The sequence below is a fragment of the Arcobacter sp. s6 genome (assembly GCF_040884245.1).
Lineage (GTDB): Bacteria > Campylobacterota > Campylobacteria > Campylobacterales > Arcobacteraceae > Aliarcobacter.
In genome coordinates, this window is sequence record NZ_JBEVTN010000022.1 from 1 (window position 1) to 57,467 (window position 57,467).

Genomic DNA, 57,467 nt, shown 5'->3' on the forward strand with positions numbered 1-57,467 from the left:
AGTATTTGATAATTTAAAAATAGTTATTATTTCATTTCGATTAATGAAATGAACTTAGAAGGTAAAAAATGAAACTCTTTTATAAAAGATTAGATCTTACAAAACTTGAATATGATTATTTAATTAAATGTGTTGATTTTGAGAAATTAGAAGAAATAGAAAAAGAGTATGAAAACTTTGATGCATTTAAAGGATTTAATATAATAGAGAAATTAAATAATCCAAAAGAAATTGAATATAGCTCTAATAAATCTGCAGCAGCTTTACAAGCAACAGAAGCAAGAAGTGAAAAAGTTAAGTATAAAATGAATATAGCAATTGAAATACTACAAACTCAAAAAAAAGAGATAACACACTACGCAATAGCAAAAATATCAAAAGTAAGTTTTAATACTGTAAAAAAACATATGTCTTATGAATATGTCAAATCATTTAATGAAATGAAATAATTATACTCAAATTAAATATTCTTCTTATCCTTTCTATCTTTTAAAAATAGTTTTTAAAACATTAATTGACAATTTGTCAACTAATTAGGTATAATCACAAATGAGAATAATTTCTAAGAAAACATTAAAAGATTTTTATGAACAAAAAGAGTATGCAGATAGTAAAACTTCTTTAGAAGCATGGCATAAAGAAGCTATAAACTCTAATTGGCAAAACCCAAATGATATAAAAATACAATACAAAAGTGCAAGTGTAGTTGGAAATAATAGAATTGTTTTTAACATACATGGAAATAAATATAGATTGATAGTTAAAATAAATTATTACGCACAAGTTGTTTATATTAGGTTCATAGGAACCCATAAACAATATGATGCAATTGATGCAAAGGAGATTTAACAATGAGTATAAAACCAATAAGAACGCAACAAGATTATGAGAATACATTATTAAGAATTGATGAATTAATGGATTCACTTCCAAATACACAAGAATTTGATGAACTAGATATATTAGTTACACTTGTAGAAGCTTATGAAGAAAAACATTATAAAATAGATACACCTGATGCTATATCAGCAATTTTATTTAGAATGGAACAAGAAAACTTAAAACAAAAAGATTTAATTCCAGTTTTGGGAGATAAATCATTAGTATCAAAAGTATTAAGTGGCCAAAGAAAATTAACAGTAGAAATGATAAAAAACCTACATGAACAATTAAAAATTCCTTTTGAAAGCTTATTTGGAAAAGTTTCTTATACTTGATTTTAAGTATAAGAATTAATTTACTATCTTATAAAAGTTAAATAAAATTGTAAAATATAAAAATAAAATAGACACACTATATCTCTCAATTTCAAGCTAACAAAAAGCAAAAAAATCCCATCGACTACTATTGTAATAATAGCTAGTAACTTTAATTAATCATTACCATATACGAGAAATTTTAAAGTAGCAAAATCTTTAAAATAGCATATCCAAATTAATTATTACATACTATTTTATTACTAATAAATTAATATTAATCTATTAGTAATAAAATATCAAATAATATATAATCTAATATCAATTTAATAGTATTTAATATATAATTCAATATTAAAAAATCAAAGGAATTTAAGATGGTGATTTCAGTTTGTAATGAAAAAGGTGGCAGTGGGAAAACTACAATTGCCTTAAATCTTGCAGTAAAACTTGGACTATTAAAAGAAGATACTTTATTAATTGATGCGGATCCTCAAAGAAGTATTGAAGTCTTTACAAATATTAGAGCAAATGAAAATATTGAACTTATTTTTAATACTGTTTCAAAATTTGGAAGTAGTCTTGGTAAAGAAGTAAAAAGCTTACAAAATAAATATTCTTCTATTATTATAGATACAGGTGGAAGAGATAGTGAAGAGATGAGACAAGCATTAGCTATTAGTGATTTAGTAATTATTCCTACACTTCCAAGTGATCTTGATATTGCTGTTTTAAATAAAATGATAAATTTGTTTAATCAAGCAAAAGTATTTAATCCAAATGCAAAAGCACTTATCACTATTTCAAAAGCAAGTCCAAATCCTTTTTTAACTAAAAAAATAAAAGATTTAAAAGAGTATATAATAGATAAAAAACTTGAAGATATAAAACTGTGTGAAAGTGTAATATATGAAAGAGAAGTATATAAAAACTCTTTTTCAAATGGTTTAGGTATTTTAGAATTTGTAGATGAAAAATCAAAAGCTTATCAAGATTTTAATAACTTCTTTGATGAACTTGTCGAATTTACTAATAGTTAAATTAATATTTATTTACTAATAAATTAATACTAATATAATAGTAATATACTGATAAATTATAATAAAAATAAAAGGAACTACAATTGAAAGAATCAATATTTAAAAAGAATGAAAAAAAATCTTTTGCTTTTATAGAAGATAAAACCCTAGAAAATGATGTTAAAGAATTAAATGAGTTTGTAAGCTCTGCAAGAGGTGAAACAAAAAAAGCTCTAAATCCAAGAGGAAGACCTAAATTAAATAATGATGAATTAAAACAAGAACAAATAGTGATTTATCTTACAAAAGAGCAAAAAGATGAAATTACTAAAAAAGCAAAACAATCATCTTTAAGTGTTTCAAAATATGTGTTAGTTAAGATTTTTGGGATAAGTTAATATGTTTTCATATTTATAAATATGATGTTATTTTTTTAATTCTTCAAGATAATATTTATGTCCTAGAGAATATAAAATCCCAAAAATAACAAGTGCTGCTAATGGTAATAACTCGTACATTTTAAATCCTTTTTATTATTAGAATATTTTATCTTAAAATTGTGATTTTTAATAAAAATTGAAAGATTCTTAAGTATTGTTTTTATACTAATTTCATAGTGCTTAAGTAATACAAATTCTTCAATATAAAAATTTTTGGAAAGAAATTTCAAAACTTATGCCTAATTATTTAGAAAAAAAGAGTGGCTACGATTAAATGGTCATAAATTAGATATTAATTAAGCTAGATAGTGTTGCGTAATAGAAGCACGATTATGTTTCATCTCATAACTTACTTGTTGCAAACACTCTTCATAAGAATATCCAGCTTTCCCATATTCAAACATTCTTCTTTTTGCAAAATTCCATCTAAGCCCATGACTTGCTTCTGGATTTTCATTTAATGAAATTGCTGCTTGTTTTATATCATTATAATATTTTTGTCTATTAATTTTAAATTTATCATATTCTAATATATATGATTCTAAATTTGTGTATGTATCAATTGAAACAAGAACTTCTCCTGATTTTCCACCTTTTTCTTTAGTAAGCACAATACCAACTTCTTTATTTGTAATAGAATCAACTTTAATACCCATCATTTGGTCTTTTTTTATAAGTGCAACTCCTTCTATTCTAGCTCCACCTTCATATTGAATTTTTGCAGCAATTTTATGAAGAGGATCTTTTAAATTTTCAATTAAGAACAAAGGATTATTGTATGCACGATTATGATAGTTATTGCTAACATATTTTAAATCTCTATCTTCATCTAAAATAGTTTGACGAATTGAAAAATCATATTCTCTATCAACATTATGAATATTTTTAGCAAATTTTTTTAATGCAATTTCTAATTTTCCAAGGGCTGCTGATATTTTCTCTAAATATTGTTTAGAAGGGTAATATTCCACTTTATAATCCATATAAGCTTGAATATGATGTGGTTCTATTTTCTCAAAGTCTTTTAATTTCCAATGTTCCAAGAGATAGTTAAAAAAGTTGTTCCAAATTGCTCTATAGCTTTCCATGGTTTTATATGAAGATACAAATTGATAGTGTTCATGATTAGGATTTACTTTATCTTCTTTCTTTACACCAGCTTGAAATATTTGTTTTACAAGTTGGCTAGATTGGTAGTATACACTTCCTCTCATTTTATATACTCACTAATTATCTAAACTACTATAAGTTTCACTTTCAATAACCATATAATCTTCATTTGATAATTCATAATTTATTTCATAAGAAGCACAAATATTTTCTAAGAAAGTAGATAAGTAAAATATAGCATTTTTTGCTAATAAGGAATATTGTTTATTTGGATTCATTAAATCTATTTCTTCAAGATATAAAGCTTTTAATTCATCAGAATTATTTATACTTAGTACTGTTTTATATAAATTTATGATTTTTTCTTTATTTAAAATCATTTTTCTAAAGATTAATGCGTCATTATGAAGGGCAATTGCAATATCAAATAAATCTCTAGAATTTCCAATATCACCTCTATAATAGATTTTTTTAGCAATAATTTCTTCTATTGAATCAATATATAAATTGTAACCCCATAAATCAACTTTATTAAATGGTTCTTTTGATTTCTTTATTACATCAAAAAATTGAATTTTTGAGTTTGTATCTATAACTATTTCTGTATAAATATCATTATGTCTAAAATTCCCAGTAAAACCAATATCTTTCATTTTTGTATTTATATGGTTATTCCAATTTGATGGTTTTAGAAGATGGGTTTTATTCTCTTTTGCATAAATAAATATATCAATATCAGTTGAATATCTATGATTAAAGTAATATGCTGCTAATGCAGTTCCTCCACCTAAAGTAGATACTTCTAAAAGATTATTCTCTTTTAATAAATCTAATGTTGCATCAAGCATTTGTTTTTGTATAGTAAAATCATACATTTGTTAAATTCTTTTTATTTAATATGTTTTGTAATGCACTTGGTATTGATTTAGTTTTTTTAATAGTATTAAAATCAGAATGTTTTAGTCTAAATCTTTTATCCCAGTTTTTTGCAATACCTTGAATGTTTCTAAAAGGACTAGATATATAAATACTTTTAATATCTCTTTTTGATAAAGAAAAAGTTTTTATAAAATCTTCTAATTCATTAACTTCTAATTCTTTGAAAAACTTAGAAAAGATTGTTTGTTCTTTAATAGTTGCATCATGATAATCTTTTTTAGAAAAAGCTTTTTTTATATCTTCATATATAAAATTCTCTGTATCAATATTTCTATTTAAAATATGAAAAAATCTATGATTATTTTTCTTATTTAATATCTTTCCAACTTCTTGAGTATCAAGATTAGAAAGTAATTCATATAATTTATTTCTATTACTATCTTCTTGTTTCCAATCATTTAATGTTGCGAATGGAATATCTAAATATTTGCTAATTTCTATTTGTGTCATTGCAACTCCTTTTTATTTACATTATATATGATAATCGTAATTTTGTCAATATATTTAATTTGTTAAATTTGATAGTTTCAGCCTCTATCTGTGGCAATTTTTTTGTTAAGTCAATCTGCATTTGTTTAAATTCTTGCATTTGAATTTTTAACATTTCGTACACACTTGTTAAGAGTAAAAATCTATTATATTTATTTAATTGTACTTACAATTTAAAGCTTGTCAAACTTCTTTGATTTTGTTAGTCTTGAAATTTCTGTACCAAAGAAAAAGAAATATTCAAACGCTCTTTTGGTTAAGATGGGAGGAAACACTCGTAAATGAATCTGAGCTCCAACTATGATTTTTTGTTTTTGTATAAAATAAAAATATAAGAAAGTTTAACATTTATTTTTGTTTATCATACATGTGATAGAAAAGCAGAGAGACATAACTGTTTTTTACAGTTTCCTTTTTTAGATAAATAAATGTTAAAGTGCCTTTATAAAGGTATATATGGATGTTTTGTAAAAGGGACTGAAAAACATAAAAATAAACAGATTCTAAACAGGTAAATAAACACCTGTTTAGATCTTTTGAAGAAGTTTTAGTGGTTGTTGTTGTCTTATTTCAACTGCTTTTGAAACTTCACTATCATTGTAAGGTAAAGTTCCAACCATACTAAAAGCATTATTAATAGATTCTTGAATAAAATAGAATTGGCTATCTTTTTCTTCAATTAACCATACTATATCTCTTATCTCTTGAGCAAATTCATATCCTTCTAATACTTTATCAACAATATTTTGTGTAGCTTCAGGGGATAAATAATGAACCGATTGTTTTAATGCTAATACAAAAATTGATATTAAAAGATTTTGAGCTTCAATTTTTTCATAGCTTTTTATGGCTGTTATACAATATCGTATTGCGTGCATAATAATCTCTTTTGTGCAATATACTTGATACGACTTTGAAGTTTGCACTTTGTTGTATTTATCCCGAATATTCATAGTGATAATTTTTGAATATGGATCAATAATCATAAAATCATTATCGTTAATAATCATACAAAATTCATAGAACTTTGTATGAAAAGGTTCATTTATCCAAAGATTATCATGGATTATTAACTCATAAATAGAATTGAAATCATGTAATCCATCATAAATAGGATTAAAAAGTGAATATTGTACTTTATGAGTATTAAGTTTATAAACTCTCCTTGATTCTTCATCTATATCTTCATTGATTAGCTTTTGTTGAAGATTCTGTAAATAATTTTCTTTTTGCAGAATATTCTTTTCTTTTAGAACTTTTTTTTGATACATTTTATACAGGCAATAAAATAAAAAGATAGTACTAACTATTATTAGAAGAATGCTAAAGAATTTCATTGAAACTTCTTTAGTAATAATTGATGCTCATGAAATAATTTTGTAAGTAGTTGAGGAGTAAATCTAAATTCTTTTTCAAGAACACTTGCAACTGAGTATCCTAAAAATGCAAGATTAAAAATCTTATATATCGCTTTTGCCTCAGATTTTGAGATAAAAATATTTCCATTGCCTTTATGTTTTAATATTAGATTTTTTGTACTTTGATACTCTGTAATATCAAGGTATTTGTTTTGATTATTGCCAATATCAAATAGGTTTAATTCCTCCATGAAGTGCACGGTATCACTAAATGTTGAAGTTAGTATTTGATCACCTATCAAAACTAACTCGTTTCTTATAAACTTTTTTTTTGCAACTTTATCCTCTTCGAAAATATGAATCAAAAAAATCTCTTTATCAAAATTGAGAGCTACAGGTATAATTTTAAGTTCAACTCCTAAATCATCACTAAATGTAAATATTTGATCGTGTACCATTTTTAATTTTCCTTTGTTTGTATGTTGTTTTCTAATTCAATCCACAAGGCATGAATTGTGGAATAAGAAATTTCAAGCCGATGATATTTGGCAAAATAAGTTGCTATATCTCTAAAACTCATATTTTGCTCTAACTTTAGAGTACGTACTATCGCCCAATATCCAAGCACCTTTTGTCGTTTTACTTTGGTCTTACTGTTTTTAGCTCGAAGTTTTATTGCCTTGAGATTTACATCATCAAACTCTTTTTCAACAGAATTTACTGCTAAAATAAGTGATGATAAAGTCAAAATAGTATTATCTACATCACTATGAGCATTTTTTAGTTTGTGAAACAGTTGTTTTTGTAATGCAAGGATTTTTATTTTTGTAGAAATATCTACTTTTGCAAAGAGTCTTAATCTTTGATTTTGGCATTCTTGGTTAAGTTTTGTGATGGTTTCACAAGCGGTGCTCTTTGAGTTGTTCATAACTTTTCCTTTAAAATAAAACTTCTAAAGGTATTCATATTTTTTTGGATTTGTAAAAATATGAATATAGATATAAATTTCTAAAAGGAACAACTAATGGCAGTAAAAAGTAAAATGGAGAAGTATAAATATCAAATAATTGATTTGATTAAAAGAGGTGCATCAATTCGTTCAACATGGGCAATTATTAATTCACATATTCCTGATGAGGAAAAAATAAGCTATACAGCCTTTTTTCACTTCGTAGATAAACATTGTTCTAATTGAGATAATTTAAGTTTATGGCCTGAAGTTATATACGAAGGTAATTTAATTTCTAAAAGTCTCAATATATTTTGACTATTAGTGATAATCATTTCACATTCTTGTTTACTAAATTTTGTTCTAATTGTTTCGATAAATTTATTTTGAATACGTTTTGTGAAAATTGGTTGATTAATGAAAAGTTTCCAGACTGGAAATTTTTCAATAATAGAACATAAAAATTCAACATAATTAGAAGTGGGATTTTTGTTATGCAAATTATTATACTCAATTATTTGCATAATATAATATAAAAAAAGTAAAGGTCTTGATGGGCCTACAAATGATAAAAATTTCACAAATGATGACATTTCAATATTATCAAATTTCTGAATGATTTGATCAAGAATTATTTCTTTCAATATTTTATTTATATCTTTTTTATCCATGAAGAATCCTAATTCATTTAACAAATGCATGTTGTCTGAATCAATACTATGAAAATCATCTAAAACATATGGTTTCGTGCCATTGAATAGGAAGTTTGGACTCGCTCCAAATTCATCAATATATTTTTGAATTACACTAATACTAGGATTAACTTTACCCAATTCATATCGAGCTAATGATGTTTGAGTCATATTCAATTTTTCAGACATTGCATTTTGAGTCAGTTCTAAATATTCACGGAATTCTTTTAAATACAATTTCTCTCCTTTAGATAAAATGTAATTATAACCATCTTAAAATTAATTGACTTTTAAATTATGTATTTATCTATTAATTAAATACTATATCTATTATATTAGACCATATTAAAAGATATAACACTTTATATGACATAAGTAAAAGCTTTATTTAAGTATATAAAATATAAAATTCTATTTAGTATTTTATCAAAAGGAGAATTTATGCACTCAAAGCAAATTGCAATAAAATATCTTGCTCCAAAAATCAAAGATTCAAAATCAATATTTTTTGATTTAGAGATTTTTAAATTAGTATTGTGCTGGGCTAGAGATAGTGCAAGAGAATTTTTTGCTACGCAACAATCAAAGATGTTTTTATTACATTATATTGATGATATAGCACCTGTGGTAGATGAGTATTTAATTGCTCGAACAACAAAAATGTATAAAGATGCAGTTAAAAAAAAGAATACACTTTTTAATAGCTTTTGTTCAAGCGAAAAGGTAATTGAATGGATCATTAATAGATACATAAATATATTTGTTTCAATAAGTACTAATAAAAAATACAAAGAATATACAGATATAACAAAAATAAGAATTCGTTTTGATCAAGATATAGCTTTTTACAGTAGTGATATTGAAGAAGAGATTGAATTTGAAAAATTGAAAAAATTGCCTAAAGAATCAATAAAAAAAGCATTAGAAAAGGTATGGGAAGATTCAAAATATGATCTAGATTTTGACTATTTAGACTTTGAAAAATTATGTTGTGAATTTGAGTTCGATGCAAATGAAGTAGTTGGTAGCCACGTATTTGAAGAACCCAAATTTTCTAAATATCAAGTTGAAATTGGACAATTCCAACTAAAATTATTATTTTGAAAGAACAAAACAATGAGTGACATTATAACAAAAATACAAAATAAAATAAAGTATCAGGAAAAAATTCCTGATTCAATTCAGAAAATTGATGATATTTTAGCAAATAATATTCATCTTTTAGAAGAAAATGAAATAGCAGAACTTAGAAATGAAAAAAATAATTTAGAAAAAAGATTAATTAAATCAAATTTGTCTATTGATGAGAAATTCAATAATTTCTTTTACACAACTACAGACATTGAAGATGCACCTAGGACAGAGTGGCTAATTTCAGAAGTGATTCCTTCTAGTACGATTGGAGTATTCTATGGAGCACCAGGAAGTGGAAAAAGTTCTATATTAATTAATTATTGCAATTTAATGTTAGAAAATTTTACAAACACATATATCATATATATAGATGCAGATATGGCTTTAGGGAAAATCAATGATTTTGGAATAGGAAAAATGATAAAACAATATGGTGAAAGATTTAAATATGCGGGGAAATCAGTTAACGATATAAGTATTATTGCACAAAATCTTTTAAAAGAAATTGTACAAGTTCAACTTGATTTTCCACAAAGGAAATATATAGTAATAGAAGATTCATTAACACTAATAACTCCTAGAAAAAATGGTTTTATTGACGTTGAAAAATTATATAAATTTGAAAAGCAGCTAAGGAATGCAAATGGTACCATTATTATAGTTACACATTTAAACAAAGCAGGATTATTCGCTGATTCGCAGAAAATCGAGGATTATTCCGATTATACTTTTTTAATTGAAAGAAATGATTTTAATTCATCAATATTATTGCATCCACGAAAAGCGAGTAGGTATGCTATTGGATACAAAGCATACAAAACGGAGAATAGAAAAATTGTAGAAGAAATTGATTATCAAATGGCAAATATAAGTAATTCAGAGGCTACATTTGTAAATTTAATTTATGATTTGTTACAAGATAGTGAAATGAATCAAACTGAAATAATGAAATACTTGAAGCAGATTTCATTTTTCTCTAAATTTGCAGTTGGTGAAAAAAAAGTTATTTCTTGGTTAGAAAAATGGGCAAAAAATGGAAAATGGGCTTGCGAACAAAGAGTAAATGAAAAAAATGCAAAGTTTTACTATGTACAAACTGTAAAACTTGCAAAACTTGCAAAACTGCCAAACAATAATAAAATAGGATCTCAAAATGGATAAAATAAACGATATTAAAATTATTGCAAGTATTTTATTTGAATATTACAAAAAAGTTGCTCTAAATCCTGAGGAAACAGCCTCTATAATTGGGAGAAGTGAGGATTATTTAAAAAAAGACCGCGAAGAAGCAATTGGTATTCCATATACACGACTTAATGGCAAAGAGAGAGGTAAACCTCTTTATAATATAACAGCTATTGCAAAAGCTCTAGTTCAAAATGAAAAAAGAGTTTTTTAAATGATTTACAAAGATGGAGTTTTCTATCTTTGTATTACTATTTTTTTGAATTAATTTCCTTTTCTAATTCTTTTAAAAAATCAATTATTTCCTCAAAACAATATATATATCAAAAATCATATTTTGCATAATTTTAGTGTTACAGTTTCACCAAAAAGTTCACTTCGTTTTATGTAAATTTGCTATTTTATTCATTGTTATTATCTTTACATATTTGTTTTATTATTTCATATACCCATATTGTTGTACTTTGAGTATCATTTAAAATTTTTTCATACATTTTAGAATCTATTTGTTCTTTTATCTTATTTATTACTTCATTTGTAATATGCTCATTACCCAAAGATTTTAAAGCTTGAACTATTAAAGATCTTTCTTTATATTTAAATCCAATATCTTTTAAATTAGACTTTTTAAACTCTATTACTACATCATTAAATAATTTATAACTTTTATTTGGACCATCACTAAGGTAAATATACTTAGCTCGAATTTGAGTAGATAGATTTAAGATATTTAAAGCACTATCTCCAGATACTTCTATTCTCCAGTTAAACTTTCTAGCATATGGCCCTGGATACTTGTTCTATATCTGGATTTAATTCTTTTTTTAGAAAATCACTATATTTTGGATAATCATAAATTCCTCTTGATACTCTTCTTATTTTTTTAGCTTTTACTAAATCTGATAGTACATTATCAATTTGTTGAGAATCAAATTTTTTAATCAAATCACTTGATGAAAATACCCACCCCCTACCATGACCTGATATAAAATAAAATACCGTATCATAGAGTTTCAATTGATTATTACTTAATTTTAATATCTAGAAAAAAGTATATCTTTTTCTAGATTTAGACTAAAATATATTAAAACAATTCACTATATAATTTCTTCATTTTTTCATAATAAATTGCATCATTACCTAGTTCAACTTCTAATAATTTATGAATTACATAATCATCGATTAAGTCATCAGTTAAAAGTGTAAAATCTGCGTCTACACTAATATTAATTTTATGTTTTTCTTCTTTTGATTTCAAATAAGATTTAATTAGTTCATTAGTTACTGTTTTATCTAAATATTCTAAATTTTTTAATAATTCATTAACTGTTTCTTGCATTTCTATGCATTCTTTAACTGCCCATTTTGATAGATTTTCTTTATCTATTTCATTTTTATGGGCAACAGCAATTGCTTGAGATAAACACTCTTCTCCATTATGATAAAGATAAGCACATAATCTATCTTTAACACAATTTGTAGGTGTGAGAAGTTTTAAAGTTCCTACATGAGTTTTTAACTCATTATGAACTTTTGGTTCTTCGTTTCCCAAGCTAACTGGTCCAGTCGGAAATTCTACATAATAATCATTATCAGGATGTTTAAAATATCTATCTTTAGTTTTTTCAAAACCTGCTTCAATCATAGCATTTTTAACCTGTTCTGATTTTATTGAAGGATTAGCAATAAAATCTAAATCATAAGATGAATAATTTGAGTGAGTATAAATTTCCATACAACTACCACCTGTTAATACAACCTCTATTCCTTTAGCTTTGAGTAATTCATAAACTATCGATGCCGTTTCCTCAGGTGTTTTTACTTCTTTTAATAATTCAATATGCATCTTTATATATCCTAAATATTATCTCTTCTTTGAACAAGTGGCTTATTTTTACTTCTAGGTCTACTTCTATCTTTTCTAACTAATCTAGCTCTATCTTCTGGCTCGTAAGTAGATCTAGATTTAATTAGTAACGCTGTAAGTTCTTTAATAAATGGATTTCTTTGATTTAATTCGTAAATTCTTATATTTCCAATATCTCTACCTACAATAATACTTCCTGTTTCAAATTTTTCTAATTGTTTTTTAATTACAGAAGGACTTACATCATAAAATAATGCTATTTCTCTTGCATATGCACTATCTCTTGCTAATAAAAATTGTAATACTCTTTCTGCATTTCTACTACCAAATAATACTTCTAACATGTTAACTCCTTCTTATATTTTACATTATAGAAAACATATTCTACTTTATATTAAATGTATTCTACATAATAGAATATAAATATAAAATTAAATTATCTATAGAAGCCTATAATATAGTTTATTGTGAGATATATATTGTTTATATTTTAATATAATTAAGTTTAATTTAATTATCAAAACTTTAATTTAAATACAGCATCACTACCATTTGCTGAACTTAATTTTGCATATCTAATAGTTTGACTAATATCTGCATGATCCATTAATCTCATAATTGTATATATAGGTGTTTCTGCTATTGCTAATTGTGATGCAAATGTATGTCTTAAGGTGTGAATTACCACTCTTCTTTTTCTATCTTCAGGCTTTAATCCTTGATTAAATAATTTATCAAAAATTGGCTGTAGTATCTTATTTATTGAATTTCTATTTAGTTCTTCAGGTGAACTATTTACAAGATAATCAATTGGACTTAGATTTTCTATTCTTTTAGCAATTAATTCTCTATATTTAGGATGAATATATCCATTATATGTTCTTCTAGCTTTATGATTTTTAATCATAACCGCATTCGAGCTTAAATTAATATCAGCTTTTGAAATTGTTAAAACACCTCTAAGCCTTGCACCAGTAGATAAACTAAGAGCTAAAAATACTTTTATATTTTCTGTAACATCATCATTTATTTTATTGTCAAATAATTCTTGTCTATTATCTAAAGCATCCCATATTTTTTTTATTTCATTTAATTCTAAATATCTTTCTCTATCATTATCAACTTTTTCTCTTTCAACCTTTGCTGCTGTAGCTGGATTTTTAACATTTAAATCCTTTTTTGAAACCATATAGTTAAAAACTGTTCCAATGGTATTAATCCAATCATTTATTGTTTTTGGAGCATATTCCAGAGTTGTTTTTTGACTCTTTAATTTTTTGGATTTAATTTTAAAATCTTCTACCATCTGTGTAGTTATATCATCAATTTTTATATGTCCAAAAGTAGGTTTGACATGCAATTCATATCTTCTTTTAGTATTTGGGCTATCACTTTTTGTTTCAATTGATTTATAATACATATTAAAACATTCATCAAAAGTTGGTAACTTTTGATTTAAAAACATTGGTGCATCTTCTTTTAATCTATCTATAGATGTTCTTTTTGCTCTTATTTTATTTGCATATTCTGCTGAGATTCCCTCTTTAAAACTACCAATTTTTTCTTTTGTATATTTTTTATTTTGCATATATGTGATATAAAAGACTTTGTCATTGTTTTTAGTTAGTCTATAAAATACACCTGTATATTTTGTAGCAGTTAAAGTTGAATTATTTACCATTTAAAACCTTTATTCTTTTGTTGGTTATTTGTTGGTAAAGTCTATCTTTTTCTAACTTTAATTAACTTTTAATAGCTTTTTTATAATAAGTTTATATGATTTAAATGCCTATATTATAGTACTTGTATCATTTTTTTGGACTTTTTAGAATTTATAGATATTTCTTATTTCAAAGAAGGTACACCTGTAGAAGTAGCTGTAGCTGAATAAGCTCTAAATACTATACAATCGAAGAGGTAGGAGCTTTTTAGCTTCTACCTTTTTTTATTTATTATTTTATATAATAAATTGAGTTTCTTTTGATTTCCAATTTATCAAGTTGATTTAATAAAAAATATTTAGAGGCTCTTTTTATTTTATGTTTAGTCATGTCTCTATTCAATTTATTATTTTTTATAAATCTTTCAATCTCTTTTTCTCTTGTTTCCTCATCGTTTATATGTATATATAATCTTTTTAAAAAAAGTAAGTTTATTGGTATTGAATTATACTCTAGTTGTTGTGATGAGCAAGTAGATGAACAAACACCTTCATATAATCCACCTTTTGAAGACATCTTTTTTTCACAACATTTACAAGTTTTTACTCCATCGCCATTGAATGTAAATGTTAACATGATTTCTTCCTTTACTAATTTTTTTGGAAGTATAACAAAAAAAAATAGATTTATAAACTTTTAGACTAAATAATCCTTGCTATTTACACAATTTCAACTATTTTGGAGCATATCTTTAAGTTACTTTTTAATTCATTAATTATTTTAGTAATCTAATTAAAAGTAAATAATATAAGTTTTTGTGAGAAAGGAAATTAATTGTATAATAAATATAAATTTTGCTTGAAGGAAAAGAAAAATGAATAAAGTTACATTTGAACCTAAAAACATTAGAAAGTTCAGCTTACACTGTCCATTTTCAAATGAAAAAATGGATAATGAAGATAACTCTTTTGAAATATATGAAGGAGCTGGAAATTATCTATTTGCAATGTGTGAAGATTGTTTATTTTGTGATGTTGGGAATAATGATGAAATTGAAAAATATTGGGATGAATCTCCACTAGAGGCTATAGAAAGATTTACTAGTAATTATCCAGATAAAAATATTTTAGTTATTGAAATATCTTATGGAAATGAAAGCTATTTTTATGGATTTTTAAATAAAAAAAATGAAGATTTAAGTAATGAAGAAATAGAAAAAAGATTTTTTAAAGAGTTAAAATAAGTATTGCTTAACAAATAATTAACTTGCTTCTATATATAATAAACGTATATTAATTATAAGGAAAAATTATGAGAAAATTTGTTAGTTTACTTATATTTTTATCTGCTTTAATTTTCACAAATTTAAATGCAGATGAAATGTTTCAAACAGTAGATCCAAAGGATGCTACATTGCTTAAAACAGACTCTTCAAAAGAGTTTTGTAATGTTTGTGGAATGCATTTAACAAAGTTTTACAAAACAAATCATGCAACTGAATTTAAAAATGGTCATAAAGAACAATATTGTTCTCTTCATTGTCAAGCACAAATTGAAGAAGATTATGCTGATAAAATTAAAAACATACAAGTTGTTGATACCAATACTTTAAAATTCATTGATGCAAAAAGTGCATTTTATGTAGTTGGTAGCTCTAAACCTGGAACAATGAGTCTTGTTAGTAAATATGCTTTTTCTACAAAAGATGAAGCAATGAAATTTCAAAAAGAGTTTGGTGGAGAAATTCATACATTTTCGGAGAGTTTAGATATTGCAAAAAAAGCTTTGGATAAAGAAAATAGTGCTATTGATGAAAAAAGAGTTCCTATGGCTATAAAAGGGAAAAAAGCTTTTGAAGCTATGTGTGATACAAAACAAATAAAAGATTTTAATTCTATTGGGGAAGCAAAACAATATTTAATTGATAATAATGTTTGTCAAAATTTAAACCCTCAAATGATGCAAGCCGTAGCCATATATTTATACAATCCTGTTCTAGCAAGTGATAAATCAAAAATGATTGAAGTTCCAAGTGAAGCAAAATGTCCTGTTTGTGGTATGTATGTATCTAAATACCCAAAATGGGTAGCTCAAATCAAAATAAATGATGATCATGTACATTATTTTGATGGCGTAAAAGATATGATGAAATTTTATTTTGAACCTACAAAATACGAACATAAACATAATAATAATCAAATAACAGAACTTAATGTTACAGATTATTATACATTAGAATCAACAGATGGTAAAAAAGCATTTTATGTATTAGGTTCAAATGTTTATGGCCCTATGGGAGAAGAATTGATTCCATTTAAAGATGAAGAACAAGCAAAAAAATTTATGGCTGATCATTTTGGAAAAACTGTTTTAAAATTTGAAGATATAAAAAAAGAAATTTTATTTTAACAATTTATGACAATGCGATTTAATCGCATTGTTAATAAACAAATATAATATTAGTGATTTTTGATAAAAGAACAACAATAGTCAACTAGTGAATGTACTCTTAATTTAAATTTAGAATTAGCTTGAATCTCAAAAGATGCAGGACCTTCATATTTTACCCAATCTTGTGCTGGTAACATAATTTCTAAAGTACCTCTTTGAATATCCATAACTTCTTTATGAACTGTATTTAATTCATACTCACCTGGTAACATAATTCCTAATGTTTTTCTAGAACCATCTTCAAACACTATTGTTCTACTTGTAATATTCCCTTCAAAAAGAATGTTGGCTGCTTTTGCAATAGAAACATTATTAAACTCTGCCATTTATTTTCCTTGTATAATTATTTTTAATATATTATCATAAATATTATATAATAATATTGAAGCAAAAGAGTAGTTATTTTTTGTTATAATTTGTAAATTAAAATAAAGGTGTAAAAATGAGTATCCAAAAAGAATTAGAAGATTTAATAAAAAATGAAGTACTTGTTGAAATTGAAGATTATATTGATGAATTATTTGAAATTGTAGCTGCTAAAAAAGAAGATGCTGAAATTAAAGAAGAATTAAAACAAATGCAAGAAATGAAAAAAGAGTTCGAAGATATGCTTGTTGATTTAGTTCATGGAGATATTGATGATGAAGAGTGTGAAGAAATAATTGCTGAAATCAACGATATGAGAAAAGAAGACGTAGAATAAAATCCTTTCATGCAAGGATATATACTAGATATTAAACCTGTTAAAGATGATGATTTAATAGTATCTATATTAGCTGAAAATGAGGTCTTGACTGCATATAGATTTTATGGAGCTAGACATTCAAATATTAATATAGGTTATAAAATTGATTTTGAGCTTGAAAATACTAAATCTACAATTCCCAGATTAAAAGATGTTATTCAATTAGGTTTTCCTTGGATACTTGATAATGAAAAAATGTATTGTTGGCAAAGATATATAAAACTTTTTTATCCTCATCTAAAAGATGTAGAACAAATTGATTCTTTTTACTTTTATAACTTAGAAAATTTAATACATATTATGACTAAACAAAATGCTTTAAGAGCTATTTGTGAATCATATTTATCAATACTTGAATATGAGGGCAGATTCCACACAGATTTTGAATGTTTATTATGTGAAAATAAAATTACTGAAAATATATCACTAGTAAGAGGATTTTTACCTGTTCATTCAAGTTGTGCTTATGCAAAAGCATTTGATATAAATAAAATGAAAGAACTTTTTGAAAGAAAGAAATTAATAAATTTCAATGACCAAGAAATGGAAATTTTATGGGATATTCTACTTCAAGGTTTATAACAAAGAATAGATTATTCGTCTAATAATCTATCTTGTAAAGTTTCTATTGCTTTTTTAAGAATCTTAGTGTCCAATCCATATTGTGATGCTTTAGAAATAGCATTAGCTACATTTTCATCACTCAATGGTAAATTTACACTACATGCTGTTTTTATAACATCTAATATTTGTGTTTTAATTTTATATTCACTACTTACTTTTGATACATCATCTACAAATTCAATCATATCAACTAAATTATCACTTAATTTCCAATATTTAAATATTTTAGCAGTAATTTCAGAAGTAGTAAATCCTAATAAATCTCTCTCGGCATTCTCTATACTAACACCAGATGCAATCTTATTTTTAAATTCATCTGCTTTATCTTCAGAAATAAGTAAATCTGATAATATAAATTTACCTATTTCTTGTAAAAGTGCAGGAAGAATTATTTCTTCTTTTAAATCAACATTAACTTTTGATAGCCATAAGTTAGCTAATGTTGATGAGATATTTGATGCTCTCATAAAATCATCACTATTTATACCATAAGGAGTTAAGCTTGTCATCAATAGGTTTTGAACTGTTCCACCAATTGCAATTGAAATAGTAAAGTTAATTCCTAGTAGGCTAATAGCTCGACCAGGTGTCTCCACTTTTGATCTAAATCCAAACATAGCAGAATTTGAAATCTTCAATAAAGTTGATATTATAAGTGCATCTTTTTCAATTATTTCTAATAAATCTGATGCTTCTTTATCACTTCTTTTTCTAAATTCCTCTATATCAATTATAGTTTTTGGTAAGGGAGGAAGAGATTCTATCTTTTGTAAAATATTAATAGACGACAAATGTTATCCTTCTTTTATTATTATTTTTATTATAACGTATTTTATAGCAATATCTATACAAATTATTTATACATTAAATCTAAAATGCATAATGTCACCATCTTGCACAACATAATCTTTACCTTCAAGTCTTAATTTACCAGACTCTTTACATTTTGCTTCACCACCAAGATTTACAAAATCATTATATGCTATAACTTCAGCTTTTATAAAACCTTTTTCAAAATCATTATGAATTACAGCTGCTGCTTGTGGTGCTTTAGTATTTTTTCTAATAGTCCATGCCCTAACTTCTATTTTTCCAGCTGTAAAATATGATTGAAGCCCAAGTTTATCAAATGCTTTATGAATAATTTGTTCTAATCCTGATTCTTGTACGCCTAAATCAGCCAAAAACTCAGCTGCTTCTTCCTCTTCAAGACCAACTAACTCTTCTTCAATTTTTGCACAAAGTAAAATAACATCAGCACCAACGCTTGCGGCATGTTCTTTTAAAATATCAACATATTTATTTCCACCATCTGCTAATGAATCTTCATCAACATTAGCTCCATAAATCACATCTTTATTAGATAAAAATCTAAGCTCTTTATCAAGTGAAATGAATACTTCATTTTCATTATTTTCATAAGTTTTTACAGGTTGTAACTCTTCTAAATGTTTAAATAAATCTTCAGCTATAAGTAAAGAAGCTGCTGCTTCTTTTGAAGATTTTGATTGTTTTTTTAATCTATCAATTTTTTTTTCAAGTTGAGAAATATCTGCATAAATTAATTCTGTTTCAATGATTTCAATATCTCGTAAAGGATTTACATCACCTTCAACATGAATTATATTTTCATCTTCAAAACATCTAACCATATGTAAAATAACTTCAACTTCTCTAATATTAGATAAAAACTGATTTCCTAAACCCTCACCTTTTGAAGCACCTCTTACAAGACCTGCAATATCAACAAAATCAATAGTTGAATGTTGAATTTTATCTGGATTAACAATTTTTGCTAATGCATTTAATCTTTTATCAGGTACTGGAACAATCGCTTTATTTGGTTCGATTGTACAAAATGGATAGTTTTGTGCCTCTGCATTTTGTGCTTTTGTCAAAGCATTAAAAGTTGTTGATTTACCTACGTTTGGAAGTCCTACTATACCTACACCTAATCCCATTTTATACCTTTTATTTATATATTTATTTTTTAATAATTTAGATATATTATAGTTAAAAATGGCAAAATAATAGCTAAAGTGAATAATAATTGAGTTATAAGTTGAGTTTATAAAAAAAGACGATAGTAGAAATTTTCTACTATCGTTTTATTAAAAATATATTTTAGTCAATTAAATTTTGTAAAAATTTAATTGTCATTCTAACACCTGCTCCACTTGCTCCATGAGGATTATATCCCCATACGCTTTCTACAAATGCAGGTCCTGCTATATCAAAATGTATCCATTTTTCTTTATTTTCATCATAAATAAAATTATCTAAAAACATACCAGCTGTTATTGCTCCACCATATCTTGTATTTGCAATATTACAAACATCTGCTATTTCTGATTTTATAGCTTTTTTTAGATATCTGTTAAAATCTAAAGTTGTTGCGTATTCACCTGATTTAAGCGCACTTAATACTGCATTTCGTTTTAAAATCTCATTATTTCCCATAATTCCTGTTGTATATTGTCCAACACCAACAACACAAGCACCAGTTAGTGTTGCGTAATCAAAGATATAATCAATATCTTTGATCTCATCTTGTGCATAACATAAACAATCAGCAAGGACAAGTCTTCCTTCTGCATCTGTATTTCGTACTTCTATTGTTTTACCATTTTTAGCTTTTAAAATATCATCAGGTTTATATGCATTTCCACCTATCATATTTTCAACAGCTCCTACAATTCCATGAACTTCAAAAGGAAGCCCTAGTTTTGCGATAGCCCACATTGTTGATAACACAGCACAACCACCTGATTTATCAGCTTTCATAGTAACCATAAAATCAGCAGGTTTTAAAGATAATCCACCTGAATCATATGTTAAACCTTTTCCAACCAAAACTATTTTTTTAGTAGCATCTTTTGGTTTATATGATAAATGAATAAGTTTTGATTCATGAATCGAAGCTCTACCAACACTATGCATTGCCATCATTTTATTTTTTTCTAAATATTTTTCACCATGAACTTCACAAGATATAGCTGCATCTTTTGCTAATTCTTGAGCAATTTCTGCCATTACTGATGGATAAAAATCTGCAGGAGCAGTGTTCACCATTGTTCTTGTTTTATTTACTGCTTTTGAAATTATTTTTGATTCTTTTAGAATTTTTTCTAACTTGGAAGTTTTTTCTTTTACTATTAGATTTAATTCTATTTTTCTATTTTCTTTTTCTGATTTGTATTGAGTAAATTTATACTCACCTAAAAGTGCACCTTCTACTACTGCTTTTAAATTATTTTCTAAAATTTCGCATAATTTTATTTTTGCACTTTTAAATTTTGTTGTTTGAAGTTTTTTTATAGCAGTTGCAATGGCAATTGCTATTGAATCATAATCATTTTCTTCAAATCCTACATAAATTTTTTTTGACTCTGCTAATAAAATACAAGCTTCATCTTTTGCTTTGAAATCAAGAATTTCTAGAATTTCTGAATCTTCAATACCATTAAGTGTATTGAGAAGAATTATTTCTATATCAGAACTATTTTTTGAACTTTTTTCTATTAAATTAATCTTCATCTTTTTTAACCTTTTTATCTACTTTTTTTGTAGCTTTATTGAAATAATAAATTATACTTCCACCAAAAATCAAAGCAATTGGCACTGCTAAATACCAATGATCTTTAGCCCAATCTAAAACCTTCAAAATCTCATTACCAAAATACCATACAGGTACAATTGTCAGTGCAGCCCAACACCAAGCTGATATAAGATTTATAAAGGCAAACATTTTTGCATCATATCTTGTAAGTCCTATTGAAATAGGAATTATAGTTCTCATTCCATACATATATCTTTGAACAAAAATTATTGGCCAACCATATTTTTGTAATAAAAGATGTGCAAAAGCAAACTTTCTTCTTTGACCTTTAAATTTTTTATGTACATAGGATTTATTAAATCTCCCAATATAAAAATATACCTGATCTCCCATAAAACCACCAAGACCAGCTACAAATATTGCAATATATAAATTCATATCACCGGTATGAGATAATAAACCTGCCATTATAAGTCCTGCTTCACCCTCTAGCATTCCCCATGCAAATAATATTATATACCCATGTTTTTTTAATAAGTATACAAATTTTTCTTCAAAACCCTCTACAGGTGCATTATATAAATTATATGCTAAATAAGAAAAAAATACTACTAAAAATACTGCAAATATCTTTCCAGAATAAGGTTGAATTTTCCTAAAAAGTTCTTTCATAACTCTCCTTACTCGTCAAAATTTAATATACTCTTCGCTTGTACCATATCTTTGTCTCCACGACCTGATAAATTTATGATAACTGTTTTTCCTTTTAATTTATCTTTTGCTTTCTTTAAATAAGCAATTGCATGAGCACTCTCAAAGGCAGGAATTATCCCCTCACGTCTGCTAAGCCATACAAAAGCATCCATAGCTTGCTCATCAGTTATTGAATCATATTGTACTGATTTATTATCCTTATGAAAAGAGTGCTCTGGCCCAATTCCTGGATAATCAAGTCCTGCACTAATTGAGTGAGCTTCTAAGATCTGACCATCTTCATCTTGAAGTAAATATGAGCATTGACCATGTAAAACCCCAGGACTTCCCTTTTCAAGTGAACATCCATGTTTATCAGTATCAAGACCTAAACCACCAGCTTCTATTCCAATACAAGTTACCTCTTTATCCTCTAAAAAGTGAGAAAACATACCAATAGCATTTGATCCACCACCAATACATGCAACAACATAATCAGGAAGCCTACCCTCTTTTTCGAGTATTTGTTTTCTTGCTTCATAACCAATAACTGCTTGAAAATCTCGAACCATCATAGGATATGGATGAGGACCTGCAACTGTTCCTATTATATAAAAAGTATCCCTTGCATTTGTAACCCAGTATCTAATAGCATCATTCATTGCATCTTTTAATGTTTTACTTCCACTTTCAACAGCAACAACTTTAGCACCTAGTAATTTCATTCTAAATACATTTAACTCTTGACGTGCAACATCTTTTGCACCCATAAAGATAGTACATTCAAGTCCCATAAGAGCTGCGATTGTAGCAGTCGCAACTCCATGTTGACCAGCTCCTGTTTCAGCTATTACTTTTGTTTTTCCAAGTTTTTTTGCAAGTAGTCCTTGAGCTATTACATTGTTTACTTTATGAGCTCCTGTGTGGTTTAAATCTTCTCTTTTTAAATAAACCTTTGCACCAATTTCTTCACTTATATTTTTTGCAAGATAAAGAGGATTTTCACGTCCAACATAATCTTTTAATAAAGCATTTACTTCAGCCCAAAACTCTTTATCAAATCTATATTTTTTATACTCAATTTCTAACTCTTTTAAAACTGGCATCAAAGTTTCAGGTACATATTGACCACCAAAAATACCAAATTGACCTTTATCATCAGGATCAAATACACTTGGTTTTGGAATATAATTACTCATATTTATTTTCTCTTTTATTAAATTTCTAGTACAGAATACACAGGTGCTATTTCAGACAATTTTTTTGCACCATCTAAAATATGTATATTCATTAAAAAACACATTTCAACTAAATTTACATCTAATTTTTTTATTAAATTAGCAGCCGCATACGCAGTACCACCACTTACAATAATATCATCAATCAATAAAACATTTACATTTTTTTGATTATTAAAAGCATCTAAATGAAGTTCAACTTCATCAAAACCATATTCTAATTCATATTTTTCACAAACAGTTGTGCTTGGAAGTTTTCCTTTTTTCCGAACAGGAACAAATCCAACACCTAATCTATCAGCAAGTGCTGCACCAAAGATAAAACCACGTGAATCAATACCAGCGATATAATCTAAGTTATATGACTTATATCTATCTTCTAAATGATCCATTAAAAGCTTGTATGCATCTTTATTATTTAATAAAGTTGTAATATCTTTAAATACAACTCCAGCTTTTGGAAAATCTTTTATACTTCTAATTGAATCTAATAATATCTTTTTGTTATTTTCATTTAATATTTTATTTTCGCTCAATTTAAATCCTTTATGCTTTATAGACAAAAGCGGAATTATTCTATCTAAATATTTATTATGATTTTATGATGTTTATAAAATATTTAAGAATAAGTTAAATATAATTAATAAAATTATTAAAGGTCTTCTATGCGCTATTTACTCATACTGTTTATAATAATAAATCTATATTCAATTGAAGTTCAGAAACCAAAAGTTTATGATAAACAAAAACATGAAATAAATGGTTGGCTAATGAGTGAAAAACTTGATGGAATACGAGCTTATTGGGATGGAAAAGATTTATATACAAAAAATGGAAATAAAATAAATGCACCAAAATGGTTTACAAAAGATTTCCCAAACTTTGAATTAGATGGAGAGTTATGGATAAAAAGAAATAACTTTGAAAACATCCAAAACATAGTTTTAGATACAAATCCATCTGAATCATGGAAACAAATAACTTATAATATTTTTGAAGTTCCAAATGTAAGAGGAAATTTTAAAGAAAGATTAGAAAAAATAGATATTTATCTAAAAAATAAGCCCAATAAAAATATAAAAATAATTCCTCAAATAGTCTGCATAAACAAAAAGCACCTAGACTCTTATTTGGAAGAATTAATTAATAAAAAAGCTGAAGGCATAATAATAAAAAATCCAAATATAGAATATTTTACAGGAAGAAGCGATGAAATATTAAAAGTAAAAAAATTCGAAGATGATGAAGGGGAAGTAATAGGACATAATTACAAAGATAAAAAATTTAAAAGTCTAATAGTAAAACAAAAGAATGAAATTATCTTTAATCTAGGTGGAGGATTTTCTGATAAAGAAAGATTGAATCCACCAAGAATAGGAGATAAGGTAACATATAAATATTATGGATTTACAAAATATGGGAAACCAAAATTCGCTTCTTTTCTAAGAGTTAGAAAAGAAGAGTAATTTTTAATTTTAATATAGAGGGTATGTAGTAGTTACTAATTGTGCATCTCTTATTTTTACGCAAATATCGGTATCTTTTTCTGTATCAACAGTTAACTCTAGAGTTTTTACATCATCTTCAGATGTTATAACTTCTAATGATAAACATGAATTTTTATCACTTATTTTTGTATCCGTTGTAGTCCAATTTGTATCATTTAAAACTATGGCATCATCTATTTTATCAATCTTTTGATTCAACAAATAATAACTTTGAATAGATGAAACAGCAGAGGATACATCTCTTTTTATAGTGGAAACTAAAGCACTGTCTTTAGTATCTAAATATTTTGGAACAGCAAAAGATGCTACGATTCCCAAAATAACAATCGCAAAAATCAATTCTAAAAGTGAAAATGCATTTTTCATTAATAATCCTTTTTTAATAATTTAAAAAAGTATATACTAATGCTTCTTAAAATAAGATTATTTGTTATTTAATTATTATAAAATATCAGGTATATCAATATTAGTTTCTCTCTCGCTATCTGCAACATTTTCAAATATCACTTCAATAGGACTAGAACTTGTGTCATTTTCTTTATCCACAAATCTAGTAAGAGCTTTTTGAAAATCTAGTTTTACAGTACCTATTGGCCCATTTCTTTGTTTTCCTATGATTACTTCTGCTTCTTCTACTGGTTTGTTTATAAATTTTGATTTATAATCTTCACCTTTATCTTTTGCTTCTTTTTCTTTTCGTGCTTCATCTCTTTCTTTATAAACATCATCCCTATAAACAAACATAATAATATCCGCATCTTGTTCTATGGCTCCAGATTCTCTTAAGTCTGAGAGCATCGGTCTTTTATCTGGTCTATTTTCAAGTCCCCTATTTAACTGAGAAAGTGCAATAATTGGAATCTTCATCTCCCTTGCAAGCATTTTTAAACCCCTAGAAATATCAGAAACCTCTTGGTGTCTATCTTTATTTCCAGTTCCTTGCATTAGTTGAAGATAATCAATTATTACAAGTTTTATATTATTTGCTTCATTTTGAGCAAGTTTTCGAACCCTTGCTCTAAGTTGATTAATATTTATACTTCCACCATCATCTACAAAAAGTTTTTTTGTATTTAAATCATCAAAAGCTGAACTTAGATTTGACCATTGGTTATCATCCATATCACCTTTTCTAAGATTTTGTAAAGGAATAGAAGTTTTCGCAGATAACATCCTTAACATAAGTTGTTCAGCTGGCATCTCTAAAGAAAAGAATATTACACCTTTGCCATTTTCAACATTTTTTAAAGCCATATTTAATACAAGTGCGGTTTTCCCCATCGCAGGCCGTGCTGCAATAATAATTAAATCCCCTTCATTAAATCCTGTTGTTCTTTTATCAAGGGCATCAAACCCTGTTGTTTCACCTATTAGATGTTTGTTTCCTAGTTTTTTCATTCTTTCTATATATGATAGAGTGTCATTGGTGATTACATGCATATCTTTTAGTTCAGAAGTTGCTGAATCTGTTGAGATTTTATAAAGCTCACCTTGAATGGTATCAAGGGCTTCATTTGCACTCATTTCTTCTTCAATCGCTACTTTTTTTATAGTAGTAGCCAGAGTTGCAAGTTCTCTTTTTACTGAACCATCTTTTATTTCTCGTACGTATGCTAGGGTATTTGTAATTGGATTTGCTGAAAGAATTTCAAGTAAAATAGAATCATCCACATCTTTAGAATCTAATCTTTTTTTAATAAATTCTTCATCTATTGGCATATCATCATTATGAAGTTTTACCATCACTTCAAATATTTTTTTATGAGCAGGAAGATAAAAATCTTTTGGTTTTAATACGCCTAATACATCCTCTAATTCTTCAGGATTAAAAAGTATCGAACTTAAAACTGCTCTTTCTATATTTATACTGTAAACACTATCCATTTATTCTCCAATTTTTTAAGGATAACACTTTAGCTGAAATCACGTTAGTAGCTAATAAAAGCAATGGATAAAATATTGACAATAAGAATTACGAATAATACAATTATTAAAAGACACAAAGGAAATAAGATGTCAATAAAAAAGTTATGGGAGAATTATCAAGACCTTCTAATATGCAGGTAAAGGAAAAATAGATGAGAAGTTTAATAATTTATCATCATCTGAAATAAAAAAGAAAATTTTAGAATAGAAAATACAAATTATTCTCTATTCTAATTTTTTAAATATTATTTTCTTTTTTCTGCTTCAAATTCTACTTCTTCAATAAATTTATTTATCAAAGCATCTCCAGAAAGTTTAGCAATAATTTCGCCTCTTTTCATCACAAGTCCACTACCTTTTCCAAAGGCGATTGCAACATCAGCACTTTTTGCTTCACCAATTGCATTTACAACACATCCCATAACAGATACATCAAGTGATGTTTTAATATGTGATGTTCTTTTTTCAATTTCAGCAACGGCACTTACTAAATCAGCTTCAATTCTTCCACAAGTTGGACAAGAAACGATATTTAATCCCTCTTTTGCAATTCCAACATCTTTTAGTATTGCCTTTCCTACTTTAATTTCTTCTTCAAGCTCACCTGTCATTGATACTCTTAAAGTATCCCCTATTCCATCAAGTAAAAGTGATCCTAAGGCAATAGAAGATTTTATAGTTGAGTGAAATTGAGTTCCAGCTTCTGTTACTCCTAAATGAAATGGATAATTATTCATAGGTCTTAAAGTTCTATATGCTTCAACTGTTCTTTGAACATCACTAGCTTTTAGAGATATTTTCATATTTGTAAAACCTAAATCTTCAAGATACTTAATATTATAATCAGCACTTGCTACCATTCCTTCTGGTGTTTGTCCATATTTATCTTCAAACTGTTTTTCAAGCGACCCTGAATTTACTCCAATTCTAATAGGTATATTTCGCTCTTGGCAAGCCTTTACTACTTCTTGTACTCTTTTTTTATCACCAATATTTCCTGGATTAATTCTAATACAATCTACAACTTCTGCAGCAATTAAAGCTAATTTATAATGAAAATGAATATCTGCTACAAGTGGTAAATCAACTTGTGATTTAATCTCTTTTAATGCTAACGCTGCTTCCATATTTGGAACAGCAACTCTTACTATATCAGCACCTGCAAAATGTAAGGCTGTGATTTGTTCAACCGTAGCTTTTACATCAGATGTTTTTGTAAATGTCATTGATTGTACAGGAATTGGAGCATCACCCCCAATTGGTACGTTTCCGACGAATATTTGTTTTGTTGGGTATCTTTTTATCATGGAGAAATTTTATTGTAATATATATTAAATTCTAGTGAATTATTTAACAGTAATAAATAAAAAACTAACTTGAAATAATCTTTAAATTTTAATTTAATATAAAATTGATTTTAAATTAAAGTTTTATTTTGAAAATATTAGATACAATGCACGCATTATAAGAAAAGGATTTTTATGCAAAATTTTGCTATTTTTGATTTAATAATACTCAGTATTACTCTAATTCTAGGACTAAAAGGTCTATTTAGAGGACTAATAAAAGAAGTATTTGGCATTATTGGAATCATCGGTGCAATATTTGTAGCGTCTAGAATTTCAAAAGAGATTGGTGATTTAATAGCTCCTATTTTAGTTCTTGAAAATGAAGCAACCATAAAATTGATTGGATTTGTAACTGCATTAGTTGCTGTTTGGCTTGTAGTTTATAGTGCAGGTGTAATAGTTAGTAAAATTTTTGCAGCTAGTGGATTAGGGATTGTTGATAGAATTTTTGGATTTATATTTGGGGCTGCAAAGATATTTTTAATATTTTCTGTTATTGCTTATGCACTTTACCAAGTACAATCATTCAAAAAAGTTATTGATGAGAAGTTTTCTGACTCAATGGTAATGCCTCACTTAATAAGTGTGGGTTCATATATAATTAAACTTGATACCACAACAATAACAAATAGTATTGACAAAGCTGTAGACAATGCCAAAGGTACTACATCATCTATTATTGGAGATACTACAAATAATATAAAAGATGGAGTTGAATCTACAGTAAATGGTGTAAAAGATGCAGTAGAAGAAGAAGTTGTACAAAAAGTTGAAGAACAAATTCAAGAAACAACAAACAATGCAAATGAAGAAATAAATTCTGTAAAAGAAAAATTTAAAAGTATCGCTAATAAACCAGAATAAAATAAATAAAGGAATTTAATATTGTTCGAAAATAAATATATACAACAAAGAATAGAAAAAGCTGAAAAACTAAGAGAAATTGGAATAAATCCATATTCAAATGAAAGTTCAAGAAATAGTACAATTACAAAATTTTTAAATGTTAATAGTGATATTGCACATACAGAAGAAAAAAGAGATGCTAGTAGATCTTATACTGTTGCTGGAAGAATAAAGCTTTATAGACTTATGGGAAAAGCATCTTTTATCAAAATAGAAGATGAAAGTGGTATGCTTCAAATTTATGTAGCAAGAGATAATTTAGCAGAGGGTTTTTACAACGATATTTTCAAAAAGAACATAGAAGTTGGTGATATTATTGAGGTAACAGGTTATCCTTTTGTTACAGGGCATGGTGAACTTTCTTTACATGCTGATAACTTAAAAATACTAACAAAAGCTATTTCTCCACTTCCTGAAAAATTCCATGGAATTCAAGATAAAGAGTTAAGATATAGACAAAGATATTTAGATTTAATAATGAATTCTGAAGTTCGAAAAACATTTCATATTAGATCAAAAGTTATTTCATTAACTAGAAGATTTTTTGAAGACAAAGGATTCTTAGAAGTTGAAACTCCTATGATGCATCCAATTGCAGGTGGAGCAAATGCAAAACCATTTGTTACTCATCATAACGCTTTAGGAATTGATAGATTTTTAAGAATTGCTCCTGAGTTATATTTAAAAAGATGTATCGTTGGTGGATTTGAAGCTGTATTTGAAATTAATAGATGTTTTAGAAATGAAGGTATGGATGCAACTCATAATCCTGAATTTACATCTATTGAATTTTATTGGGCTTATAAAACATATAAAGATTTAATTATTTTAACAAAAGAGTATTTTGAGTACTTATTTGAACATTTAGATTTACCAACAGTATTGCCATATGGTGATTTTAAAATTGATTTTAGTAAATTTACTGAAATTCCATTAATTCAATCTTTAGTAGAAATTGGTGGAGTTCCTGCTGATATTGTTGAAGATAAAGATAAAATTATTGCATTTATGAAAGAAAAAAAACTAGAAGTAAATGCTAAAATGAACATTGGACAACTTCAAGGTGAGCTGTTTGATGAATATGTTGAAGCAAAACTAATAAATCCAACATTCATAACTGAATATCCAGTTGAGATTTCTCCACTTGCAAGAAGAAATGATGAGAAACCTCACTTAACTGATAGATTTGAATTATTTATTGCAGGAAAAGAAATTGCAAATGCGTTTTCTGAGTTAAATGATCCTCTTGATCAATTACAAAGATTTGAGGGTCAAATGGCTGCAAAAGAGTGTGGAGGAGATGATGAAGCACATGAAATGGATGAGGATTTTGTAAATGCCTTATCTTATGGAATGGCTCCAACAGCAGGTCAAGGTATTGGTATTGATAGATTAGTAATGATGCTTACAAATGAACATTCAATTAGAGATGTATTACTATTCCCAGCAATGAAACCAATTAAACAAGAAATTAATCTTCATGAAGATGAAGCTTAAAAAACAAATAACTAGCAAATAAAATATAATAAAATTAAATTAAAAAGGTCAAGGAGAAATATATGAGTTTTTTATCAAACGCAAATTTAGAGCAAGCAGATAACGAAGTTTTTTCAATAATTGAAAATGAATTAAAAAGACAAACTAACCACTTAGAAATGATTGCAAGTGAAAACTTTACAAGCCCAGCTGTAATGCAAGCTATGGGTTCAGTATTTACAAATAAATATGCTGAAGGTTACCCATATAAAAGATATTATGGTGGATGTGAATTTGCTGATCAAGTTGAGCAATTAGCTATTGATAGAGCTTGTGAAATTTTTGGATGCTCTTATGCAAATGTTCAACCTCATTCAGGAAGCCAAGCAAATGGTGCTGTTTATGCTGCATTATTAAGTGCAGGTGATAAATTATTAGGTATGGATTTATCTCATGGTGGGCACTTAACTCATGGTTCTAAGCCATCATTTTCTGGTAAAAACTATTCTGCATTTTATTATGGTGTAGAATTAGACGGAAGAATTAACTATGAAAAAGTTATGGAAATTGCAAAAGTTTGTCAACCTAAAATTATAGTTTGTGGAGCTAGCGCATACGCTAGAGAAATTGATTTTGCTAAATTTAGAGAAATAGCTGATGCTGTTGGTGCTATTTTATTTGCTGATATTGCACATATTGCTGGTCTTGTTGCAGCTGGTGAACATATGAGTCCATTCCCTTATGCAGATGTTGTTACAACTACTACTCATAAGACTTTAAGAGGTCCAAGAGGTGGTATGATTATGACAAATGATGAAGAAATTGCTAAAAAAATCAATAGTGCAATTTTCCCAGGATTACAAGGTGGACCACTTGTTCATGTAATCGCTGCAAAAGCAGTTGCATTTAAAGAAATTTTAGATCCTTCATGGAAAGTTTATGCAAAACAAGTAAAAGCAAATGCAAAAGTTTTAGGAGAGGTTCTAATGAAAAGAGGATATGATATCGTTTCAGATGGAACAGATAATCACCTTGTATTAGTATCTTTTTTAAATAAACCTTTTTCAGGTAAAGATGCAGATGCAGCTTTAGGAAATGCTGGAATTACAGTAAATAAAAACACAGTTCCAGGAGAAACTAGAAGTCCATTCGTTACTTCAGGTATTAGAATTGGAAGTCCTGCATTAACTGCACGAGGAATGAAAGAGAAAGAGTTTGAAATTATTGCAAATAAAATTTGTGATGTTTTAGATAATATTGAAGATACAGCTTTACATGCAAAAATAAATAAAGAGTTAGAAGAATTAGCAGGAAATTTTGTTGTTTATACTCAATCAACTTACTAATATTTCTAAATAATTAAGGATAAGTTATGCAAATAAAAGGCGAAGAGTTCATAAAAAAAGTTCAACTTCAACAAGAACGAGAAGAACTTGAACGAAAGTTAAATGAACTTGAAGATGTTGAAATGTCAATACAAGATGAACCTGTTATTCTATCAAGAAGTATTAATAATACTATTAATGAAACTTCTAATGATGTAGAAATGAATGATCATGAACTTAACAATATTATGTTAGGTTCATCTAACAGTTCAAATGAGGAAAATAAGAAAAAATACCTAATTTTAGGTATTGTTCTTGTAGTTTTATTTTTATTAACAATTATTATTATTCGTCTTTTATCAGGTGATACAACAAAAGAAGATCAATTTACATCTAATAATGCTAATTCTAATGAGATAAAAAAATTATCAGAAAATAGTAATATTGAAGAAAATTTTCAAAAAATTATTAATGAAAGAGTAAAAAAAGATTCTTCAGCACCTATGGTTCCTGAAATTGCAAAAACAAGTGAAGATAAAGTAGAAAACCTTCAACAAGCTGTTGGAAATACTTTAGAAGGAAATGAAACTATTCAACAAGATGAATCACCTTCTAGTATTACAAATGAAGCTTTAGATGAAACTATTAAAAAAATAGAAGAAAAGAAAGCTGTACAAAAAGAAAAAGTTGTAGAAAAAACTGCTGAAAAAGTAACAAAAAAAGAACCTATTAAAAAAGAAATAGCTCAAACAAAAACAGAAGAAAAAAAATCAACTAGAGATCTAGGTGAAAGCTCATCATCTGATATGTCAAAGGGATACTTTGTTCAAATAGGTGCTTTTTCAAAAAAACCTTCTGACAGTTATATTAATACAATTAGAAGTGAGAAATTTAAATATAAAATTTATCAAACAGAAATAAAAGGAACTTTATATAACAAAGTTTTAATAGGACCTTACTCTTCTAGAGCAGCAGCAAATCAAGATATGGATGCTATAAAAGAAAAATTAAGTGTTACAAATGCTTTTATTGTTAAATTCTAAAAGTGATTTAGTATGAATTTTTATAGTAAAGAACTTTTTTTAGATCAATTTACTCCTGTTTCGATTTATGAAAAAGTGAAATCATTATATACTAATGAAATCACTTTTTTATTTGAAAGTACAATCAACTCAAGCGATGGAAATTATTCTTATATCATAATTGGTGCTAGAGAGCGAGTTTGGTATGAGAATAACACTTGTTTTTATAAAAATGAAAAAGGTATTACTGAAGTCGTAGAATCAAATCCTTTAAAATTTTTAAAAAGATATTACAAAAATTTTGATAAACAAACATATAAAGATAAATCAGAAGAGTTAGGTATTGGATTAATAGATGGGTTTATTGGAAATGTTGGTTATGATATTGGGAAAGAGTTTGAAGCAAAATTAAAAGAATCTATGAACAATTTAGTTGACCAATTAAATATTCCTGACTTGGATTTAATTAGACCAAATATTATTTTAGGTTTTTCTCATAAAACTTCAAAACTAGTAATGGTAACTTCAGTTGATTCAAAAAAAGAAGAGTTAAATAAAATAGAAGATATTTTATTTACTACTTATACTTATTCACCTTTAAAAAAAGCAACTATTTTAGATGATGGAAAATTTAACTTTACAAAAGAAGAATTTTTCAATATGGTTGCTGTTTCAAAAGAGAAAATAAAAGCAGGTGATGTATTTCAAATACTTATGTCAAATAGATTTATCCAAAAAGCAAAAGTTGATCACTTGAGTTTTTATAGAGCACTAAGAAGTAAAAATCCAAGTCCTTATCTATTTTTATTAGAATTTGAAAAATTCACAATTGCTGGAAGTTCTCCGGAAGTTATGATTAGACTAGTAGATGGTCACTTACTTTTAAGACCAATTGCAGGTACACGAAAAAGAGGTAAAACTCTTGAAAAAGATATAGCAATGGAAATTGAATTAATCAATGACACTAAAGAAAGAGCAGAACATCTAATGCTTGTAGATTTAGGAAGAAATGATGTAGGACGAGTTGCAAAGCCAGGAACTGTAAAAGTTACTGACTTAATGAGAGTTGAGAGATATTCTCATGTTATGCATATAGTTTCCGATGTGGAAGCTGTGATTGATGATAAATATGACATGTTTGATTTATTTGCAGCTACATTTACAGCAGGAACTATGACTGGAGCTCCAAAAATCAAAGCAATGGAATTAATAGCTCAAATAGAAGGTATAAAAAGAAACTTTTACTCAGGAAGTATTGCTTACTTTGGTTTTGATGGAAATATGGATTCTGCAATTACAATTAGAACTACAATGCTAACTGAAGATACTGTGATTTTTCAAGCAGGTGCAGGAATTGTTGCTGACTCAAATTCAGAAGATGAATACCTTGAAGTTCATAATAAACTTGCTGCAAATATTGCAACACTTAAAGATTTATCTTAAATTTAAACACCAACAAAAAGAGTTCCTTTATTAAATATTGGCTATGATTTCACTCATGAAAGCCCAATATTAAAGGATGAATTTTGTTACTTGGTGTAAATATCGACCACATTGCAGTTTTGCGAGAAGCTAGAAAAATAAACGACCCAAATCCCCTTGATGCCCTTGGTATTTGTAAACTTGCAGGTGCTGATCAAATCACTATTCACTTAAGAGAAGATAGAAGACATATTCATGATAATGATGCCATTACTATTATTAAACACTCATCATTGCCTGTAAACTTAGAGTGTTCAATTAATCCTGAAATTATTGATATTGTTTGTAAACTTAAACCTGCACGTGCGACTTTAGTTCCTGAAAATAGAAATGAAGTAACAACAGAAGGTGGCCTTGATGTAAAAGGTAATTTTGAAAAACTTCAAAAAGCAATTGATAAACTTCATGCTAATGAAATTGAAGTTTCATTATTTATTGATCCTAAAAATGAAATAATTGAATTATCTAGCCAACTTGAAGTAGAATGGATAGAGCTTCATACAGGAACTTTTGCAAATGTTTATGCAATGCTTTATACAAACCTATCACAAACACATCACACAATAAAAGAGTTGGAATTAAGTAAAGTTGAACTAAAAAGCAAATTAGAAAAATCAATAAAAGAGATAGAATCATCATCAAAATTTGCTAAAAAACTAAATCTTAAAATAGCTGCAGGTCATGGTTTAAACTATCAAAATGTAATATTAATCTCTAAAATTCCTGAAATTATAGAGTTAAATATTGGACAAAGTATTATTGCTAGGTCTGTTTTTATAGGTTTAGAAAAAGCAATAGTTGATATGAAAGAGTTAATAAAAAATGATTGAAAAAAAACCCAAAATAGCAATAAGTATTGGTGATTTAAATGGTATTGGTATTGAAATTGCATTAAAGTGCCATGAAAAAATATCAAAAATTTGTACTCCAATTTATTGTATTAATAATAAAATGTTAAAACTTGCATCAAAAGAATTAAATATAGAAATTCCAAATGATTTTGAAATTTTTAAAACTAAAGGTGAGTTTGAAATTAAACCAGGAAATGTTTCAAAAAAATCTGGAAAATATTCTTATGATTCATTTATGGATGCAATAAATCTTGCAAAAAATAATGAAGTAGATGCTATTTGTACCCTTCCTATAAATAAAGAAGCTTGGAATAAAGCAAATATAAAATATAAAGGCCATACAGAAGTTCTAAGAGATTTTTTTGGTAAAAATGCAATAATGATGCTTGGATGTAAAAAAATGTTTGTAGGCTTATTTACAGAGCATATTCCCCTTAAAAAAGTTGCAAAAAAAATTAAAGAAGAATACCTTACTACTTTTTTGATTGATTTTTATAAAAATGTTAAAAATGATAATATAGGTGTTCTGGGATTAAATCCACATGCAAGTGATAATGGCGTTTTAGGAGATGAAGAAGTAGAAATTTTTAAAGCAATAAAAAAAGCAAACAAAGCTTTAGAAAATAATATTTTTAAAGGGCCATTGGTTCCAGATACTGCATTTTCACCACTTTCAAGAAAAAACTATAAATATTTTGTAGCTATGTATCATGATCAAGGATTAGCTCCATTAAAAGCTTTATATTTTGATCAAAGCATAAATGTAAGTTTAAACCTTCCAATAATAAGAACTTCTGTTGACCATGGAACTGCTTTTAATATTGCATACAAAAATGAAAAAATTAACACTAAAAGTTATGTAAATGCAATCAAAGAAGCAATTATTTTAATCTCAAATAAAAAATGAAAAGCTTAGAGGCTTGTTATGAAATTAATTTTTCAAAAATTAATTTCATAGAGCGAAAAATAAAAATAAAAAATCCAAGAACTATAATAAGTGGTGCTTCCAAAACTGGTAAAAGCTACTTGATTTATGATTTTCTATCGGGATTTAAAGTAAAAGATTACATATACATAGATTTATTAGATTTAAGAAATGATATTAATGAAATATCTCAAAATTTAGCAAAATTTATTAAAATGAATGAAATAACTGTCCTAGTAATAGAAAATTATAATTTCCAATTTGAACTTCCTTCTTGTGAATATATAATTATTTCTATGATTAAACCAGATAAAATTAAAGGTTTTAAAAATTTAATAATTGGAGCATTAGATTTTGAAGAATATTTATTACATGATAATAAACATCAAAATATTACTCAAAGTTTTAATAGTTTTTTAAAATTTGGGAATTTACCTGAATTAATAAATATAGATGAATATAAAAAAATTCAACGTTTACAAGAAATTATATATCTTCAATGTAAAGATGAAACTGAATATGAGATTTTTAAGATTTTAATTGAAAATATTGATGAAAAAAAATCACTATTTCAACTTTTTAATACTTTAAAATTAAAATTTAAAATTTCAAAAGATAAATTTTATGAAATTTGCAAATTCTATGAAAATAATAAATCTATTTATTTTCTACAAAAATACAATCAAGAAAAAGCAACTAAAAAAATATATTCTTATAATCATTCATTTTTTAATGCTGTTTCATATACAAAAAAGTTTAAAAATGAATTTTCAAACTTGGTTTTTTTGGAATTGATAAATAAATTTGATGATATTTATTATCTGGATTCTATTGATTTTTATATTCCATCAAAAAATATTGCAATAGTTCCTATTCCATTTTTTAACACTTTTTTAACAAGTAATTTAGTAAAAAAGATTATAAAAAATGCACAAGAATTAAATATCAGTGAAGTAAATATTATTTCAATTTCAAATAATGAAAAAATTTCTGATTCAAAATTAAAAATAAATGTCATACCATTTTATGAATGGGCGTTAAGCTAAGTATTTGTTAATTATTTTTTAGGTAAAATCCAAAAATTATAGAAGGATATACATATGAATAAAAGAGTACTTGTTAAATTTTCTGGTGAAGCACTAGCTGGTGTTGAAGGTTATGGTATTGATACTCAAATATTGGATTATATTGCTGAAGAGATAAAAAGCCTAGTTGAGAACGGAATCGAAGTTGGTATCGTAATTGGTGGAGGAAATATAATCAGGGGAGTAACAGCTGCTGCTGATGGTGTTATTAAAAGAACAAGTGCCGATTATATGGGAATGTTAGGAACAGTAATAAATGGTATTGCTATGCAGGAAGCCCTAGAATACAAAGGTTTAAGTGCTAGATTACAAACTGCTATTAAAATGGAACAAATTGCTGAACCATTTATAGTAAGAAAAGCTGTTAGACATTTAGAAAAAGGTAGAGTTGTTATATTTGGTGCAGGAACAGGAAATCCATATTTTACAACAGATACAGGAGCAACATTAAGAGCAACAGAAATTGGTGCTTCTATGTTAATAAAAGCTACTAAAGTAGATGGAGTTTATGATAAAGATCCTATGAAGTTTAGTGATGCAGTTAAATTTGACACTTTATCTTATGATAGAGCGTTAGAAGATCATATTAAAGTGATGGATGATACAGCAATTGCATTAGCAAAAGACAATAAACTTCCAATAGTTGTAGCAAATATGAATGAAAAAGGGAACTTACTAGCAATCATTAAAGGTGATTATAGTAAATGTTCAATAGTAAAATAAATTTAAATAGATTAATTAAATAGCAAAAGGAACAATATTATGATGAGATTAGAAGAAAGAATATCAAAAGCTTTAAAACAAGTAGATAATGATAGATATGTATTAGCAATTGCTGTTGGTCAAAGAGCTGATGAATTAAGTAAAGGTGCAAAACCTTTATTAGAATTAAATACTCAAAAAATGAAATATACTGATATTGCAATTGATGAAATCGCAAGTGGTTTATTAAAAATCGAAGGTTTTGTAGATAGAAAATAAAGATAAGTTTTAAAACTTATCTTTAGGTCTTACATATTATGGATCCATTTATCAAAGAAATTCAACATATAAATAATGTTGATGACGCTATTAATAAACTTAAAAGTCAAACTGACATATCACCCAAATTATACGAAATTATAAATTTTATTATAGAAGCCCACGAAGGTCAATATAGAAAAAGTGGAGAGCCATACTGTGTTCATCCTATATTAGTTGCCTGTATAACAGCCCACTTTTCAAAAGATGAAGCAATAATTGCAACTGCCCTACTTCATGATGTTGTTGAAGATACAAATTTCTCATTACAATATGTTCAGGATAAATGGGGAAATGATATTGCCCATATGGTTGATGGTCTTACAAAAATTGTTGAAATTAGAGAGCATGAATTTATAGCTTCTGATGAACAAAGTAATACAAAAACAATCTCTTCTGCACTTACCTTTAGAAAAATGCTTATTGCCTCAATTGATGATGTAAGAGTACTTGTTGTAAAACTGTGTGATAGATTACACAATATGCTAACCCTTGCTGTTTTACCCCACAATAAACAAAAAAGAATTGCGGAAGAAACACTTGTTGTTTATGTACCAATTGCAAATAGATTAGGTATTTCTAAATTAAAAAACACTTTAGAAGATTTAGCTTTTTACTATATTTACCCAAATGAATATAATAAAATTGATAAATACTTAAAAGAACAAGAACATGCAATGCAGCTCACTTTTAATACTTTTATATCAACTACAAAAAATTTATTAGAAAAAAATGGTTATGATTTAAATAAAATCAAAATTTATAGTAGAATTAAACATCATTACTCAATCTATTTAAAAATGCAAAGAAAAGGTATTACAATAGATGAAGTTCTAGATTTATTTGCAATTAGAATTTTAGTTGAAGAAGATATTGATTGTTATAAAGTTTTAGGATTTATGCATTTAGAATTTAAACCTTTAATTTCAAGATTTAAAGACTATGTTGCAACTCCAAAAGAAAATGGTTACCAAACTATACATACTACTGTATTTTACAATTCAAAAATTTATGAGATTCAAATCAGATCTTTTGAAATGAACACAGTTGCAGAATTTGGGATTGCAGCCCATTGGAAATATAAAACTGGTGCTAAAAATACAACAAATTTAAATTGGTTAAAATCCTTAGAATTTTCAAATGAAAATATAGAAGAATTTTATCAAGAAACAAAAGATAATTTATATACAGAAGAGATTATAGTTTATTCACCAAAAGGAGAAGTATTTACCCTTCCTGTTGGTGCAACAGCTTATGATTTTGCCTTTGCAGTTCACACAAACATTGGTAAAAAAGCTATTGGCTGTTTTATAAATAAAATAAAAAAACCTCTATTAACAGAACTTAAAAGTACAGATATTGTGTCAATTGAGCTTTCTGATGAAATAATAGTAAGATGTTCTTGGATGGCTATGGTTAAAACTTCAAGGGCAAAAAAACAAATAAAACTTTTATGTACACATAGACAAAAAGAAATAGATGAGATTTCAGGTAAAAATATTATAAATACAGTTTTTTCAAGATATTATGAAGATGTAACAAAAATATATAGCGTAGATTCTTTATACAAAATACCACAAATATTGGATTTCTTCAAACATACTAAACAAGTAATTGAAAAAAATATAATTAATGACAATGGATTAATGACTAGATTTAAAATTTTAACTAGTAAGATTAAAGAATTTAAATTTGATAATGTCTTAATATATTCAAATTTCAGTATAAGTTCTGTATCATTTGACCATTGTTGTCATCCTAAATTTGGTGATGATATAGTCGCATTTAGAGATGGAAATGAAGCTGTTATTCATCATAAGATGTGTGATCAGGCATATGACAAAATTAAAAGTAATCAGCAAATGCTTTTTTGTAAATGGACAAAAAGTAGTGTTTACCAATATAAAATGGTAATAAGTATTCCAAATACAAAAGGTGAATTAGCAAAAGTGCTAACTTATTTAGCAGAAAATGAATTTTATATCTTAGGAATAGAATTTGGTAGACAACAGCATTCATATATTCAATACTGCGATATAGAGTTTGAAATTAATAAATCAAATATAGAAGAAGTAAGAAAAATTATAGAGAAAAAAGTAAAAGTTATAGAATTCTTTTCAAAAAAAGATGCATATACTAAATAAGTAATAAAGGTAAAAAAGATTAATGGAAAATAAAATTAGAGAAGCACTAGATGAGATCAAAAGAGGAAGCTTCGAAATTATAGATATCGAAGCCATAGAAAAACTTATTAAAAGATATTTTGAAACAGGTGAAAACTTCTATGTTAAAGCTGGTTTTGATCCAACTGCTCCTGATTTACATCTAGGTCATACAGTACTTATACAAAAACTTGCAACTTTCCAAAAGTTTGGAGGAATTGTTCAATTTTTAATTGGAGATTTTACTGCAACTATTGGTGATCCAACTGGTAAAAGTGAAACAAGAAAAGTATTAAGTGAAGAAGATGTACAAAAAAATGCAGTTTCATATAAAGATCAAGTATTTAAAATTCTTGATGAATCAAAAACACAAGTTATGTTCAATAGTAAATGGCTAAAAGAACTTGGAACTGGGGGATTAATTGCACTTGCTTCAAATTTAACAGTTGCTAGAATGATCGAGAGAGATGATTTTTCTAAAAGATTTACTTCGAATACTCCAATAGCAGTAAGTGAATTTTTATATCCTTTATTACAAGGTTATGATTCAGTTGCTATGAATACAGATATTGAACTTGGTGGGACTGACCAAAAGTTCAATTTATTAATGGGAAGAACTTTACAAAAAGCATATAATTGCAAAAAACAACAAGCAGTTCTTATGATGCCAATTCTTGAAGGTTTAGATGGTGTTCAAAAAATGTCAAAATCTTTAGGTAACTATATTGGAGTAACTGATGAAGCTTTTGATATGTTTGGAAAGATATTATCAATTTCTGACGAATTAATGTGGAGATATTTTGAACTTCTATCTGCAAAATCATTAAAAGAGATTGAAGAAATAAAAGATGGGGTTAGAAATGAAACTTTACATCCTAAAAAAGTAAAAGAGTCACTTGCTATGGAAATAGTTGAGAGATTCCATGGAAATGGAGCAGGAGAACTTGCAAAAGAAGAATTTGAAAGAGTTTTTGCAAAAAAAGATGTTCCTACGGATATGAATTCTTTTGAGTTAAATGCTCCGATTTGGATTTGTCAAGCATTAGTTGACTCAAAATTAGTTGACTCTACATCACAAGCTAGACGTGATATTAAAGCAAATGCAGTATCAATAAATCAAGAAAAAATAAGTGATGATAAATTAAATTTAGAAAAAGGTGAATACATTTTACAAAAAGGTAAAAAGAATTTCGCTAAGATAATAATAAAATAGAAAGGCTAATTTTGAAAATAGGAAAGTATGAAATTAAGCACCCAATTATTCAAGGTGGAATGGGTGTAGGAATAAGCTGGGATCAATTAGCTGGTAATGTTAGTTTAGAAGGTGGATTAGGTGTAATATCTGCTGTTGGTACAGGTTATTATAGAAATAAAAGCGAAAATGTACAAATTATCACTAAAAAAGATAAACCAAAAGATGTTGCAAATTTTTATAGTAGAGACTCTTTATTTGAAATTGTTAAAAATGCAAGAAAGATTTGTGGAGATGCTCCATTAGGATGTAATGTTCTTTATGCAATTAATGATTATGGAAGAGTAGTTCGTGATGCTTGTGAAGCTGGTGTAAATATCATAATTACAGGTGCTGGGATTCCAACTAATATGCCTGAATTTACAAAAGATTATCCAGATGTTGCATTAATACCAATTGTATCAAGTGCTAGAGCTTTAAAACTTATTTGCAAAAAATGGAAAAGATATAACAAACTTCCTGATGCTGTTATTGTTGAAGGTCCTTTAAGTGGTGGACATCAAGGGTTTACTTATGATCAATGTATGCAAGAGGAATATCAATTAGAAAATATTGTTGGACCTGTTATTGAAGAAGCTAAACAATGGGGAAATTTCCCAATTATTGCAGCAGGTGGAGTTTGGGATAAAAATGATATAGATAAATATTTAGCAATGGGTTGTTCAGGTGTACAAATGGCAACTAGATTTATTGGAACATTTGAATGTGATGCTGATGCTAAACTAAAAAATGTATTATTAAATGCTAAAGAAGAAGATATCACATTAATGAAATCACCAGTTGGATTACCTGCAAGAGGAGTTCGAACAAACTTACAATTCTCAATTGAGAATAATACTGCACCAAAAGTTCAGTGTATTTCAAATTGTGTTGCACCTTGTAATAGAGGGCATGAAGCTAAAATTGTTGGATATTGTATTGCAGATAGATTAGGTGCTGCTTATAATGGAGACGTAGATACTGGATTATTTTTCACAGGATCAAATGGTTACAGAATTAATAAAATTATTTCTGTGAAAGAGTTAATGCAAAAATTAACTATCGGAGAATAAAAATTCTTAAAAAAATTTTCATTCTAACAATATTAACACTAAATTTATTATTTGCAAATGGTGTTTTTGCTGATTTAAAACAGCAATACCGTTCTGCAAAAATGAATTATTTAAATGCACTTATAGAAAAAAATGATCAAAAGAAGATTGCAGAACTTGAAAAAATAATTCTTTTAGGAGAACAGTTAAATAAAGATGTAACTCCTGATAGAAAAAAACTAGAAATCCTGCAAAAAAGAACAGCAAGTAACAATAATACATATAGCTCAAAAAATGAAACTGTAAAGCAAAGTGAATCATCAAATTCATCTTCATCAAATAATGATTTATACTATTCAATAAAATCAGTTTATACTTCAGGAAATACAATTATTGTAGATTTTAATGTAGATATTAATGAAAAAGATATTAAATTTTTCGAATTAAATCAAAAAACTGTAAATAAAGATGTTTTTGATTTAAAAGGTTTTTTCAAAGATGCTGCTCCTACAAAATTAGCTATAAATGGTGTTGATAAAATTGCAATCGGGCAATTTAAACCTGATGTATTAAGAATTGTTTTAAATGATAAAAGAAATCTTAATACATCATATATTGTAAATAAAAGACAAGTGATTATTTCTATAAATGAAAACTCAATAAAATCTACTGAACCAACAACTGTAGTATCTGAGCAAACAAGTGTGCCAAAAGAAGTAGTAAATTCTAGTTCTCAAGAATTTATTGATACTGTAAATCCTATACGTTCTATGGAAACACAAGGCAATAAAATAATAGTTAAGTTTAATAAAAACTACTACAAAAGAGATGTTCAATTTGTAAGATATAAAAATGCTTCAAATTATGAGAATGTTTTTAATCTTAATGGTAAATACAAATATGTTAATCCCATCAAATTAAGTATTGATGGTGTTGATAAAATTATTGTTAGTGAAAATGGAAGTAATGGAGTAAAAATAAGAATAATCAATAATTATGAACAAAAAGTTGATTATGTTCTAAATGATAAAGAATTAACTATTACTACTTATCCAACAGGACAATCAAATACAAACAGTAATACTTCAACTACAAAAGCAAAAGCACCTGTACAACAACCTAGAGTTATAAATAAAACAATTGTTATAGATCCAGGACATGGCGCAGATGATGCAGGAGCAGTAGGTCCAAATAAAAGATATGAAAAAGTTATAAATTTAAATGTATCAAAAAACTTATACAATATATTAAAACAAAGAGGATATAAGGTATTTCTTACAAGAAATAGTGATACTTTTATAAAAGTTATGAATAGAACAGTTCTTGCTAATGAAAAAAATGCTGATATATTTATATCTATTCATACAAACTCTGTTCCAAAAGAAAAAGCAAATGAAGTAACAGGAATAGAAACATTCTTTTTAAGTCCTGCTAGAAATGAAAGAGCAAAAAGAGTAGCTGCAATTGAGAATAAATCAGATATTAGAGAAATGAGTAATTCATCAAAAGATGTTTTTTTAGAATCTTTAAACAGACCTAGAATTACAGCTTCACATAAACTTGCAATTGATGTACAAGCAGGATTATTACAATCAGCTAGATCTAAATATAAAGATGTAAATGACTCAGGAGTTAGAGAAGGACCATTTTGGGTTCTTGTAGGAGCTCAGATGCCTTCTATTTTAGTAGAATTAGGATATGTATCTCATCCAGTAGAAAGTAAAAGATTGTATGATAAAAATTATCAACAATCATTAGCAAATGGAATTGCTAATGGAATTGATTCTTACTTTTCAAAAAATCCTTAATCTCTTTAATTAAATTTACTTGTTTATTTTTTATTCTAGGTAAATTATTTAAAGAGAAAAACTTAGCTTGTGAATTTTCCCAAGATAAATAATTAGTTTTTAAACTATCATCTGTAAAATATTTGTCCAAATCTTCTATATTATCAGCATTAACTAACCAAACACCAATATCTTTATCTATGTTAACTTGCTCAAAATAGTTCTCAAACAATGCAGCTTCAGCATGTAATGAACTCTCTTCAAATAATTCTCTTTTAGCACACTCATATGCACTTTCGTCTTTATTCTTAGTTCCTTTTAAACATCCCCATTTGTCTTTACTTGCAACAGAAAGGCATAATAATATTTTAATACTATCATTCCTAATTAAATAAGGAACAACACCATAAGCTTTCACATGAGATCTCATATTAACCCTTTTTATGAATTGATTTTTTTATTATAAAAATATATTGAAGATATTATCCAAAGAAACATAGGCATTAATATAGAAAGTTCAGGAATAACAATTCCACCATTTGTAAATTTGAATAACATAAAAAAGAATCCCCAAACAATTAGAGTTCCAAAAATTGAAAATGATGTAAATTTACCCATATTAAAAAATCTGCTATTTAATGAAGCATATGAATAAATTAAAAGTAATAAAGGAATTATAAAAAATGGGATAACAATTTGATTATATAATACACTTCTTATTGTTTGAGTATTTATACCTTGTTGATCTAGTAATATTAAAGCAGAAATTGCATCTAATATTGAAAACTCTGTATTTCCTTCATAAACATTATCTAGAATTTTAGGTTTAAATCCATCTAAGGTATGTAAAAACTTTTCATATCTAACATCTAACTTTGAATTCTCTAAAGTAATATTTTTAGGTTTTTTAACAATTTTAACATCTACAACATACCATCTATCATTTTGGAAATATGCTTTTTGTCCAACTATAGTTTCTACTACATCCATATCATCAATTTTAAAAATATGAATATTTTCAGCTCTTTTTTCAAGTGGTAATAATTTTTCAAAATATACATAATATTCATTATATTTTAAAAAAATATCACTTTTTGAACTTGTAAAATATTGATTATTTACAATTTTTCTTTTTTGATCATATGAATAGGCTAAAGGTGTTGTTTGAAGTAAAATAAGAACTGTTAATAAAAAAATTGAAATATTAACAACTGGTCTAAAAATATCTTTTCGTGTAGCTCCTAGTGCATTAAATGCTACAAATTCATTATTTCTAATAAATATTGCAAGTGTAATAACCCATCCAAAAACTATTGATAAGGGAAGTGCTAAAGTTAATGTAAAAAAACCATTATATAAAAGATAAAGTAATTGTAAATTAGCTGATGCCGGAATACTTTTAAAATTTTGTAAGAAATCTATTCCTACAAAAAAAAGTTCCAATGATATAAGTACAATTATAAAATTCATTAAGTACTTTTTTAAAATGTATTTAGTTAATATGCTCATAATTATTTCAATGTAAATTTAGATTTTACTAGATCGATATCTTCAGTTTTAAGTGCTTCAATCGCTTGAATAGTATGATTTATTATATCTTTTAATTTGTTCATTTCTTCTTTTGAAAAATTACTTAACACATAATTTGCTACATCACCTTTGTCAGCTGGTTTTCCAATACCAATTCTAACTCTAATATACTCTTTTGTAATATGAGAATCTAGTGATCTTAAGCCATTATGTCCACCATGACCACCACCAATTTTAAACTTCACAGTTCCAAATGGTAAATCTAAATCATCATGAATTACAATTATATTTTCTAAATTTATTTTATAATACTCTTTTATTGCATGAACTGCAAGACCAGAATTATTCATAAAAGTTGTTGGTTTTGAAAAAAGGTTATAACCTGATTTTAAAAGTGTAGATTGAAAATTCGAATTATTTATATTTGAAGTTGTAAGATTTTTGGTCATCTCATCGATAACCATAAACCCTACATTGTGCCTTGTTAATTGATATTTTTCACCAATATTACCAAGACCTACAATTAAGTGCATAAATACTAATTATTTAGCTTTGATAATACCAACAACTGGTACTCTTGGATCTAAGAAACATTTAACGTTTTCAGGTAAAGTTAAATCTCTAATTAAGATATTATCACCTGTATCTAATTTAGTAACATCTAAAGTAATGTTATTTGGTAAGTCTTCATAAGTACATTTAACAGGTACTCTTTTAGTATGAATCATTAAAAGACCTTTATTTTTAAGACCTTTTGCAATACCAGTAGTTTTAACTGGAATTTTATAAGATGTAAGTACACCTGGTTGTGCAACCATTAAATCAACGTGTAATAACTCTGAAGTTAATGGACATTTTTGATATTCTTGAACTACAACTTTAATAACTGTACCATCAAGATTTACATCAAATGCTAATGTTTCTTTATTTTTTAAGAATTTAATAAATTCATTTCTTTTAAATGCTCCTGCAACGTTCTCTAAACCTTTTCCATAAATATTTGCAATTAAATATCCATTTCTTCTTAAAGTTTTTGTTGCTTGTTTTGTCATACTATCTCTAATGATACCCTCTAACATAACGATCCTTTGTGTTTTAATTTTAGGGCGTGATTATATAAAAGCTTTCCTAAATTTTTGTTTAAGTTTTTATTAATTAATTATTTAACTTTTATTAATTGAATTTTTGATAGTATAAGCACCTTAATAAAATACAAAATACAAGGTATAATCCAATGATATTACTAGATGGAAAAGCATTATCTGAAAAAATTAAAGAAGAAGTTAAAGTAGAAGTAGCACAGCTTGTAGAAGAAAAACATATAACTCCTGGACTAGCAGTTATTCTAGTTGGAAGCGATGCTGCAAGTGCAACATATGTTGCAAGTAAAGCAAAATCATGTAAAAATGCAGGTATATATTCAGTTGTTCATGAAATGCCAGATAGCATTACACAAGAAGAATTATTAGAAACTATTGAAATGATGAACAAAAATCCTAAACTTGATGGTATTTTAGTTCAATTACCACTTCCAAAACATATTGATACAACTATTGTTTTAGAAGCTATTGATCCACTAAAAGATGTAGATGGTTTCCATCCTTATAATGTAGGAAGAATGGTTTCAAATCTTGATTCTTTTTTACCAGCAACTCCTTTTGGTGTTATGAGAATGTTTGAAGAGTATGGAATAGAATTAAGTGGTAAAAATGTAGTTGTTATTGGAAGTTCTGATATTGTTGGAAAACCAATGGCTTCACTTCTAATCAATGCAAAAGCAACAGTAACTGTTTGTAATTCTAGAACAAAAGATTTAAGCTCTCATACAAAAGCTGCTGATATAGTGGTTATTGCTGTTGGTGTTCCTTATTTATTAAAAGCTGATATGATAAAAGATGGTGCAATTGTTATTGATGTTGGTATCAATAGACTTGATACTGGTAAACTTGTTGGTGATGCTGATTTTGAAGATTGCAAATCGAAATGCTCTCATATAACTCCAGTTCCAGGTGGAGTGGGACCTATGACTATTGGAATGTTATTAAAAAATACTCTAAAAGCTGCAAAATTAAGAGAAAAAAGAGAAGCCAAATAAATGTTAAGTAAATTGTATAGATGGTCCTCTTCATGGACAGGAACTATCATAATTGTTCTAACTATTATATTTTTTATTGCTCAAGCATTTGTGATTCCAAGTGGAAGTATGAAAAATACTCTTTTAATTGGTGATATGCTTTTTGTTAAAAAATTCTCTTATGGTATTCCAACTCCTAGAATTCCTTGGATTGAAGTTAAAGTTTTACCTGACTTTAATGACAATGGACATTTAATAGAAGGTCCAAGACCACAAAGAGGTGATATTGTTGTTTTTAGATACCCTAAAAATGAATCTATTCATTATGTAAAAAGAGCAGTTGCAACAGGTGGTGATATCGTTGCACTAAAAGATAAACACCTTTTACTTCATCCAAAAGAAGGTAATGAGTTTGTAAAAGCAAACTATCCAAAAGAAAGTATTATTGAAGTGGGAGATAAACTTTGGGTTGTAGATCCATATAAAAAAGATCATCCAGGAATTCACAATGATGAAAATGTTATTGATAACAACTTAAATCCTAGTGAGTTATTTAATATGATGCCAATTATAGTTCCTGAAGATGAAACATTTATGATGGGTGACAATAGAGATCACTCAAATGATTCAAGATTTTGGGGAACTGTTCCTTATAAATTTATAGTTGGGAAACCTTGGTTTATTTATTTCTCATGGAGTGAAGACAAAGAAATTAGATGGGATAGAGTTTTAAAAACTGTTGAAACTTTAGAAGAAACAGTTGACTTTGATAAATTACAAATTGAACAACAAGAAGGGATTTATTAATGAAATATTTTATTGGTGCAGATCATGCAGGTATTGATATAAAAGCTTATGTAAAAGAACTTTTTGAAGAACGTGGTCACGAAGTAGTTGATTTAGGGCCTTTTAGTAAAGATAGAGTTGATTATCCTGATTATGCTGCAAAAGTTTGTAATAAAGTTCTAGAAAATGAAGGAACAATGGGTATTTTAATTTGTGGTTCAGGACTTGGAATGAGTATGTCTGCAAATAAATTTGATGGAATTAGAGCAGCACTTTGTCATAATGAATATAGTGCAAGAATGGCTAGAAAACACAACGATGCAAATGTTATTTGCTTAGGTGAGAGAGTTTCTGGTTATGGAATGATTGAAGCTATCATAAAAGCATGGGATAAAGCAGAGTTCGAAGGTGGAAGACACACTGGACGAGTTGAAAAAATCAACGCTTTAGGAAAAATGGGAAGCTGTAGAGCATAGGTTTTAAACCTATGCTTTTCCTAGTAAATATAAAATAAATTGATATATCTTATATTATCAGATATAATTCTTATAGATTAAAACTATTAAAAGGATATATTATGACTACTTATGGTGTTACAGATATTCAAAATAAACCATCACTAATAAAAGCTATAGATATTGCTAAAATTATAGATAAAAGAAAACATATAACATTAGGATATTTTATTTCTTCAAAATATGAAGATATTATTAAACCAATAATTGAAAAAATTGATAGAGAAGAAAAAGTAGCAAAATTAAATAAATTAAAACAACATCAAGATTTAGAGTTTGCAGAACTTGGAGTTGATGATGGAATTAAATAGAGGCGATATTGTAATTGTAAATCTATATCCAAAAAAAGGTGATGAAGTTGGGAAAATTAGACCAGCTGTAATTATTTCAGGTAATGATGAAAATTCTATTTTAGATACAGTTATACTTATGCCTCTTTCAACCGACTTAATTGATGATATGTTTCCATATAGAATAAGAATAAAAAAAAGAGATCATTTAAAGCAAGATTCTGATATCTTAATTAATCAAATACGAACTCTATCGAAAGTAAGAATCAAAGAAAAAATAGGAAAAATTACATCTCAAGAGTATGATTTACTAATAGAAGCCCTTTGTAAGAATTTTAGATAATTTTTTTACATTCTTAAAAGCAAATATTTTTATACATCAAATAACCATTACAATCTGCATAATAATCTTTTAAAACTTTTTTAATTTCAAAACCATATTTTTTATATAAATTTATTGCTGTTTCATTTGAAACTTTTACTTCTAAAGAAAAATCCTTATCTTTTAAATTTTCAAAGCTATATTCCATAAGTTTTTTAGCTAAGCCTCTATTTTGAAAACTATTTCCAATGGCAAGAGAGTAGAGCCTATAATATTTTTTTCTTTTTAACCACAAAATATATCCAGCTGCTACTCCATCTATTTCTATTTTATATAATTCATTATTTAAAATATGATATTTAATTGAACTTTTACTCATTGAAAATGGATCATTTAAAAAAACTTCTCTTTCTATATCATAAAGAGAAGTTAGATCTTCTAAATTTGCTGCTCTTATCATTTTTGATAAATCGTATATTTTGGAACTAATTTTTTTGGTCTATATGACATTTTTACTTTTTTTAGATTTTCAAATCCCATATCATCACCAACATTTATATACTCAACTGCATATTTATCTTTTAATATTTTGGTAAATTCTCTAAATATAAATTGAGCACAGCCAAGTACTTCAAAATCTGTTTTTTCTATAATTACACTTGCTGTGTGTTCATTTATTTTTTCACCTACTGTGAAACCTTTTACTTCATCATCTATATAAATAACAAGACCTATAATATCTAAATTATTATAGTCATTCATAAGTCTTTTTATTGCAAATCTTTCAAAATAAATACCATCCATAAAAACCTCTACTTCTTCTTTTGGCATATAAGTTGTTCTATCTCTTACCCATTTATTAAATAGTGCCATTACAGCACTTCCATGTTTTTCTTTATCAAGAATTTCAATTTTATGATTTGGATATACGTTTCTGAATCTATTTATTTCATTTCTTTTTGATTTATAAGAGTCACCTTTTAAATCTATTAAGTCATCAACCTTATAAATATAATCTACAAGCTTTTTTTCAATTATAAAATCTTTTAGCATTTCATAAACTAAAGTACCCTCTTCTAAATAATCAACAAATCCTTCAAGTAATTCTTCATGAACATATTCTATTTTTGAATAGTTTCTATTACTATTATGTGAATTCATAATTTCAAAACATTGAATCATAGCATCGTAAGTATTCTCTTTTTTACCAATTGGAGGTAAAAGCATTGTTAATTCACCTGAGTTTAAAATAAACAAACAAAAAGTTTCATTTACTATTGTAAAAAATCCAGTTGCAGTTGAAAGCCAAATATAATTTCCCGCAAAAGTATAATCACTAACATCTACATTTATTAATTTTAAGTATTCATCCATAATTGATTTTGCTTTTAAATCAAAGTGCTTTAATGTGTAATTACTTATTGTCAAAGTTGACATTTTTTTTATTCCTTAAAAAATTTTCGAAATTATACATCTGTTTTTTGTTTTTGCATCAACAAATTTTTAATTTTATTATAAGTGCCTATTTATCAATATTATGTGATAATCAAAGAAAATGTAAAAGGCATATATATGAGTGATTGGCAAGTTTATTTGATGATGTTTGTAATTGTATCTTTGATGTTACTTGGTAAAAAAATGATGTTTTTTGATGACTCAGAAAAAGATAAGAAAAATCTAAAAGAGCCTGCAGAACCAAAGGATAAAAATTGATAAATCCAAGAATTATAGATTACATATTTACTTCAGCTTCAATTCAAAGATGGAATGACTATCCAAGAATGGTTGAACTAGTTGAACTTGATAAACAAGCACACAAGTTTATAATTGCATATTTTATTGCCAAACTTGAAAAAGATATAAATTATACTCACTTAATAGAAGCTGGAATATTTGAATTCTTGAGACGAGTTGTTGTAACGGATATAAGACCTGATGTTTTTAGAAAAGCCTTACAAAAAAAATCAAAAGAAATTAACTCATGGGTTATATCAAAACTTACTCCTTCATTAAAAGATATAGATAATGGAAACTTTTTACAAAAATTTCAAGAGTATTTAGAGAATCCTCAAATATATAAAAAAGAGAGATTTATTCTAAAAGCTGCTTCATACTTAGCTACTAAATGGGAATTTTCAATTGTATATCAAACAAGTCAATTTTTAAATGATATTGAAGATGTTAAAAAAAGTGTAGATGAAGAAATTGAAGATTATTATGAGTTAATAGGAGTACGAAAAATTGCTCTAAATAAAAAATTAACAAAAATTATAGATTTAAGTGGAAGATTAAGATTTCAGAAAAGATGGGCACAAACACCAAGAGTTCCTGAAACTTCCGTTTTAGGGCATATGTTAACAGTTGCTATTTTTGGATATTTCTTCTCTATTGAAGTAAATGCTTGTGATAAAAGATTACAAAACAATTTTTTCACAGCCCTATTTCATGACTTACCTGAAGCCCTAACACGAGATATTATCACTCCTGTTAAATATTGTGTAGATGAGTTGTCAGACATTATAGCTGAGTATGAAATTGAAAAAATAGAAGATGATATTCTTCCAAATATTCCAGATATTTTACATGATGAATTTTCTTATATACTTGGACTTTATGATGGTGTAAAAGAAGAGTTTGAAAATAAGATTTATGAAGATAAAATTCAAATTGTAGAAGATGTATCAAAATATAATTCAGATAGATACAATGCAATAGATGGACTTGCATTAAAACAATGTGATAAATTATCAGCATTTGTTGAAGCTAGTTTGTCTATATCACATGGAATAAAATCAAAAGAATTAATAAGTGGGAAAAAAGAGATTTTAAAAGGTTTAAAAACAGTTCAAGGAATTGATTTCAAAGCCATAGCTACACAAATTGACTATGAATTTGGAACAACTGGACAAACTCAAGTTCGAATGGAGTTTGATTAAAATATAGCTTAAAAGCTATATTTTAAATTTACATATCCATATCTTCCTGGGTCATTGAATAATACTCTTTCAGAACTAACTGTTGCATATGTAATATCTTGATAAGTATTTGTTGAGTTATATACTTTGTCAAATAAATTATCTAACCCAAGAGTTAAACCAATATTTTTATGTAATTGATTTGTATATTTTAGGTTAAATACAGCATACCCTGATAATTCTTGTTCTTTTGCACTTGAATCATAACTATCCCAGCTATCAACAGCTACAACTTCTGCTGTATATTTTGCTTTTGCTTGCTCATAATTAAATGCTAAATTTGCTTTTAATGGTGGAATCTCAGCTAAATCTTTATCTGTGTAATCACCATCTTTTTTACCTCTTTGGTAAGCCATTCCATAATCAAGTGAGAAATTTTCTGTCATAAAATAGAATCCAGAAATATCTAAACCGTAGATTTTAGCATCAAGGTTTTCAAATTTACTTGTTGCTGATGTAGTACTAGAATTATAGATATAATCTTTCAACACAGAATAAAAAAGTTTTGGTCTAATATTAAAGGCCCCAATTGTTTTATCAAATCCTAAATCTATTTCATAATTTTGTGTTTGATCTAAATCTGAATTACCATAAGTAGAATCATAAAGTTCTCTAGCATCAGGAACTCTAGCAGATTTTCCAATTCCTGCAAAATATTTCATATTTTCATCTACATTATAAATACCAAAAACATTTGCATTTAAAGCAGCATATTTCTTATCATCATTTGAAACACTTGATGAATCAACATCAGAATAATCATATCTTGAAGCAAATTCTAAATCTAATTTACCAAATGATTTTTCTACTTTTGCAAAAATAGCTTTATTTGTTGTATCCGTTGAAGCTAAACTTATCGTAGAAGCACCAGCAATACCTGTAGCAATATTTGTAGAATATTTTTTTCCGCTCCAGTTTCTAACACTTGTATCTAATCCAACTGTCACTAAAGAATCAGCAACTTCCATACTATTTTTTAATTTTGTTCCCCAAATAGATGTTTTATAAAATGCTGTCATATAATTTGTTGCACCATTAGTTCTAAGTTTTGTACTCATAGGATGGTCAACATTTGAATAATAATAATCTAGATTTAATTCTTTTGAAAAACTTGTTAAATTTCTAGCTGTATATCCAACTGTATAAATATTTGAATCATCATAATCAGCATCCATAGTTCCTGTTGGATATAAAACACCATCACTTCTATTTCCTGTATAAGATAGTTTTATTTCAGAATCATCATTAATATTAAACTGACCTTTTGTTAAAAGTGTTTTTTTCTCATATGCATCTACACTAGGATTAATATATCGATTAGCGCTTGACATTCCACTTAAAACTTGTTGTTCAGAAAAATTATTTCCATTTCCATCTTTATATTGATCACTAGTTTCTGTTGAAGTAGAAACCAATAATTTAAATCTATCTGTTCCACCACTTACAGTCGCACTAGCTTTTCTGTAACCAAAACTTCCAGCTCCTAGATTTACTTCTGCATGTACGTCTTTTGTTGGTTCTTTTGTCTCTACTTTTACAAGACCACTTAATGTTCCAAAATTTTCAACATCATAAGGACCTTCGATTACTTTTACATTTTTAACATTATTTGATAAAACATGAGAAGTTGCAGGATCCATTCTATTTGGACAGGCTCCATAGATTTTTGCTTCATCTAGGATTATGTTGATATTATCTTTTTTTTGCCCTCTTAAAATAATATCATTTGCAATTCCACTTCTTCTCACAATTGATACAGAAGGGACATTTTTACTTAGAGACTCAGCTAAATCTCCACTTTTTATTTGCTCATTACTTACATCTTTTACTATCTTTGAATTCGCAGTTTCAACGATACTTATTGTTTCTAAATTTTGAACTTCATTTGCACTTAGTATAACAGCCGTAGTTATAAGTGATAAAGAGATGATTTTCTTCATAAATTTTACCTTGTATTAATAAATTTATGAATTATCTCCAAGGGCTGTTAATTATTTGTTAATTCTTATTTAATTTTGTTAACTATTAGAAATTCTTATAAATATAATCTTTACATTCTTTTATTTCATCTTTTATCTTTTCATTTTCCCAATTATAAAGTTTACCCATTTCACTACATACAGTTTCAACACAATCTAACGCAGCTTTTTTATTTATAAAACAAAGGCCTGTTCTTCTTACTAAAAAATCTATAGGCTTTTTAACAAATTCATACTCTAAACAATATATAATTTCAGCTTTTAAATATGGTAGTTTTTCATTGATTAACTCAAAATTATTAAGTTCATTTGCTATATTTAATACTATTGTTGCACTATTGCCATAAAGTGTTATTAAAGATTGTTTTGTTTCTTGTGTAATTGGATAAAAACTTATTAGCTTTTCTAATTTTGAGTATTTTATATCATTTGAAAATAATTTATAATGTTTTGTTTGGCATGTTTTTCTTTTCTCTAAATAATTTTTTTCGAATAAAAAATCCATTAAATCTTCAGCCATTTTTCTATAAGTTGTCCATTTTCCACCTGCAATTGACACTAAGCCATTTTTAGAAATTTTTATAACATATTCTCTAACTATTTGTTCTGTTTTATTTTTAGTGTTACTTTTTATAAGTGGTCTTATTCCACTCCAAGCAGATAAAATATCATCTTTTTTTAAAGATTTAATAAAATACTTATTTACTTCATTTAATAAATATTCTATTTCTTCATCTTTTGCATTTATATTTTCATCATAAATACACTTATTATCTGTTGTTCCTATTAAGCAATGATTTAAATAAGGTAGTATAAAAATAATTCTTCCATCACTAGTATTTGGTATTAACAAGGCTTCATCTGAAAATAAAAAGTCTTTTGAAATAACTATATGAACTCCACTACTTAGAGCTAAAATTTCTTTTGAATCTTTATCATCTAAAACTCGCATATTATCTACATTTGCTCCTGTTGCATTTATTATGCAAGAGCAGCCTATTTCATAAGTTTTATTTTCTGTTTTATCGAAATATCTAACACCACTTATTTTTTGATTTTCATAATATAAAAACTCTATAACTTCACAATAATTTTTTGCAATTGCACCTTCTTTAACTGATGATTGAATCAAGGCAATAACCATTTTACTATCTAAAAAACTTCCATCATAAAAAGATAAACATCCTTTTAAACTCTTTTTCTTTAAATTTGGGAAATATAAAGAACTTAATACATTATTTATAAAAGAGTTATTTCCTATATTTTTTTTACCAGCTATTATTTTATAGAGTAAAAGTCCAATCCAAGTATAGAAAAAATTTATATACGAAAAAATAGGAATATTTATTTTGATTTTTTTTGATAATAAAGAAGCATTCTTTAAAAAAACATACCTTTCTTCTAATCCCTCTTTTACTAAATCATATTGAGCTTTATCAAGATCTTTAATAGCCTTTTCAAGATATCTTACTCCTCCATGAACCAATTTCGAACTTTTAGAGCTAGAACCACTTGCAAAATCATTTTTTTCTAATAATATAGCTTTATAACCTCTAAGGGTTGCATCAAGTAAAATACCACTTCCAACAGCTCCACCACCAATAATCACAATATCATAATTTTTTTGATTCAATTGCATAATTCAGCCTTTTTATAAGGTATTTAATAAAAGCTTTTTGTTAAGCTAGGATATAATAAAAATAAATAAAAAGGAATAAAATGCAAATAATTTTTGGTATCGCTATTTTTATTATCATAGTAACACTTATACTTTATAAAGTTAATAATCAATTTGAAAAAAAAGAATTCATAATTCTTCTAGTGATTATTCTAATAACTTCAATTGCGTACATATCTTATGAAAATAAACAAGAAGAGTTTTTTCCAAATATGTTTAAAGAAAAATATGAAAAAGAAAAAAATATCACCATAAATGAATTAACTTCAGAATTACAAAATAATAAAGTAGTAAGTTCAAAAACAAAATTTATTTATAAATTTACATATATTATAAGTAAAGAAAATAAAGAATTTTTATGTACAGTTTCAAATGTGGAGATAAATAAAATAGAGGATAGCTATATCTTCAAAAACTTTAAAGACTTAAAAGAAGAGTGTTATCAAAGATAAACTCTTCTTTACTCTATTTATTTACGCAGGTTTAAAAGACTTTTTAGTCTTACAAACTTGTGGAAACAAACAGTTATCACACTCAGGTTTCACAGCTTTACAAATATATCTTCCAAATAAAACCATTGCTTGATGAAAAATATGTAAATCATGCCCTTTTAGTTTTTTAACCAAATCAGCCTCTGTTATATCTACTGTTTTTCCATCACTTAAGCCCAATCTATGGGAAACTCTAAATACATGAGTATCTACAGCCATAAGATTTGCACCTTCAAACTCAATCATAAAAACATTTGCAGTTTTATTTCCAACCCCTGCTAGTTTCATAAGTTTTTTTTGATCATGGGGAATTTCACCATCATAATCACTTAGTACACTTTGGGCCATTTTGATAATATTTTTTGCTTTAT

Annotated in this window: 68 protein-coding genes (1 of these 68 running past the window's edge); 36 read left to right on the plus strand and 32 right to left on the minus strand. The window is 26.7% G+C overall.

Annotated elements, in window-relative coordinates; translation table 11 throughout:
• Positions 1-68 precede the first annotated feature (68 nt).
• The 5 genes from ABVS04_RS13435 to ABVS04_RS13455 all read left to right on the plus strand — a co-directional run bounded on the left by ABVS04_RS13435 (position 69) and on the right by ABVS04_RS13455 (position 2,613).
• Complete coding sequence (locus ABVS04_RS13435; RefSeq protein WP_368031269.1) at positions 69-449, plus strand: hypothetical protein; 381 nt, start codon at positions 69-71, stop codon at positions 447-449.
• A gap of 100 nt (positions 450-549) precedes the next feature.
• Positions 550-849, plus strand: a complete 300-nt coding sequence (locus tag ABVS04_RS13440) for a type II toxin-antitoxin system HigB family toxin (protein ID WP_368031270.1) — start codon at positions 550-552, stop codon at positions 847-849.
• A 2-nt stretch (positions 850-851) separates the two neighbouring features.
• Positions 852-1,217, plus strand: coding sequence for a type II toxin-antitoxin system HigA family antitoxin (locus ABVS04_RS13445; protein WP_368031271.1), 366 nt, complete (start codon positions 852-854; stop codon positions 1,215-1,217).
• Positions 1,218-1,573: 356 nt separating this feature from the next.
• The gene (locus ABVS04_RS13450; RefSeq protein ID WP_368031272.1) at positions 1,574-2,236 is read left to right on the plus strand and encodes an AAA family ATPase; all 663 of its coding nucleotides are present in this window, start codon (positions 1,574-1,576) and stop codon (positions 2,234-2,236) included.
• An 83-nt stretch (positions 2,237-2,319) separates the two neighbouring features.
• Positions 2,320-2,613, plus strand: coding sequence for a hypothetical protein (locus ABVS04_RS13455; RefSeq protein ID WP_368031273.1), 294 nt, complete (start codon positions 2,320-2,322; stop codon positions 2,611-2,613).
• A 338-nt stretch (positions 2,614-2,951) separates the two neighbouring features.
• Here ABVS04_RS13455 and ABVS04_RS13460 read toward each other — a convergent pair whose 3' ends face one another.
• The 6 genes from ABVS04_RS13460 to ABVS04_RS13485 form a co-directional block, all read right to left on the minus strand.
• Positions 2,952-3,869: a hypothetical protein gene (locus tag ABVS04_RS13460; RefSeq protein WP_368031274.1), complete on the minus strand. Its 918-nt coding sequence runs from the start codon at positions 3,867-3,869 to the stop codon at positions 2,952-2,954.
• 12 nt (positions 3,870-3,881) lie between these two features.
• The gene (locus tag ABVS04_RS13465) at positions 3,882-4,640 is read right to left on the minus strand and encodes a nucleotidyl transferase AbiEii/AbiGii toxin family protein (RefSeq protein WP_368031276.1); all 759 of its coding nucleotides are present in this window, start codon (positions 4,638-4,640) and stop codon (positions 3,882-3,884) included.
• The gene (locus ABVS04_RS13470; RefSeq protein ID WP_368031277.1) at positions 4,633-5,154 is read right to left on the minus strand and encodes a hypothetical protein; all 522 of its coding nucleotides are present in this window, start codon (positions 5,152-5,154) and stop codon (positions 4,633-4,635) included. The genes ABVS04_RS13465 and ABVS04_RS13470 overlap by 8 nt, the downstream gene beginning before the upstream one ends.
• A 566-nt stretch (positions 5,155-5,720) precedes the next feature.
• On the minus strand, positions 5,721-6,530 hold the full coding sequence (locus tag ABVS04_RS13475) for a hypothetical protein (protein WP_368031278.1): 810 nt from the start codon (positions 6,528-6,530) through the stop codon (positions 5,721-5,723).
• The gene (locus ABVS04_RS13480; protein WP_368031279.1) at positions 6,527-7,009 is read right to left on the minus strand and encodes a hypothetical protein; all 483 of its coding nucleotides are present in this window, start codon (positions 7,007-7,009) and stop codon (positions 6,527-6,529) included. The genes ABVS04_RS13475 and ABVS04_RS13480 overlap by 4 nt, the downstream gene beginning before the upstream one ends.
• 2 nt (positions 7,010-7,011) lie before the next feature.
• Positions 7,012-7,479 (minus strand): hypothetical protein, encoded by a 468-nt coding sequence (locus ABVS04_RS13485; RefSeq protein WP_368031281.1) that lies wholly within the window; start codon positions 7,477-7,479, stop codon positions 7,012-7,014.
• 96 nt (positions 7,480-7,575) lie between these two features.
• On the opposite strand from ABVS04_RS13485, the gene ABVS04_RS13490 reads away from it, so the two are divergent.
• Entirely contained in the window at positions 7,576-7,746 is a 171-nt protein-coding gene (locus ABVS04_RS13490; RefSeq protein ID WP_368031282.1) for a hypothetical protein, read from the plus strand.
• On the opposite strand, the gene ABVS04_RS13495 is transcribed toward ABVS04_RS13490, so the two are convergent.
• Positions 7,716-8,429, minus strand: a complete 714-nt coding sequence (locus ABVS04_RS13495) for a helix-turn-helix domain-containing protein (protein ID WP_368031283.1) — start codon at positions 8,427-8,429, stop codon at positions 7,716-7,718. The two genes, ABVS04_RS13490 and ABVS04_RS13495, sit on opposite strands and share 31 nt — an antisense overlap.
• Before the next feature lie 204 nt (positions 8,430-8,633).
• Between ABVS04_RS13495 and ABVS04_RS13500 the strand changes: the two genes are divergently transcribed.
• Genes ABVS04_RS13500 through ABVS04_RS13510 form a run of 3 tightly spaced genes read left to right on the plus strand, consistent with a single transcriptional unit; the run spans position 8,634 to position 10,725 of the window.
• The gene (locus ABVS04_RS13500) at positions 8,634-9,296 is read left to right on the plus strand and encodes a hypothetical protein (RefSeq protein ID WP_368031285.1); all 663 of its coding nucleotides are present in this window, start codon (positions 8,634-8,636) and stop codon (positions 9,294-9,296) included.
• A 12-nt stretch (positions 9,297-9,308) separates the two neighbouring features.
• Entirely contained in the window at positions 9,309-10,487 is a 1,179-nt protein-coding gene (locus ABVS04_RS13505; protein ID WP_368031286.1) for a hypothetical protein, read from the plus strand.
• Entirely contained in the window at positions 10,480-10,725 is a 246-nt protein-coding gene (locus ABVS04_RS13510; protein ID WP_368031287.1) for a hypothetical protein, read from the plus strand. Before ABVS04_RS13505 ends, ABVS04_RS13510 begins: the two co-directional genes overlap by 8 nt.
• A 187-nt stretch (positions 10,726-10,912) precedes the next feature.
• Here the strand turns inward: ABVS04_RS13510 and ABVS04_RS13515 are convergent, their stop codons facing one another.
• The 6 genes from ABVS04_RS13515 to ABVS04_RS13540 form a co-directional block, all read right to left on the minus strand.
• Positions 10,913-11,269: a DUF6088 family protein gene (locus ABVS04_RS13515; RefSeq protein ID WP_368031349.1), complete on the minus strand. Its 357-nt coding sequence runs from the start codon at positions 11,267-11,269 to the stop codon at positions 10,913-10,915.
• A gap of 16 nt (positions 11,270-11,285) precedes the next feature.
• A complete protein-coding gene (locus ABVS04_RS13520) occupies positions 11,286-11,528 on the minus strand; it encodes a DUF6088 family protein (protein ID WP_368031288.1) in 243 nt (80 codons plus the stop codon).
• A 67-nt stretch (positions 11,529-11,595) separates the two neighbouring features.
• Positions 11,596-12,357 (minus strand): hypothetical protein, encoded by a 762-nt coding sequence (locus ABVS04_RS13525; RefSeq protein ID WP_368031289.1) that lies wholly within the window; start codon positions 12,355-12,357, stop codon positions 11,596-11,598.
• Positions 12,358-12,368: 11 nt separating this feature from the next.
• A complete protein-coding gene (locus ABVS04_RS13530; protein ID WP_368031290.1) occupies positions 12,369-12,722 on the minus strand; it encodes an ArsR family transcriptional regulator in 354 nt (117 codons plus the stop codon).
• A gap of 173 nt (positions 12,723-12,895) precedes the next feature.
• Positions 12,896-14,059, minus strand: coding sequence for a tyrosine-type recombinase/integrase (locus ABVS04_RS13535; protein WP_368031291.1), 1,164 nt, complete (start codon positions 14,057-14,059; stop codon positions 12,896-12,898).
• A 271-nt stretch (positions 14,060-14,330) separates the two neighbouring features.
• Positions 14,331-14,675, minus strand: coding sequence for a hypothetical protein (locus tag ABVS04_RS13540; RefSeq protein ID WP_368031292.1), 345 nt, complete (start codon positions 14,673-14,675; stop codon positions 14,331-14,333).
• A 238-nt stretch (positions 14,676-14,913) separates the two neighbouring features.
• On the opposite strand from ABVS04_RS13540, the gene ABVS04_RS13545 reads away from it, so the two are divergent.
• Positions 14,914-15,282, plus strand: coding sequence for a hypothetical protein (locus tag ABVS04_RS13545; protein WP_368031293.1), 369 nt, complete (start codon positions 14,914-14,916; stop codon positions 15,280-15,282).
• Positions 15,283-15,350: 68 nt separating this feature from the next.
• A complete protein-coding gene (locus tag ABVS04_RS13550) occupies positions 15,351-16,448 on the plus strand; it encodes a nitrous oxide reductase accessory protein NosL (RefSeq protein WP_368031294.1) in 1,098 nt (365 codons plus the stop codon).
• Positions 16,449-16,498: 50 nt separating this feature from the next.
• On the opposite strand, the gene ABVS04_RS13555 is transcribed toward ABVS04_RS13550, so the two are convergent.
• Positions 16,499-16,816: a pyrimidine/purine nucleoside phosphorylase gene (locus ABVS04_RS13555; protein WP_368031295.1), complete on the minus strand. Its 318-nt coding sequence runs from the start codon at positions 16,814-16,816 to the stop codon at positions 16,499-16,501.
• A 116-nt stretch (positions 16,817-16,932) separates the two neighbouring features.
• Here ABVS04_RS13555 and ABVS04_RS13560 point away from each other — a divergent pair, with 116 nt between their 5' ends.
• Both ABVS04_RS13560 and recO read left to right on the plus strand, forming a co-directional pair.
• On the plus strand, positions 16,933-17,193 hold the full coding sequence (locus ABVS04_RS13560; RefSeq protein WP_368031296.1) for a hypothetical protein: 261 nt from the start codon (positions 16,933-16,935) through the stop codon (positions 17,191-17,193).
• Between the two features lie 9 nt (positions 17,194-17,202).
• On the plus strand, positions 17,203-17,817 hold the full coding sequence (recO, locus tag ABVS04_RS13565) for a recombination protein RecO (RefSeq protein ID WP_368031297.1): 615 nt from the start codon (positions 17,203-17,205) through the stop codon (positions 17,815-17,817).
• Between the two features lie 11 nt (positions 17,818-17,828).
• On the opposite strand, the gene ABVS04_RS13570 is transcribed toward recO, so the two are convergent.
• From ABVS04_RS13570 to ABVS04_RS13595, 6 genes are all read right to left on the minus strand, one after another.
• Complete coding sequence (locus ABVS04_RS13570) at positions 17,829-18,650, minus strand: HDOD domain-containing protein (protein ID WP_368031298.1); 822 nt, start codon at positions 18,648-18,650, stop codon at positions 17,829-17,831.
• A 66-nt stretch (positions 18,651-18,716) separates the two neighbouring features.
• A complete protein-coding gene (ychF, locus tag ABVS04_RS13575; protein ID WP_368031299.1) occupies positions 18,717-19,820 on the minus strand; it encodes a redox-regulated ATPase YchF in 1,104 nt (367 codons plus the stop codon).
• Positions 19,821-19,983: 163 nt separating this feature from the next.
• On the minus strand, positions 19,984-21,396 hold the full coding sequence (locus ABVS04_RS13580; protein WP_368031300.1) for a leucyl aminopeptidase: 1,413 nt from the start codon (positions 21,394-21,396) through the stop codon (positions 19,984-19,986).
• Positions 21,386-22,090 carry a DedA family protein gene (locus ABVS04_RS13585; protein WP_368031301.1) on the minus strand — a complete coding sequence of 235 codons (705 nt, stop codon included), beginning with the start codon at positions 22,088-22,090 and terminating at the stop codon, positions 21,386-21,388. Before ABVS04_RS13585 ends, ABVS04_RS13580 begins: the two co-directional genes overlap by 11 nt.
• Positions 22,091-22,098: 8 nt before the next feature.
• Positions 22,099-23,310, minus strand: a complete 1,212-nt coding sequence (trpB, locus tag ABVS04_RS13590) for a tryptophan synthase subunit beta (RefSeq protein WP_368031302.1) — start codon at positions 23,308-23,310, stop codon at positions 22,099-22,101.
• Between the two features lie 17 nt (positions 23,311-23,327).
• Complete coding sequence (locus ABVS04_RS13595; protein ID WP_368031303.1) at positions 23,328-23,885, minus strand: adenine phosphoribosyltransferase; 558 nt, start codon at positions 23,883-23,885, stop codon at positions 23,328-23,330.
• Between the two features lie 129 nt (positions 23,886-24,014).
• Between ABVS04_RS13595 and ABVS04_RS13600 the strand changes: the two genes are divergently transcribed.
• Positions 24,015-24,815 carry a DNA ligase gene (locus ABVS04_RS13600; protein ID WP_368031304.1) on the plus strand — a complete coding sequence of 267 codons (801 nt, stop codon included), beginning with the start codon at positions 24,015-24,017 and terminating at the stop codon, positions 24,813-24,815.
• Between the two features lie 9 nt (positions 24,816-24,824).
• Here ABVS04_RS13600 and ABVS04_RS13605 read toward each other — a convergent pair whose 3' ends face one another.
• From ABVS04_RS13605 to ispG, 3 genes are all read right to left on the minus strand, one after another.
• Positions 24,825-25,223, minus strand: a complete 399-nt coding sequence (locus tag ABVS04_RS13605; protein WP_368031305.1) for a type II secretion system protein — start codon at positions 25,221-25,223, stop codon at positions 24,825-24,827.
• A 75-nt stretch (positions 25,224-25,298) separates the two neighbouring features.
• Positions 25,299-26,741, minus strand: coding sequence for a replicative DNA helicase (locus ABVS04_RS13610; protein WP_368031306.1), 1,443 nt, complete (start codon positions 26,739-26,741; stop codon positions 25,299-25,301).
• A gap of 287 nt (positions 26,742-27,028) precedes the next feature.
• The gene (gene ispG, locus ABVS04_RS13615; protein ID WP_368031307.1) at positions 27,029-28,090 is read right to left on the minus strand and encodes a flavodoxin-dependent (E)-4-hydroxy-3-methylbut-2-enyl-diphosphate synthase; all 1,062 of its coding nucleotides are present in this window, start codon (positions 28,088-28,090) and stop codon (positions 27,029-27,031) included.
• 174 nt (positions 28,091-28,264) lie between these two features.
• Here ispG and ABVS04_RS13620 point away from each other — a divergent pair, with 174 nt between their 5' ends.
• The 14 genes from ABVS04_RS13620 (at position 28,265) to ABVS04_RS13685 (ending at position 44,477) form a co-directional block, all read left to right on the plus strand.
• On the plus strand, positions 28,265-28,996 hold the full coding sequence (locus ABVS04_RS13620; protein ID WP_368031308.1) for a CvpA family protein: 732 nt from the start codon (positions 28,265-28,267) through the stop codon (positions 28,994-28,996).
• An 18-nt stretch (positions 28,997-29,014) separates the two neighbouring features.
• Complete coding sequence (lysS, locus tag ABVS04_RS13625) at positions 29,015-30,535, plus strand: lysine--tRNA ligase (protein WP_368031350.1); 1,521 nt, start codon at positions 29,015-29,017, stop codon at positions 30,533-30,535.
• Positions 30,536-30,597: 62 nt separating this feature from the next.
• On the plus strand, positions 30,598-31,860 hold the full coding sequence (locus ABVS04_RS13630; RefSeq protein ID WP_368031309.1) for a serine hydroxymethyltransferase: 1,263 nt from the start codon (positions 30,598-30,600) through the stop codon (positions 31,858-31,860).
• 26 nt (positions 31,861-31,886) lie between these two features.
• Positions 31,887-32,882, plus strand: a complete 996-nt coding sequence (locus tag ABVS04_RS13635) for an SPOR domain-containing protein (protein WP_368031310.1) — start codon at positions 31,887-31,889, stop codon at positions 32,880-32,882.
• A gap of 12 nt (positions 32,883-32,894) precedes the next feature.
• A complete protein-coding gene (locus ABVS04_RS13640; RefSeq protein ID WP_368031311.1) occupies positions 32,895-34,304 on the plus strand; it encodes an anthranilate synthase component I family protein in 1,410 nt (469 codons plus the stop codon).
• An 83-nt stretch (positions 34,305-34,387) separates the two neighbouring features.
• Positions 34,388-35,173: a pyridoxine 5'-phosphate synthase gene (locus tag ABVS04_RS13645; protein WP_368031312.1), complete on the plus strand. Its 786-nt coding sequence runs from the start codon at positions 34,388-34,390 to the stop codon at positions 35,171-35,173.
• Positions 35,166-36,101 (plus strand): 4-hydroxythreonine-4-phosphate dehydrogenase, encoded by a 936-nt coding sequence (pdxA, locus tag ABVS04_RS13650; RefSeq protein WP_368031313.1) that lies wholly within the window; start codon positions 35,166-35,168, stop codon positions 36,099-36,101. Before ABVS04_RS13645 ends, pdxA begins: the two co-directional genes overlap by 8 nt.
• A complete protein-coding gene (locus ABVS04_RS13655; protein ID WP_368031315.1) occupies positions 36,098-37,165 on the plus strand; it encodes an ATP-binding protein in 1,068 nt (355 codons plus the stop codon). The genes pdxA and ABVS04_RS13655 overlap by 4 nt, the downstream gene beginning before the upstream one ends.
• Before the next feature lie 54 nt (positions 37,166-37,219).
• Entirely contained in the window at positions 37,220-37,927 is a 708-nt protein-coding gene (gene pyrH, locus ABVS04_RS13660) for a UMP kinase (RefSeq protein WP_368031316.1), read from the plus strand.
• 39 nt (positions 37,928-37,966) lie between these two features.
• Entirely contained in the window at positions 37,967-38,185 is a 219-nt protein-coding gene (locus tag ABVS04_RS13665; protein WP_368031317.1) for a DNA-directed RNA polymerase subunit omega, read from the plus strand.
• Between the two features lie 38 nt (positions 38,186-38,223).
• Positions 38,224-40,368, plus strand: coding sequence for a bifunctional (p)ppGpp synthetase/guanosine-3',5'-bis(diphosphate) 3'-pyrophosphohydrolase (locus ABVS04_RS13670; protein WP_368031318.1), 2,145 nt, complete (start codon positions 38,224-38,226; stop codon positions 40,366-40,368).
• A 22-nt stretch (positions 40,369-40,390) separates the two neighbouring features.
• Positions 40,391-41,599: a tyrosine--tRNA ligase gene (gene tyrS / locus ABVS04_RS13675; RefSeq protein WP_368031319.1), complete on the plus strand. Its 1,209-nt coding sequence runs from the start codon at positions 40,391-40,393 to the stop codon at positions 41,597-41,599.
• An 11-nt stretch (positions 41,600-41,610) separates the two neighbouring features.
• Complete coding sequence (locus ABVS04_RS13680) at positions 41,611-42,690, plus strand: nitronate monooxygenase (protein ID WP_368031320.1); 1,080 nt, start codon at positions 41,611-41,613, stop codon at positions 42,688-42,690.
• 101 nt (positions 42,691-42,791) lie between these two features.
• Positions 42,792-44,477, plus strand: coding sequence for an N-acetylmuramoyl-L-alanine amidase (locus ABVS04_RS13685; RefSeq protein ID WP_368031321.1), 1,686 nt, complete (start codon positions 42,792-42,794; stop codon positions 44,475-44,477).
• Here ABVS04_RS13685 and ABVS04_RS13690 read toward each other — a convergent pair.
• Genes ABVS04_RS13690 through ABVS04_RS13705 form a run of 4 tightly spaced genes read right to left on the minus strand, consistent with a single transcriptional unit; the run spans position 44,440 to position 47,065 of the window.
• On the minus strand, positions 44,440-44,886 hold the full coding sequence (locus ABVS04_RS13690) for an NUDIX domain-containing protein (RefSeq protein ID WP_368031322.1): 447 nt from the start codon (positions 44,884-44,886) through the stop codon (positions 44,440-44,442). The two genes, ABVS04_RS13685 and ABVS04_RS13690, sit on opposite strands and share 38 nt — an antisense overlap.
• Positions 44,887-44,897: 11 nt before the next feature.
• Positions 44,898-45,965, minus strand: coding sequence for an LptF/LptG family permease (locus tag ABVS04_RS13695; protein ID WP_368031323.1), 1,068 nt, complete (start codon positions 45,963-45,965; stop codon positions 44,898-44,900).
• 2 nt (positions 45,966-45,967) lie between these two features.
• Positions 45,968-46,519 (minus strand): aminoacyl-tRNA hydrolase, encoded by a 552-nt coding sequence (pth, locus tag ABVS04_RS13700; RefSeq protein ID WP_368031324.1) that lies wholly within the window; start codon positions 46,517-46,519, stop codon positions 45,968-45,970.
• A gap of 9 nt (positions 46,520-46,528) precedes the next feature.
• Positions 46,529-47,065, minus strand: coding sequence for a 50S ribosomal protein L25/general stress protein Ctc (locus ABVS04_RS13705; RefSeq protein WP_368031325.1), 537 nt, complete (start codon positions 47,063-47,065; stop codon positions 46,529-46,531).
• 155 nt (positions 47,066-47,220) lie between these two features.
• Between ABVS04_RS13705 and folD the strand changes: the two genes are divergently transcribed.
• The 5 genes from folD to ABVS04_RS13730 all read left to right on the plus strand — a co-directional run bounded on the left by folD (position 47,221) and on the right by ABVS04_RS13730 (position 49,994).
• The gene (folD, locus tag ABVS04_RS13710) at positions 47,221-48,081 is read left to right on the plus strand and encodes a bifunctional methylenetetrahydrofolate dehydrogenase/methenyltetrahydrofolate cyclohydrolase FolD (RefSeq protein WP_368031326.1); all 861 of its coding nucleotides are present in this window, start codon (positions 47,221-47,223) and stop codon (positions 48,079-48,081) included.
• Positions 48,082-48,867, plus strand: a complete 786-nt coding sequence (lepB, locus tag ABVS04_RS13715) for a signal peptidase I (protein WP_368031327.1) — start codon at positions 48,082-48,084, stop codon at positions 48,865-48,867.
• On the plus strand, positions 48,867-49,322 hold the full coding sequence (gene rpiB / locus ABVS04_RS13720) for a ribose 5-phosphate isomerase B (RefSeq protein ID WP_368031328.1): 456 nt from the start codon (positions 48,867-48,869) through the stop codon (positions 49,320-49,322). The genes lepB and rpiB overlap by 1 nt, the downstream gene beginning before the upstream one ends.
• A gap of 101 nt (positions 49,323-49,423) precedes the next feature.
• Complete coding sequence (locus ABVS04_RS13725) at positions 49,424-49,672, plus strand: hypothetical protein (protein ID WP_368031329.1); 249 nt, start codon at positions 49,424-49,426, stop codon at positions 49,670-49,672.
• On the plus strand, positions 49,659-49,994 hold the full coding sequence (locus ABVS04_RS13730) for a type II toxin-antitoxin system PemK/MazF family toxin (protein WP_368031330.1): 336 nt from the start codon (positions 49,659-49,661) through the stop codon (positions 49,992-49,994). Before ABVS04_RS13725 ends, ABVS04_RS13730 begins: the two co-directional genes overlap by 14 nt.
• Before the next feature lie 13 nt (positions 49,995-50,007).
• Here ABVS04_RS13730 and ABVS04_RS13735 read toward each other — a convergent pair whose 3' ends face one another.
• Positions 50,008-50,433, minus strand: a complete 426-nt coding sequence (locus ABVS04_RS13735; RefSeq protein WP_368031331.1) for a GNAT family N-acetyltransferase — start codon at positions 50,431-50,433, stop codon at positions 50,008-50,010.
• Complete coding sequence (locus ABVS04_RS13740) at positions 50,430-51,410, minus strand: DUF2156 domain-containing protein (protein ID WP_368031332.1); 981 nt, start codon at positions 51,408-51,410, stop codon at positions 50,430-50,432. Before ABVS04_RS13740 ends, ABVS04_RS13735 begins: the two co-directional genes overlap by 4 nt.
• 135 nt (positions 51,411-51,545) lie before the next feature.
• Here ABVS04_RS13740 and ABVS04_RS13745 point away from each other — a divergent pair, with 135 nt between their 5' ends.
• Together ABVS04_RS13745 and ABVS04_RS13750 are read left to right on the plus strand one after the other, a co-directional pair.
• Positions 51,546-51,686 carry a hypothetical protein gene (locus ABVS04_RS13745; protein WP_368031333.1) on the plus strand — a complete coding sequence of 47 codons (141 nt, stop codon included), beginning with the start codon at positions 51,546-51,548 and terminating at the stop codon, positions 51,684-51,686.
• Entirely contained in the window at positions 51,683-52,909 is a 1,227-nt protein-coding gene (locus ABVS04_RS13750; protein ID WP_368031334.1) for an HD domain-containing protein, read from the plus strand. Before ABVS04_RS13745 ends, ABVS04_RS13750 begins: the two co-directional genes overlap by 4 nt.
• A gap of 8 nt (positions 52,910-52,917) precedes the next feature.
• Here ABVS04_RS13750 and ABVS04_RS13755 read toward each other — a convergent pair whose 3' ends face one another.
• Both ABVS04_RS13755 and ABVS04_RS13760 read right to left on the minus strand, forming a co-directional pair.
• Positions 52,918-54,888: a TonB-dependent receptor gene (locus ABVS04_RS13755; protein ID WP_368031335.1), complete on the minus strand. Its 1,971-nt coding sequence runs from the start codon at positions 54,886-54,888 to the stop codon at positions 52,918-52,920.
• Positions 54,889-54,973: 85 nt separating this feature from the next.
• On the minus strand, positions 54,974-56,566 hold the full coding sequence (locus ABVS04_RS13760) for an FAD-dependent oxidoreductase (protein WP_368031336.1): 1,593 nt from the start codon (positions 56,564-56,566) through the stop codon (positions 54,974-54,976).
• Positions 56,567-56,646: 80 nt separating this feature from the next.
• Between ABVS04_RS13760 and ABVS04_RS13765 the strand changes: the two genes are divergently transcribed.
• Positions 56,647-57,057 (plus strand): hypothetical protein, encoded by a 411-nt coding sequence (locus tag ABVS04_RS13765; protein WP_368031337.1) that lies wholly within the window; start codon positions 56,647-56,649, stop codon positions 57,055-57,057.
• 21 nt (positions 57,058-57,078) lie between these two features.
• Here ABVS04_RS13765 and nth read toward each other — a convergent pair whose 3' ends face one another.
• A protein-coding gene (gene nth / locus ABVS04_RS13770) for an endonuclease III (RefSeq protein WP_368031338.1) crosses the window boundary here: on the minus strand, positions 57,079-57,467 show its 3' portion. It continues 259 nt past the right edge of the window; the window shows 389 of its 648 coding nt (coding positions 260-648); its start codon lies off the right edge, out of view; it ends in the stop codon at positions 57,079-57,081.

Bases quoted from the DNA above. Each gene is read 5' to 3' on its own strand.
- ABVS04_RS13580 (WP_368031300.1), bottom strand. From the start codon at position 21,396: ATGAAGATTAATTTAATAGAAAAAAGTTCAAAAAATAGTTCTGATATA.
- ABVS04_RS13540 (WP_368031292.1), bottom strand. From the start codon at position 14,675: ATGTTAACATTTACATTCAATGGCGATGGAGTAAAAACTTGTAAATGT.
- ABVS04_RS13670 (WP_368031318.1), top strand. From the start codon at position 38,224: ATGGATCCATTTATCAAAGAAATTCAACATATAAATAATGTTGATGAC.
- ABVS04_RS13735 (WP_368031331.1), bottom strand. From the start codon at position 50,433: ATGATAAGAGCAGCAAATTTAGAAGATCTAACTTCTCTTTATGATATA.
- ABVS04_RS13480 (WP_368031279.1), bottom strand. From the start codon at position 7,009: ATGGTACACGATCAAATATTTACATTTAGTGATGATTTAGGAGTTGAA.
- ABVS04_RS13555 (WP_368031295.1), bottom strand. From the start codon at position 16,816: ATGGCAGAGTTTAATAATGTTTCTATTGCAAAAGCAGCCAACATTCTT.
- ABVS04_RS13545 (WP_368031293.1), top strand. From the start codon at position 14,914: ATGAATAAAGTTACATTTGAACCTAAAAACATTAGAAAGTTCAGCTTA.
- trpB (WP_368031302.1), bottom strand. From the start codon at position 23,310: ATGAGTAATTATATTCCAAAACCAAGTGTATTTGATCCTGATGATAAA.
- tyrS (WP_368031319.1), top strand. From the start codon at position 40,391: ATGGAAAATAAAATTAGAGAAGCACTAGATGAGATCAAAAGAGGAAGC.
- ABVS04_RS13460 (WP_368031274.1), bottom strand. From the start codon at position 3,869: ATGAGAGGAAGTGTATACTACCAATCTAGCCAACTTGTAAAACAAATA.
- ABVS04_RS13525 (WP_368031289.1), bottom strand. From the start codon at position 12,357: ATGCATATTGAATTATTAAAAGAAGTAAAAACACCTGAGGAAACGGCA.
- pdxA (WP_368031313.1), top strand. From the start codon at position 35,166: ATGATTGAAAAAAAACCCAAAATAGCAATAAGTATTGGTGATTTAAAT.
- ABVS04_RS13600 (WP_368031304.1), top strand. From the start codon at position 24,015: ATGCGCTATTTACTCATACTGTTTATAATAATAAATCTATATTCAATT.
- ABVS04_RS13705 (WP_368031325.1), bottom strand. From the start codon at position 47,065: ATGTTAGAGGGTATCATTAGAGATAGTATGACAAAACAAGCAACAAAA.
- ABVS04_RS13740 (WP_368031332.1), bottom strand. From the start codon at position 51,410: ATGTCAACTTTGACAATAAGTAATTACACATTAAAGCACTTTGATTTA.
- ABVS04_RS13500 (WP_368031285.1), top strand. From the start codon at position 8,634: ATGCACTCAAAGCAAATTGCAATAAAATATCTTGCTCCAAAAATCAAA.
- ABVS04_RS13695 (WP_368031323.1), bottom strand. From the start codon at position 45,965: ATGAGCATATTAACTAAATACATTTTAAAAAAGTACTTAATGAATTTT.
- ABVS04_RS13765 (WP_368031337.1), top strand. From the start codon at position 56,647: ATGCAAATAATTTTTGGTATCGCTATTTTTATTATCATAGTAACACTT.
- ABVS04_RS13490 (WP_368031282.1), top strand. From the start codon at position 7,576: ATGGCAGTAAAAAGTAAAATGGAGAAGTATAAATATCAAATAATTGAT.
- ispG (WP_368031307.1), bottom strand. From the start codon at position 28,090: ATGATAAAAAGATACCCAACAAAACAAATATTCGTCGGAAACGTACCA.
- ABVS04_RS13610 (WP_368031306.1), bottom strand. From the start codon at position 26,741: ATGGATAGTGTTTACAGTATAAATATAGAAAGAGCAGTTTTAAGTTCG.
- ABVS04_RS13465 (WP_368031276.1), bottom strand. From the start codon at position 4,640: ATGTATGATTTTACTATACAAAAACAAATGCTTGATGCAACATTAGAT.
- ABVS04_RS13655 (WP_368031315.1), top strand. From the start codon at position 36,098: ATGAAAAGCTTAGAGGCTTGTTATGAAATTAATTTTTCAAAAATTAAT.
- pth (WP_368031324.1), bottom strand. From the start codon at position 46,519: ATGCACTTAATTGTAGGTCTTGGTAATATTGGTGAAAAATATCAATTA.
- ABVS04_RS13665 (WP_368031317.1), top strand. From the start codon at position 37,967: ATGATGAGATTAGAAGAAAGAATATCAAAAGCTTTAAAACAAGTAGAT.
- ABVS04_RS13505 (WP_368031286.1), top strand. From the start codon at position 9,309: ATGAGTGACATTATAACAAAAATACAAAATAAAATAAAGTATCAGGAA.
- ABVS04_RS13760 (WP_368031336.1), bottom strand. From the start codon at position 56,566: ATGCAATTGAATCAAAAAAATTATGATATTGTGATTATTGGTGGTGGA.
- rpiB (WP_368031328.1), top strand. From the start codon at position 48,867: ATGAAATATTTTATTGGTGCAGATCATGCAGGTATTGATATAAAAGCT.
- pyrH (WP_368031316.1), top strand. From the start codon at position 37,220: ATGAATAAAAGAGTACTTGTTAAATTTTCTGGTGAAGCACTAGCTGGT.
- ABVS04_RS13640 (WP_368031311.1), top strand. From the start codon at position 32,895: ATGAATTTTTATAGTAAAGAACTTTTTTTAGATCAATTTACTCCTGTT.
- ABVS04_RS13690 (WP_368031322.1), bottom strand. From the start codon at position 44,886: ATGAGATCTCATGTGAAAGCTTATGGTGTTGTTCCTTATTTAATTAGG.
- ABVS04_RS13530 (WP_368031290.1), bottom strand. From the start codon at position 12,722: ATGTTAGAAGTATTATTTGGTAGTAGAAATGCAGAAAGAGTATTACAA.
- folD (WP_368031326.1), top strand. From the start codon at position 47,221: ATGATATTACTAGATGGAAAAGCATTATCTGAAAAAATTAAAGAAGAA.
- ABVS04_RS13485 (WP_368031281.1), bottom strand. From the start codon at position 7,479: ATGAACAACTCAAAGAGCACCGCTTGTGAAACCATCACAAAACTTAAC.
- ABVS04_RS13475 (WP_368031278.1), bottom strand. From the start codon at position 6,530: ATGAAATTCTTTAGCATTCTTCTAATAATAGTTAGTACTATCTTTTTA.
- ABVS04_RS13445 (WP_368031271.1), top strand. From the start codon at position 852: ATGAGTATAAAACCAATAAGAACGCAACAAGATTATGAGAATACATTA.
- ABVS04_RS13550 (WP_368031294.1), top strand. From the start codon at position 15,351: ATGAGAAAATTTGTTAGTTTACTTATATTTTTATCTGCTTTAATTTTC.
- ABVS04_RS13440 (WP_368031270.1), top strand. From the start codon at position 550: ATGAGAATAATTTCTAAGAAAACATTAAAAGATTTTTATGAACAAAAA.
- ABVS04_RS13585 (WP_368031301.1), bottom strand. From the start codon at position 22,090: ATGAAAGAACTTTTTAGGAAAATTCAACCTTATTCTGGAAAGATATTT.
- recO (WP_368031297.1), top strand. From the start codon at position 17,203: ATGCAAGGATATATACTAGATATTAAACCTGTTAAAGATGATGATTTA.
- ABVS04_RS13635 (WP_368031310.1), top strand. From the start codon at position 31,887: ATGCAAATAAAAGGCGAAGAGTTCATAAAAAAAGTTCAACTTCAACAA.
- ABVS04_RS13605 (WP_368031305.1), bottom strand. From the start codon at position 25,223: ATGAAAAATGCATTTTCACTTTTAGAATTGATTTTTGCGATTGTTATT.
- ABVS04_RS13535 (WP_368031291.1), bottom strand. From the start codon at position 14,059: ATGGTAAATAATTCAACTTTAACTGCTACAAAATATACAGGTGTATTT.
- ABVS04_RS13685 (WP_368031321.1), top strand. From the start codon at position 42,792: ATGAATTATTTAAATGCACTTATAGAAAAAAATGATCAAAAGAAGATT.
- ychF (WP_368031299.1), bottom strand. From the start codon at position 19,820: ATGGGATTAGGTGTAGGTATAGTAGGACTTCCAAACGTAGGTAAATCA.
- ABVS04_RS13725 (WP_368031329.1), top strand. From the start codon at position 49,424: ATGACTACTTATGGTGTTACAGATATTCAAAATAAACCATCACTAATA.
- lepB (WP_368031327.1), top strand. From the start codon at position 48,082: ATGTTAAGTAAATTGTATAGATGGTCCTCTTCATGGACAGGAACTATC.
- ABVS04_RS13630 (WP_368031309.1), top strand. From the start codon at position 30,598: ATGAGTTTTTTATCAAACGCAAATTTAGAGCAAGCAGATAACGAAGTT.
- ABVS04_RS13745 (WP_368031333.1), top strand. From the start codon at position 51,546: ATGAGTGATTGGCAAGTTTATTTGATGATGTTTGTAATTGTATCTTTG.
- ABVS04_RS13620 (WP_368031308.1), top strand. From the start codon at position 28,265: ATGCAAAATTTTGCTATTTTTGATTTAATAATACTCAGTATTACTCTA.
- ABVS04_RS13510 (WP_368031287.1), top strand. From the start codon at position 10,480: ATGGATAAAATAAACGATATTAAAATTATTGCAAGTATTTTATTTGAA.
- ABVS04_RS13730 (WP_368031330.1), top strand. From the start codon at position 49,659: ATGGAATTAAATAGAGGCGATATTGTAATTGTAAATCTATATCCAAAA.
- ABVS04_RS13450 (WP_368031272.1), top strand. From the start codon at position 1,574: ATGGTGATTTCAGTTTGTAATGAAAAAGGTGGCAGTGGGAAAACTACA.
- ABVS04_RS13755 (WP_368031335.1), bottom strand. From the start codon at position 54,888: ATGAAGAAAATCATCTCTTTATCACTTATAACTACGGCTGTTATACTA.
- ABVS04_RS13435 (WP_368031269.1), top strand. From the start codon at position 69: ATGAAACTCTTTTATAAAAGATTAGATCTTACAAAACTTGAATATGAT.
- ABVS04_RS13470 (WP_368031277.1), bottom strand. From the start codon at position 5,154: ATGACACAAATAGAAATTAGCAAATATTTAGATATTCCATTCGCAACA.
- ABVS04_RS13560 (WP_368031296.1), top strand. From the start codon at position 16,933: ATGAGTATCCAAAAAGAATTAGAAGATTTAATAAAAAATGAAGTACTT.